This window comes from Pseudoxanthomonas mexicana (assembly GCF_046736355.1).
Classification (GTDB): Bacteria; Pseudomonadota; Gammaproteobacteria; order Xanthomonadales; family Xanthomonadaceae; genus Pseudoxanthomonas_A; species Pseudoxanthomonas_A mexicana_B.
In genome coordinates this window covers 569,028-626,698 of record NZ_CP157201.1, presented here as the reverse complement: position 1 = coordinate 626,698, position 57,671 = coordinate 569,028, and the positions used below count along the sequence as shown (strand labels likewise).

The following is a 57,671-nucleotide window of genomic DNA, read 5'->3' as shown; positions in this document are numbered from 1 at the left end:
CGCACCGACGAGGCGATGCTGATGTCCTACCGCAACGAGGAAGAACTGCGCCGGGTGTTCACCGAGCGCACCGCGCTGGTCGACAACAACGTGCAGACCGCGCGCTACAACGTCGTCAGCCTGCGCGAGGGGCTGGTGAGCCTGCTGCGCGCGGCCGGCGACCGCGAGCTGTCCGGCCAGGCGGTGAGCAGCGAGATGCGCGGCAACATCCGCCTGCGCCATGCCGAGCTGCTGCGCCAGCGGCAGTTGCAGGCCAGCTTCGAGACCCAGCGCGCCGATCTCGACGTCGAGATCGCCGACATCCTGCGGCGCTACCGGACGATGAAGGGCCTGATCGCGCCGGAAGGCGCCACGCCGGCGGACGGCGCCGCGGCGGCCGCGCCAGATGCTCCGGCGGTCGCGTCCACGCCCAACCGGCAGTAGCCGCCGCAGCGGGTTTCCGCGTCCCGGTGGGCGGGCACGCCGGGTGCGCTGGCGTCACTTCGTGACCGCCTTGCTGCGCATCGGATCTGGCATGTGCATCGCTGCCTGACGGTTGCGGCATCGCCCTGGCCGCATGCCCTCACCCCTACCCTTCTCCCGCATGCGGGAGAAGGGAGGGCTGGAGCATTTCGTTTCAGTACATGGCACTTCCGTCATCCCCGCGGTTTCCGACAGGCGAATGCCTGGTCAGGCGGGGATCCACTGCCTGAAGTCGCTGGGTCCCCGCCTTCGCGGGGACGACGGGAACCGTCCTCAGAACGTCGGCTTGACGCCCGGCGCGGCGGCGATGAGCTGGATGCGGAACTCGTCCTGGATGCGCTTGAGCACGGCCTCGTTGTCGGCCTCGAAGCGCAACACCAGGATCGGCGTGGTGTTGGAGGCGCGCAGCAGGCCCCAGCCGTCGTCCCAGTCGGCGCGCAGGCCGTCGATGGTGGAGATGCGCGCGCCCTCGAAGCTGGCGTGCTGGACGAAGCGCTCGACCAGCGCGTGCGGCGTGCCGCTTTCGACCGGCACCTTGATCTCCGGCGTGGAAACGCCGTCGGGCAGGGCGGCGAGCGTTTCCGACGGCGATTCGGCGCGGATGGCGAGGATTTCCAGCAGGCGCGCGGCCGAATACAGGCCGTCGTCGAAGCCGTACCAGCGCTCCTGGAAGAAGAAATGCCCGCTCATCTCGCCGGCCAGCTCGGCGCCGGCCTCGCGCATCTTGGCCTTGATCAGCGAGTGGCCGGTCTTCCACATCATCGGCGTGCCGCCGTGGCGCAGCACCCAGCCCTGCAGCTTCCCGGTGCACTTGACGTCGTAGATGATCAGCGCGCCGGGGTTGCGCTCCAGCACGTCGGCGGCGAACAGCATCAGCAGCCGATCCGGGTAGATGATCGCGCCTTCCCGGGTCACCACGCCGAGGCGATCGCCGTCGCCGTCGAAGGCCAGGCCGATGTCGGCGTCGAAGCGCTTGACCGTCTGGATCAGATCCTCAAGGTTGTGCGGCTCGCTCGGGTCCGGATGGTGGTTGGGGAAGGTGCCGTCGACGTCGCAGTACAGCGGGATGACCTCGGCGCCGATGGCCTCCAGCAGGCGCGGGGCGATCTCGCCGGCCACGCCGTTGCCGGCGTCGACGACGACCTTGAGCGGGCGATCCAGCTGCACGTCGTCGGCGATGCGCTGGACGTAGTCGCCGGCGATCTCGCGCTGCTGCAGGCCGCCGTGGACGTCGGCCACGTGCAGGCGGCGATCGCGGATGCGATCGTACAGGTCGGTGATGGCGTCGCCGGACAGGGTCTGGCCGCCGACCACGATCTTGAAGCCGTTGTAGTCGGGCGGGTTGTGGCTGCCGGTTACCGCCACGCAGCTGCCGGTGCGCAGGTGGTAGGCGCCGAAATAGGCCAGCGGCGTCGGCGCCAGGCCGATGTCGATGACGTTGCGGCCGGCCCGGCGCAGGCCGGTGATCAGGCCATCGACCAGGTCCGGGCCGGACAGCCGGCCGTCGCGGCCGACCACGATGTCGGTCAGGTCCTCCTCGTGCATCACGCTGCCGATGGCCTGGCCGATCTTCTCGGCGACCTGGCGACTGAGCGACTGGCCGACGATGCCGCGGATGTCGTAGGCGCGGAAGATGCCCGGATCGATGTCGATCTCCTCGGCCTCGTCGAGGCTGGCGGCCACGCGCGGCTTCTTCTCGCGCACCGGCGCGACCGGCAGCGGCTCGCGCTGCAACGCCTGGCCCAGGGTCGGCTCGTCGCCGGCCTCCTCGCCCGCCGCCTTGCCCAGCCGCGGCAGCGCCAGCCTGCCCCTGGCCATCAGCAATGCCAGTACCGCGAGCACGGCCAGCACGACCGCCGCGATGAGGCTGGCGATGGCGCCCAGCCCCAGCACGCCGGAAGTGCCGTCGGGCACCGCCGCGGCGATGCGCAGGCCGGTCTTGCCGACGGCGCGGGCCATGCTCTCGGCGCCGCTGGACAGGCTGCGGCTGCCCTTCTCGCTGACGTTGTAGCTGTCCTGGCGCAGGGCCATGTAGCCCTTGGCCGGCAGTTGCAGCTGATCGAAGCCGGCGGTCAGGTGCGCCAGCGGCTGGCGCACGTAGACGACGCGCCCGTCGACCGGCGCGGCCAGGCCGAAATACGGCTGGCCTTCATCCCTGACCACGCGGGCGACCACCTTGTCCTCGTGCATCGCCGCTTCCAGCAGCGACAGCTTGCTGTAGCCGAACGCGGCCGGATCGGCATACGCCGCCTCCAGCGTCGCCGGCAGCACGTCGATGCGCTCGACGCCCGCCCAGCCCTGCTGCAGCACCCCGGCCAGCGCCGAATCGTCGCCGGCGGCCAGCGCCGCCTGCGCCGGCGCCGTGGCCAGCCGATCGGCCAGTTCCCTGGCCTGCGCCTGGTAGGCGGTGTCGACGGCGACGGCCGCCGCATTGCGGTGGCGCTCGACCTGGGCCAGCAGCGCGTTGTCGCGCCACTGCTGCACGCCGGTCCATCCCAGCCACAGGGCCAGCAGGCCCAGCAGCGCCGCCAGCATCGGCAGCGCACGACGTGTATCCCCGAGCTGAAGCTGCAGTTTGCTCATAGCTGTCCCTGTTGTCCCCTGTCAGCGCACGCCGGTATGGCCGAAGCCGCCCGCGCCGCGCGCGCTGTCGGCGAAAGTATCCACCACTTGCAGGCTGGCGCGCACGATCGGCAGCACGACCAGCTGGGCGATGCGGTCGCCGGGCTGGAGGGTGAACGCCTCGTGGCCGCGGTTCCACACGCTGATCAGCAGCGGCCCCTGGTAGTCGGCGTCGATCAGGCCGGTGCCGTTGCCCAGCACGATGCCGTGCCGGTGGCCCAGCCCCGAGCGCGGCAGCACCATCGCGCACAGCTGCGGATCGGCCAGGTGCACGGCGATGCCGCTGGGAACCAGCGCGGTGTCGCCCGGTTGCAGGGTCAGCGGCGTTTCCAGCGCCGCGCGCAGGTCCAGCCCGGCGCTGGCCTCGGTGGCGTAGGCCGGCAGCGGCCATTCCTGGCCGAAGCGCGGATCCAGCAGTTTCACCTCGATGGTGCGGGCCGGGGTCGTCATGCCTGCAGGCGCTCCGCGATCAGGTCGACCAGCGCATCGGCCAACCGGGTCTTGGGGGCGGACGGGAAGGCGCGCTCGCCGTCCTTCCAGTACGCGGTCATCGCATTGGTGTCGCTCTCGAAGCCGCCGTCGGCGATGCCGACGCGGTTGGCGACGATCATGTCCAGCCGCTTGGCGGCCAGCTTGCCGCGCGCGTATTCGGCGACCTTCTCGGTCTCCGCGGCGAAGCCGACCACTAGCTTCAGCCCGTGGGTGGTCTGCGCGGCCACCTCGGCCAGGATGTCCGGCGTGCGCACCAGGTCCAGCGCCAGCGATTCGCTGGACTTCTTGATCTTGTTGGCGGCCGGTTCGCGCGGCGTGTAGTCGGCCACCGCCGCCGCGCCGATGTAGAGGTCGGCCGGGAACGCGGCGAACACCGCCTCGCGCATCTGCGCTGCCGAGCGCACGTCCACCCGGCGCACGCCCGGCGGCGTCGGCAGGCTCACCGGGCCGGCGACCAGAACCACCTCGGCGCCGCGGCGCGCGGCGCTGGCGGCCACGGCGAAACCCATCTTGCCGCTGCTGCGGTTGCCCAGGTAGCGCACCGGGTCCAGGTCCTCGTAGGTCGGGCCGGCGCTGACGACGACCTTCAGCCCGGCCAGCGCGCCGTCGCCGGGATCGGCCGGCGCGGCCGCGCCGGCGAGCGCGGCCACGATGGCAGCCGGCTCGGTCAGCCGGCCCGGGCCGGATTCGCCCTCGGCCAGCGGGCCGTCCTCGGGGCCGAGCACCTGCGCGCCGCGCTGGGCCAGCACGGCGACGTTGGCCTGAGTGGCCGGGTGTCGCCACATGCGGTGGTTCATCGCCGGGCACAGCGTCAGCGGCGCCTCGGTGGCCAGGCACAGGGTGGCGACCAGATCGTCGGCCATGCCGTGCGCCAGCCGGGCCAGCAGGTCGGCGGTGGCCGGCGCGACCACCACGCGGTCGGCCCAGCGGGCCAGCTCCAGGTGGCCCATCGCCTGCTCGGCGCCATCGTCCCACAGGGTGGTGCGGGTCGGCTGGCCGGACAGCGCCTGGAAGCTCAGCGGGGTGACGAACTGCTGCGCGCCGGCGGTCATCGCGACCTGCACCTGCGCGCCGGCCTCGCGCAGCCGACGCACCAGTTCCAGCGACTTGTAGGCGGCGATGCCGCCGCCCACGCACAACAGGATGCGCTGGCCGTGCAGCGGGGAGGCGGGCGGGGATGCGCTCACTCGGGATATTCCTACGGCCTGACAGGCGGTTAGCTTACCCGATGCCCTTGCGCGTCCCGATCCGTGCGGCCGCGGCGCTGATGCACAGTGGGCACATGCATATACGCGATTGGCCTGTCGGGGAACGCCCCCGGGAAAAGCTGCTGCGCCACGGCGCCGGCGCGCTGTCGGACGCCGAACTGCTGGCGATCTTCCTCGGCTCCGGCCTGCGCGGCCGCGACGCGGTGGCCACGGCGCGGGAGCTGCTCGGCGCGCATGGCCCGCTGCGCGCGCTGCTGGAACGCCCGCCGGGCCAGCTGTCGCAACTGCCGGGGCTGGGACCGGCGCGGGCCTGCCTGCTGGCGGCGGCGCTGGAACTGGGCAACCGCCACCTGGCGGCCGCGCTGGAACGCGGCGCGGCGCTGACCGACGCGTCCTCGGCCGGCCGCTACTTCGCCCAGCGCTTGCGCGGGCAGCCACAGGAAGTGTTCGCCGCGCTGTTCCTCGACACCCGCCACCGCGCGCTGGCCTTCGAGGAACTGTTCCGCGGCACCGTCGACAGCGCCGAGGTGCACCCGCGCGAGGTGGTGCGGCGGGCGCTGGCGCTCAACGCCGCGGCGGTCATCGTCGGCCACAACCACCCGTCCGGCTGCGCCGAGCCGTCGGCCGCCGATCGCGCGGTCACCGTGCGGCTCAAGCAGGCGCTGGCGCTGGTCGAGGTGCGGCTGCTGGATCACTTCGTCGTCGGCGACGGCGCGCCGGTATCGCTGGCCGCGCGCGGCTGGGTCTGAACCGGCCGGCGCGATTCGACCGGATTTGCGCGCGGGGCTGGGCTAAAATCGCCGGTTCCGCGTTACGCGCCCCCGTTGCAGACCTTTCGTGAAAGCCTCCCTACGCGCCCTGATCGCCCGCGCCATCGACGCCCTGCGCGAAGCCGGCACGCTGCCGGCCGACGCCGCCACGCCGGACTTCGTCGTCGAGCGTCCCAAGACCCGCGAGCACGGCGACTTCGCCACCAACGCGGCGATGCTGCTGGCCAAGGCCGCGCGGAGCAATCCGCGCGCCATCGCCACCGCGCTGGTCGCCGCGCTGCCGGCCAGCGACGACGTGCTGAAGGTGGAGATCGCCGGGCCGGGCTTCATCAACTTCCACCTGTCGCCGGCCGCCTACCAGCGCGAGGTCGCCACCGCGCTGCGCCAGGGCGCGGCCTACGGGCGCAACGACAGCGGCGGCGGGCGCACGGTCGGGGTCGAGTACGTCTCGGCCAATCCGACCGGCCCGCTGCACGTGGGCCACGGCCGCGCCGGCGCGATCGGCGACTGCATCGCCCGCGTGCTGGCCGCCAACGGCTGGAACGCCCGGCGCGAGTTCTACTACAACGACGCCGGCGTGCAGATCGACAACCTGGCCAGGTCCACCCAGGCGCGCGCGCTGGGCATCGTCCCCGACGGCGAAGGCTGGCCGCAGGACGGCTACCGCGGCGACTACATCGCCGACGTGGCGCAGGCCTACCTGGCCGGCGAGTCGGTCGAGGTGGAAGGCCACACCGTCGCCGGCGCGAAGGATCCGCAGGATCTGGACGCGATCCGCCGCTTCGCCGTGGCCTACCTGCGCCGCGAGCAGAACCTGGACCTGGAAGCGTTCGGCGTGTCGTTCGACACCTACTACCTGGAAAGCTCGCTGTACGCCGACGACAAGGTCGAGGAAACGGTGCGGCGGCTGGTCGCCTCCGGCCACACCTACGAGGAAGGCGGCGCGCTGTGGCTGAAGTCCACCGACTTCGGCGACGACAAGGACCGCGTCATGCGCAAGTCCGACGGCAGCTACACCTACTTCGTGCCGGATGTGGCCTACCACCTGAGCAAGTGGCAGCGCGGCTACGAGCGCGCGATCACCGAACTGGGCGCCGACCACCACGGCTCGCTGGCGCGGGTGAAGGCCGGCCTGCAGGCGCTGGACGCCGGCATCCCGGCCGGCTATCCGGAATACGTGCTGCACCAGATGGTCACGGTGATGCGCGGCGGCGAAGAGGTGAAGCTGTCCAAGCGCGCCGGCAGCTACTTCACCCTGCGCGACCTGATCGAGGAAGCCGGGCGCGACGCGACGCGCTGGTTCCTGATCGCGCGCAAGCCCGATTCGCAGCTGACCTTCGACATCGACCTGGCGCGCCAGCAGAGCAACGACAACCCGGTGTTCTACGTGCAATACGCGCACGCGCGCGTGTGCAGCCTGCTGCGCCAGGCGGCCGAGAAGGGCTATGCCTACGACGAGGGCAACGGCCTGAACCACCTGCCGCTGCTCGACGCGGAAACCTCGCTGCCGCTGATGGTCGAGCTGTCGCGCTACCCGGAAGTGGTGGAAGCCGCCGGCCAGCTGCTCGAGCCGCACCTGATCGCGCAATACCTGCGCGAGTTGGCCTATGCTTTCCACACGTGGTACGCCGGCACGCCGGTGCTGGTCGAGGATGCCGCGCTGCGCGACGCGCGCCTGGCGCTGGCGCAGGCCACGCGGCAGGCGCTGGCCAACGGCCTGGAACTGCTCGGCGTCGGCGCGCCGGAACGGATGTAATCGGAGTAACCCCCAGATGGCGGCAAGACGCGGCAAGAGCCAGGCCCGGCGCAATACCGGTTCCCACCCCACCCCGGCGTGGGTGTGGCTGATCCTGGGGCTGCTGATCGGGCTGGGCGCGTTCTTCATCTTCAGGAACGATGGCGACTTCAACCCGCTGCGGCCGCAGCCCAACCCCGACGCGCGGCCGGCGCCGATCAGCGAGGCCGACGTGGAAGCGGTCGTCCCCGGCGATGCCCCGGCAACGCCGGCCGACGCCGAGCCTGCGCGCGGGACGCAGTACGACTTCTACACCCTGCTGCCGGGCAAGGAAGTGCGCATGTCCGACGCCGAGCTGGCGGCCAGCGCGCGCGAGGAGGAAGCCCGTCGCGCCCGCGCGGCGCTGACCGGCACCACCGTCGAGGCGCTGGATCGCCCGCAGCCGGATCCGCTCCCCGAAACACCGGCGACCGCGCCCGCCACGCCGCCGGCGACCGCGCCGGTGGTGGCGACCGCGGATGCGCCCGCACCCGCGGCTTCCGCACCGGCAGCGGCGGCCGCCGGCAGCAGCGACGGCGCGCGCTACATCCTCCAGGCCGGCGCGTTCGGCGCCTCCGGCGATGCCGAGGCGACCAAGGCCAAGATCGCGATGCTGGGCCTGGGTGCGCGCGTGGAGTCGGCGCAGATCGGCGGCAAGACGGTCTATCGCGTGCGGATGGGGCCCTACGGCAGCGCCGGCGAACTGGCCGAGGCCAAGCGGAAGCTCGCCGACGGCGGCCTGCCGGCGATGGCGATCAAGGCGCAATGAGCGCGCGCACGCCGACGCAGCGCCTGATCATCGCCGCCGCGGCCGCGGTGGCCGCGCAATGGCTGCTGTCGCTGCTGTTCGCGCAGTTCCCCGGCTTCACCGAGCTGGGCTGGCAGACGCGGGCCGGGTTGGTGCAGGTGTCCGCGCTGGTCGCCACGCTGCTGGCGATGGGACTTGGCGGCGGCATCGGCGGCTACCGCTTCGCCGGCGTGGCGGTGGTGATCCAGCTGCTGCTGTGGCTGGTGACGCTGCTGGTGCTGGCGCGGCTGAACGCCACCCTGGAACAGGGCACGCTGCCCCACCACCTCGCGCGCGCCGCGCGCTTCAACCTGCCGGGCATCCTGGCCGGCGTCGCGGCGGCCGCGGCCGCCGCGGCGGCGGGCGCGGCGCTGTGGCAATGGCGACTTTCCCGCACTTCCAGATCCTTCCCATGAGCGAACGCACCGCCCTGATCACCGGCGCCACCTCCGGCTTCGGCGCCGCCGCCGCGCGGCGCTTCGTGCAGGCGGGCTGGCGCGTGGTCGCCACCGGCCGCCGCGCCGAGCGGCTGCAGGCGCTGGCCGGGGAACTGGGCGAAGCCAACGTGCATCCGGCGGTGTTCGACGTGCGCGACGCCGACGCGATGCGCGCCGCACTCGATGCGCTGCCGGCCGGCTTCGCCGACCTCGACCTGCTGGTCAACAACGCCGGCCTGGCGCTGGGCACGTTGCCGGCGCAGCAGGCCTCGCTGGACGACTGGCGCACGATGATCGACACCAACGTCACCGCGCTGGTGACGCTGACCCATCACCTGCTGCCGCGCCTGGTCGCGCGCCGCGGCGCGATCATCAACATCAGCTCGGTGGCCGGCGTCTATCCGTATCCCGGCGGCAACGCCTACGGCGGCACCAAGGCGTTCGTCAGCCAGTTCTCGCTGGGCCTGCGCAGCGACCTGCACGGCACCGGCGTGCGCGTGACCGCCATCGAACCGGGCATGGCCGAGACCGAGTTCACCCTGGTGCGCACGCATGGCGACCAGGCCGCCTCCGACAAGCTCTACGGCGGCGCCAGCCCGATGACCGCCGAGGACATCGCCGAGACCCTCCTCTGGGTCGCGGGCCTGCCGCCGCACCTGAACATCAATCGGCTCGAACTGATGCCGACCAGCCAGTCCTTCGCCGGCTTCCAGGTGCATCGCGGCTGATCAACGGATCCACGCGCAGGGCGGAGCGGTTCCGGCCCCTGCGCTTTCCGCATCGAATGTGGCGACCCTGAGCCGGGCGAGCCCGGCTCTGCACGGTCCCGGGTAGCCTGTGCAGGCGCTGCGCCTGCCTATGCCGGCTTGAGCGCGGCCCGCATCCCGGGCGATTGCCAGACCGTGCCGTCGCTGCCGGCGACCAGCAGTTGCGCTTCGGGATGGCGCTGGCTCCAGGCGGGCGCGGCGGCCGGTCCCTGCACCATCAGCGCGGTGCCCCAGCCGTTGACCGGCGCAACGTCGCGCGCCAGCAGGGTCACTCCGCGCACGCCGGTGGTGGGCCAGCCGGTCCGCGGATCCAGCACGTGGTGGAGACGCCGGCCATCGCGGACGAAGCCGCGCTCGTAGTCGCCCGAGGAGGCGACCACGCCGCGGCCGTCGATTTCAAGGGTTCCCAGCAGCCTGGCCGGCGCGCGCGGATCGCGCACGCCCACCCGCCAGGGACGGCCGGCGAGGCGGCCGATGGCCAGCACGTCGCCGCCGCCGTTGATCAGCGCATTGCGCACGCCTTCGCGTTCCAGCACGTGCAGGCCGGCGGCCAGGATCGGCAATTTGGCGATGCCGCCCAGGTCCAGGGCCATGCCGGGGCGTTCGAGGAAGGCGGTGCCCGCCGCGGCATCCAGTTGCAGGTGCTGCGCGCCGACGTGGCGCAGCGCACCGGCGATGTCCGCCGCCGTGGGCATGGCCTCATGACCGGGCTCGAATTGCCAGCCGGACAGCGCGCCGACGGTCGGGTCGAATGCGCCCTGGCTGTCGCGGTGCACGCGCCGGGCGGCCTGCAGCACCGCCATCACTTCGGCCGGGACCGCCACCGGCTGGCGTCCCGCCGCCACGCCGATGCGGCGGACGACGCTGTCCCCGCGGTAGCGGCTCATCAATGCTTCAAGGCGCAGCATCTCGGCGAAGGCCGCGGACATGGCCGCACCCAGCAGCCGGGCATCGGCGCCGTCGGCGACGATGTCCACCTGCGTGCCCATGAGCATGCGGCGGTCGCGCTGCGGGCCGGCGGCGGTGCCACCGGCGTGCGCGACCCAAGGCAGCGCGCCCAGCAGGGGCAGCGCCATGACGAAACGCCGCCGCGACCATTGTCCTGCTTGCCGGGTATCGTTCATGGCTGCTGCCCTCGCGATTGCCTACGACTGGTTCAACATGTAATCCACGGCGGCCTTCACGTCCTCGTCGCTGAGCGAGGGGTTGCCGCCCTTGGCCGGCATCACGCCGGCTTCGCCGGTGTAGCCCTCGATGGCGTGCTTGTACAGCGTGTCCTTGCCCTGCGCGACGCGTGCGGCCCAGGCGTCCTTGTCGCTGGGCATGGGCGCGCCGGCCAGGCCGCTGGCATGGCACAGCGCACAGGTGGCGCCATAGACCTTCTTGCCGGCCTCATCCGCGGCGGCCACGGCCGGAGCCGCTTCCGCGGCCGCGGCGGCCGGCGCCTCGGCAGGAGCAGCCTGCGCCGGAGCCTCGGCCGCCGGAGCGGTTTCCCCGGTGGCGGGGGCAGAGTCTTGGTTGCCGCCACAAGCGGCGAGCAGCAGGGTAGCCGCCAGCGTCGCGGTCAGGGAAATCAGCTTCATCGAATGGCCCTCGCTATCGAAATCCGGAAGATTGGTTGAAAAGGAAAAACAAAGCAGACCGGGTTACCGCCCACGCAGCCAGTGTAATTGCCGGTCTGCGCATCCGGGTTGATTTGAATCAAGTCGGCGGGCTTCCAACCGCGTCAGACTGGCGCCGTGGGAATCCGTCCACATTATGCAGACAATTCGAAAGGGGCCAATCATGAATGACATGAAGGACGACTCCGGTTCAAACGCCTCCGGCATGAGCCGTCGTCAATTCATCAACACCACCGCCCTGGTCGGCCTGACCCTGGGCGTGGCCGCGTGCGACGACAAGTCCGCCCCGGCGGCGGCGGGCAGCAATGGCAGCAAGGCGGCCGGCGGTGCAGCCGACGCCGGCGTGCATCTGAAGCCGGGCGAACTCGACACCTACTACGGCCTGTGGAGCGGCGGCCACACCGGCGACATGCGCGTGCTCGGCCTGCCTTCGGGCCGCGAGCTGCTGCGCATCCCCTGCTTCGTGCCCGACGCGCTGGTGGGCTGGGGCATCACCAATGAATCCAAGGCGGTCATGGGCACCAAGCCCGACGGCTCGCTGCGCTACACCGTGGGCGATACCCACCACACGCACGCCTCCTACAAGGACGGCAACTACGACGGCCGCTACGCCTGGATCAACGACAAGATCAACAGCCGCCTGGCGCGCATCCGCCTGGACTACTTCGTCTGCGACAAGATCACCCAGTTGCCCAACGTGCAGGGCTTCCACGGCATCTTCCCGGACAAGCGCGACCCGGTGGATCCGGCGATCAACTACACCACCCGCGTGTTCTGCGGCGGCGAGTTCGCCATCCCGCTGCCCAATGCCGGCATCGAGGACGAGACCAAGTACCGCTCGCTGTTCACCTGCGTCGACGCCGAGACGATGGAAGTGCGCTGGCAGGTGCTGATCGACGGCAACTGCGACCTGGTGGCCAGTTCGTTCGACGGCAAGCTGGCGGCGACCAACCAGTACAACATCGAGATGGGCGCGCGCTACGAGGACATGATGTCCGCCGAGCGCGACGCCTGCCTGTTCTTCAACATCGCCCGCATCGAAGAGGCGGTCAAGGCCGGCAAGTTCACCACCATCGGCGACTCCAAGGTCCCGGTGGTCGACGGCACCCGCGAGTCCAACAAGGATCCGAAGACCGCGCTCACCGCCTACGTCTCGGTGCCCAAGAACCCGCACGGCGTCAACGCCAGCCCGGACCAGAAGTACTTCATCTGCGCCGGCAAGCTCTCGCCCACCGTCACCACCATCGAGCTGGCCAAGGTGCTGGAATGGTTCGACGGCAAGATGGAGAAGCTCGACGACGCCATCGTGGCCGAGGTCGAGGTGGGCCTGGGCCCGCTGCACACCGCCTTCGACGGCCGCGGCAACGCCTACACCACGCTGTTCCTCGACAGCCAGGTGGTCAAGTGGAACATCGAGAAGGCGATCGCCTTCCACAACGGCGACAAGAACGCGCAGTACGTGGTGGACCGCATCGACGTGCACTACCAGCCGGGCCACATCAACGCCTCGCAGTCCGAGACCATCGCCGCCGACGGCAAGTACCTGGCGGTGGGCTGCAAGTTCTCCAAGGACCGCTTCCTGCCGGTGGGCCCGCTGCACGCCGAGAACGAGCAGCTGATCGACATCTCCGGCGACAAGATGGTGCTGCTGGCCGATCACCCGGTGCGCGGCGAACCGCACGACTTCATCATCTTCAAGCGTGAATTGGTCAAGCCCGTGCAGGTGTACGCGCTGGACGACTTCCCCAACGCGGTCAAGGATCCGAAGGAATCGGGCGTGTTCCGCGACGGCAACAAGGTCACGGTCAAGCTGACCTCGCAGGCGCCGGCGTTCAGCATGCGCGAGTTCAAGGTGAAGAAGGGCGACGTGGTCACCCTGATCCTGACCAACCTGGACAAGATCGAGGACCTGACCCACGGCTTCGCGATTCCGAACTACAACATCAACTTCATCGTCAACCCGCTGGAAACCAAGTCGGTGACCTTCGTGGCCGACCAGGTTGGCGTGTTCTGGGGCTACTGCACCCACTTCTGCCATGCGCTGCACCTGGAGATGCGTACGCGCATGATCGTCGAGGGCTAAACACCCTCTCCTCGCAGGCGCTGCGTACGCGCAGCGCCTGCCTTGTCCTGGATGTGATGCAATGCCCGCTCCCGGTACCCGGTTCCTGGTCTTCCTGGCCGTCCTGATCCTCGGTCTGGCCTCGCTGCCGGCACGTGCCCAAAAGACCGATACCTACGAGGCCGAGCTTCCGGCCAACCTGGCCACCGCGCCGGACATGTGCGCGCTGATCCGCTGCACGGACGTCTTCCCGGGCGCCACCCATTTCTCCCCTCGCAAGGGCCAGCCGCCCTACGTCGAAGCCTACGACAACGACGGCCCGCAGAAGAAGCTGCTGGGCTACGTCATGCTGTCCACCGACATCACCGACATCCCGGCCTATTCGGGCAAGCCGGTGATCACCCTCATCGGCATGGACACCGAGGGCCGCTTCGTCGGCGTCAAGGTGCTCAAGCATTCCGAGCCGATCCTGCTGCTGGGCATCCCCGAGTCGGCGCTGACCGCGTTCAACGATCAATACCTGGGCAAGTTGGTCGCCGACATCATCGAGGTCGGTCCTTCCCGCCCGGACGAGAACGTGATCGGCCTGGACGCCATTTCCGGCGCCACCGTCACCGTGGTGGCGCAGAACCAGGTGGTGATGATGTCCGGCTCGGCGGTGGCCCGCCAGACCGGCATCATCGCCCCCACCGTGCGCGAGCCGGCCCGCTTCGTCGACACCGGCAAGCGCTATGGCTGGGCCGAGCTGGTCAAGCTGGGCGTGGTCCAGCGCCTGCAGGTGCGGCCCGAGCAGGTCGGCCTGCCGCGCGGGCCGGAACCGTTCATCGAACTGTGGTTCGGCGATCTGAACCAGCCCGACGTGGGCCGCAGCCTGCTCGGCGACGCCGGCTACGACCGCCTGCACGCCACGCTGGACGAGGACGAAAGCGCGCTGTTCGTCATCCGCACCGGCGGCGCCGAATCGTTCAAGGGCTCGGGCTTCGTGCGCGGCGGCATCTACGACCGCGTGCAGGTCAAGCAGGGCGCCGACTCTTTCACCTTCCGCGACCTGGACGCGCTCAACCTGTACGGACTGGAAGCCGAGGGCGCGCCGCGCTACACCGAGTCGTCCATCTTCATCATCCGCTCGCCCTCGTTCTCGGCCGCCTATCCGTGGAAGCTGGCCTTCCTCGGCAACCGCGTCGATCGCGCCACCGGCCACCGCAGCTTCGCCGTGTTCGAGTCCAAGTACTGGCTGCCGGCGGCGATGCTGGAAGGCGGCCGCCCCAGGGTGCAGGAGGCCAGCGCGCCGTGGGTGCGGATCTGGAAGAGCCAGCCGCTGAAGATCGGCCTGTTCGCGCTGCTGCTGGTGGCGGTGACGGTGGTCTACGCGCTGCGCGAGCGGCTGACCCGCCTGTCCACCCACAAGAACAAGTGGCCGGTCAACGGCTTCAAGTACTTCTTCTGGGCGGTGAGCATCTTCCTGGTCGGCTTCGGGCTGATGGCGCAGCCGTCGATCACCCAGGTGCTGACCTGGTTCCACTCGATCCTGTTCCAGTGGTCGTGGCCGCTGTTCCTCACCGATCCGTACATCTTCCTGTTCTGGATCTTCATCATCGTCACCGTGTTCCTGTTCGGCCGCGGCCTGTTCTGCGGCTGGATGTGCCCGTTCGGCTCGCTTTCCGAGGCGATCTACAAGGTGGCGCGGAAGATCGGCCTGAAGCGCTTCCAGACCCAGCTGCCGCAGAAGTGGCACGACCGCCTGAAGTGGCTCAAGTACGCGATCTTCTTCGGCCTGCTGGCGGTGTCGCTGTTCTCGATGGGCCTGGCCGAGAAGCTGTCCGAGGTCGAGCCGTTCAAGACCACCTTCCTGGTCGGCGTCACCAACCGCACCTGGCCCTACGCGCTGTTCCTGGCGGTGCTGCTGGGGCTGTCGATCTTCATCGAGCGGCCGTTCTGCAAGTACCTGTGCCCGCTGGGCGCCTCGCTGGCCATCCCCAGCACGTTCCGCTGGTTCGGCCTCAAGCGCAAGCAGGACTGCAACAGCTGCAAGGCCTGCGCGGTGGGCTGCGGCGCCCAGGCCATCGACGCCGACGGCCGCATCGACCATCGCGAATGCCTGCACTGCCTGGACTGCATGATCCTCTACACCGACACTGGCGGCTGCCCGCCGCTGGCGCGGGAGCGCAAGCGCCGCGAGCGCAAGAGCCTGCCGCTGACCCTGATCCGCGACGACGGCTATTTCGAGCCGCTGCCCGGCGAGACGGTGCAGGATCAGGTGCTGCCCAAGGCGGTGGCCGGCCCGGATCCGCGCATGCCCACCGATCCCACGCTACCGGCGCACAAGCACGACGTCGGCCTGCTGGCCTGGATCTGGCTGGAACTGCGCGACCACCTGTGGCCGTGGAGCCGCAGCGGCTGGCGCAACCGGCGCGGGCTGCAGGTCGCCGGCCTGGCGCTGGCGCTGGCGGTCAGCGCGGCCTGGATCATGGCGGCGCTGGGGCACCTGTCCTCGGGCGCGATCATCGGCTGGTGGTTCGGCTGGAGCCTGTACGAGGTGCTGATCCGGCTGTCGGGTCGCCGCTACGTCAAGGACGGCCCGTGGTGGCGCGACCACTATCGCAATGCCGGCGTTTTCGACATGATCAGCTACGTCGCCTTCAAGAACCTGATGATCGGTGCCGCCCTGTTCCTGCTGCTGAAATCGCTGGGGTTGTTCATCCCATGATCCGTGCCATCGGCGGCAGCCTGCTGCTCGCGCTGCTTGCATTGTGCGCAACCGCGCAGGCCGCCACCCTCCGGGTCGACCGCGGCGGCGACCTGGCCGCCGCGGTGGCGGCGGCGCAGGCCGGCGACGTGATCGAGATCGCGCGCGGCAAGTACCGCGTCAACCTGCTGATCGACAAGCCGCTGACCCTGCGCGGCATCGACCGCCCCACCCTCAGCGGCGGCAACCGGGGCGACACCATCCGGGTGACCTCGCCGGACGTGGTGATCGAGGGGCTGATCGTGCGCGACTCCGGCGACAGCCTGAAGGAGCAGAACGCCGGCATCTACCTGTACCCGGGCGCGCACCGCGCGGTGGTGCGCCATTGCGACCTGACCTACAACCTGTTCGGGCTGTGGATCGAGAAGGCCGACGACGTGCTGATCGAGCACAACCTCATCACCGGCAAGCGCGAATACGCCAGCCCGCAGCGCGGCAACGGCATCCAGCTCTACAACACCCAGCGCGCGCGCATCTTCAACAACAACATCAGCTTCGTGCGCGACGCGTTGTACGTGGACGTCTCGCACAACGCGGTGTTCCGCGGCAACCGGCTGCACCACAGCCGCTACGGCACCCACTACATGAACTCCTACCACAACCTGTGGGAGGACAACGACACCTACTACAACCGCGGCGGCCTGGCGCTGATGGAAGTGCGCAACCAGGTGGTGCGCGGCAACCGCGCCTGGGGCAATTCCGACCACGGCATCATGCTGCGCACGCTGTACGACTCGGAGATCTCCGACAACATCGTCGCCGGCAACACCCGCGGCTTCTTCATCTACGACGTCGAATACATCAAGCTCAACGGCAACCTGGTGATCGACAACATGGTCGGCGTGCACCTGTCGGCCGGCTCCACCCGCAACGAGGTGGAGGGCAACGACTTCATCTCCAACCACGAGCAGGTCCGCTACGTCGGCGCGCGCGACGAGGTGTGGGGCGCGAACAGCGGCAACCACTGGAGCAACTACCTGGGCTGGGACCGCGACGGCAACGGCCAGGGCGACGTGCCCTACGAGGCCAACGACATCGTCGACCGCCTGACCTTCCGCCATCCCGGCGTCAAGATGCTGCTGGCCAGCCCGGCGGTGCAGGCGCTGCGGCTGGTGGGCAGGCAATTCCCGATCCTGCGGGCGCCTTCGGTGGTGGATCCCCATCCCCGCATGCGGCCCGGACACGAAGACTGGAGCGAATGGCGTGGCAAACGTTTCCCCGGCCAGTGACGGCATCACCATCGCGCTGCGCGGGGTGCACAAGCACTACGGCGCGCTGCGCGCCGTCGATGGCGTCGACCTGGACATCCCGCAGGGCGAGATCTTCGGCCTGATCGGCCACAACGGCGCCGGCAAGAGCACCCTGTTCAAGCTGATGCTGGGGCTGGAGCAACTCAGCACCGGCAGCATCCACATCGGCGGTGCGCCCATCGGCGGGCGCGGCTTCCGCGCGCTGCGCCGGCAACTGGGCTACCTGCCCGAGAACGTGGTGCTGTACGACAACCTGGACGGACTGGAGACGCTGCGCTTCTTCGCCCGCCTGAAGGGCGCGCCGCTGGCCGACTGCCCGGCGATGCTGGCGCGGGTGGGCCTGGAACACGCCGGCAAGCGCCCGGTGCGCGAATATTCCAAGGGCATGCGCCAGCGCCTGGGCTTTGCCCAGGCGCTGCTGGGCAAACCGCGCGTGCTGTTCCTCGACGAGCCGACCAATGGCCTGGATCCGCAGGCCATCCGCGACTTCTACGCCCAGTTGCAGGCGCTGAAGGCCACCGGGGTCACCATCGTCATCACCTCGCACATCCTGGCCGAACTGCAGGAGCGGGTGGACCGGCTGGCCATCCTCGCTTCCGGCCGGCTGCAGGCGGTGGGCAGCGTGCAGGCGCTGCGCGAGCGCACCGGGCTGCCGCTGATCGTGGAGATCGACCTGCCCGAGGCCGGCCGCGAGGCCGCCGCGCAGGCATTGCGCGAGGCCACCGGCGTGCAGCCCGAGGCGCTGCCCGGCGGCCTGCGCCTGCTCTGCCCGCGCGAACGCAAGATGGCCCTGCTGGCCGCGCTGGCGCCGCTGGGCGCACACGACCTGCGCCTGCAGGAGCCCTCGCTCGAAGACATGTTCTTCGGTATCTCGGACTGATGTCGCCATGGAACTGACCCCGATCCTCACCGTCGCCGCCAAGGAATTCCGCGACCGCATGCGCAACCGCTGGGTGCTGGCCATCGCCCTGGTGTTCACCCTGTTCTCGCTGGTCATCGCCTACTTCGGCGGCGCCCAGCAAGGCCAGGTCGGCTTCCATTCGATCGAGTTCACCATCGCCAGCCTGGTCAGCCTGGTCATCTACCTGATCCCGCTGATCGCCCTGCTGCTGGGCTTCGACGCCATCGTCGGCGAGCGCGAGCGCGGCTCGCTGGCGCTGCTGCTGGCCCTGCCGATCACCCGGCTGGAACTGCTGCTGGGCAAGTACCTGGGACTGGCGCTGGCGCTGACCCTGTCCACCGTAGCCGGCTTCGGCGTGGTCGCGGTGCTGCTGTGGCGGCACATGAGCGCCAATGCGCTGTTCCACTACAGCGGCTTCGTGCTCAGCTCGGTGCTGCTGGGGCTGGCCTTCCTCAGCATGGCGGTGCTGATTTCGGTGCTGGCGCGCGAGCGCACCCGCGCCTCCGGGCTGGCCATCGCCACCTGGTTCCTGTTCGTGCTGGTGTTCGATCTGGTGCTGCTGGGCGTGCTGGTGGCCACCGGCGGCCAGTTCGCCGGCGATGCCTTCGCCTGGCTGCTGCTGTTCAATCCCACCGACGTCTACCGCATCCTCAACGTATTCTCGCTGGAGGACGTCCGCACCCTCTACGGGCTGGCCAGCGTCGTTCCCGAGTCGCTGGGCAATCCGCTGACGATGGGCGGCGTGATGCTGGCCTGGATCGTCGTACCGCTCGCCTTGGCCAACTGGAGATTCAAACCATGATGCCCGCCTTCCGTACCCGCGCCCTGTCGCTGGGCCTGACCGCCGCCGCCCTGCTGGCCGGCTGTGGCGAAAAATCCGCCCAGACCGCGACGCTGGCGCCGGCCGAAATCGAAACCGGCACCGCCTGCGTGCTCGACGGCATGCTGCTGGCCGACTACCCCGGCCCGAAGGCGCAGATCCACTACGCCGGCCAGGAACAGCCGGAGTTCTTCTGCGATACGGTGGAGCTGTTCAATACCCTGCTGGCCGGCGAACAGGCGCGCGCGGTCCGCGCCGTCTACGTGCAGGACATGGGCCAGGCCGACTGGGAAGAACCCCGCGGCCACTGGATCGACGCCAAGGCCGCGTTCTACGTGCACGGCAGCAAGGTGCACGGCTCGATGGGGCCGACCTTCGCCAGCTTCGCCCAGCGCGCCGACGCCGAGGCCTTCGCCGGCGAGCACGGCGGCCAGGTGCTGGCCTTCGGCGAGGTCACCAAGGACATGGTGGACCTGCGCGGCGGCGCCCTGCACGACTCGCACATGTAACCGACGCGGCAGGCGGCGCCCCTGCGCGGGCGCCGTCGCCTACAGCATCCGCTTCAGGGTGTCGTCACGGCGGAAGGCGTGGTGCCAGATCGCCGCCAGCACGTGCAGGCCGATGATCCAGTAGAAGATCTCGCCGATGCGACCGTGCAGATCCTCCAGCGTGTGCGCCAGCGCCTCGTTCCCCGGCAGCAGCGCCGGCAGGGCCACCCCGGTGAACGGAACCAGGACCTGCTTGCCGTCGCTCCAGGCGGTGGCCAGGCCCAGCAGCGGCATCACGATGAAGAAGGCATACAGCGCCAGATGCGCCAGCCCGGCCACCAGCGCGCTGTGGCGATCCAGCGGCGGCGTCACCGGCGGCGCGCCGTGCCGGCGACGGCCGAGCAGGCGCCACCACACCAGCACGAACACGGCGATGCCGGCCCAGAAATGCCCCTGCACCATCGCCGCCCGGCCCGCACTGCCGCGCGGGAACAGGCCACGCTGCTCGATCAGCAGGTAGGCCGCCAGGATCAGCAGCGCCATCAGCCAGTGCAGGCGGCGCAGGGTGGGCGCATAGCGCGAAGTGACGGCGGCGTTCATGGCGGATCCCGCAGTGGATGGCCCGGGCAGGCGCCCGTCGGAGGCCATGCTACGCCGGGTCGCGCCTGCGGGCGTGGCTGATTCGCAACCGCATTGCCCGGCATCGACACGCCCACCGGTGCCTGGCCGAGGCCGGAAGCGGCCCCGGCCGCGCTCAGCCCAGCGGCTCGTCCGACAGGTAGGTGTAGCCGGTCAGGCCGGCTTCCAGCGCGGCATCCAGTTCGGCGGCTTGCGCGGCCGGCAGGTGGGCGGCGGCCACGCGCTGGCGGTACGCCGCGCGCAGGTCGTCGAGCCGGTAGCCGACGTAGTCCAGCATCACGTCGGTGGTGTCGCCGCGGCGCTGCTGGGCGATGCGGTAGCCATCGCCGTCGACGCTGACCTCGACCGCGTCGGTGTCGCCGAACAGGTTGTGGATGTCGCCGAGGATCTCCTGGTAGGCGCCGACCAGGAAGATGCCGAGCCGGTAGCTCTCGCCCGGCTTCAGCGCATGCAGCGGCAGCGAACTGTCCAGGCCCTCGTTCTCGACGTAGGTCTTGACCATGCCGTCCGAATCGCAGGTCATGTCGGCGATGATGCCGCGGCGAGCCGGCGCCTCGTCCAGGCGTTCGATCGGCAGGATCGGGAACACCTGGTCGATCGCCCACACGTCGGGGATCGATTCGAACACGCTGAAGTTGACGAAGTACTTGTCGACCAAGCGCTCGTTGAGTTCGTCCAGCAGGTCGCGGTGGCTGCGCTCGTCGCTGCTCAGGCGGCCGCGCACGGCGTGGGCGATGGCGTAGAACAGGTCGTCGATGCGCGCGCGGTGGACCAGGTCGATCTGGCCCAGCGCGTACAGCGACAGGCCTTCGCTGTGGTGGTGCTGGGCCTCGTGGAACAGTTCCACCGCCGGGCGCGTATCCAGCTCGCCGTGGATCTCGCGCAGGTGGCGGATCACCGCCGGTTCGTCGTCGTGCGCGGGCGGCACGCGGCCTTCCGGCGCCTGCTCGACCTCCGACACGTTGACCACGAGCACGGCGTGGTGCGCGGTCATCGCGCGGCCGCACTCGGTGACGATGCGCGGCGGCGCCAGGCCGTGCTGCTCGCAGGCCTCGGCCAGCGGCTGGACGATGTTGCTGGCGTACTGGTTGATGCCGTAGTTGATCGAGCAGTAGCTGCGCGAGCGCGTGCCCTCATAGTCGATGCCCAGGCCGCCGCCGACGTCGACGTGGCTGATCGTCGCGCCCAGGCGGGACAGCTCGACGAAGTAGCGCGTGGCCTCGCGCATGCCGTTGGCGATGTCGCGCACGTTGGAGATCTGCGAACCCATGTGGAAATGCAGCAGGCCCAGCGTGTCCTCCAGGCCGGCCTCGCGCAGCTGCTTCCACAGGTCCAGCACCTGGCGCGGCGACAGGCCGAACTTGGCCTTGTCGCCGCCGCTGTTCTGCCACTTGCCGGCGCCCAGCGTGGCCAGGCGCATGCGCACGCCCAGGCCGGGCCTGACGCCCAGCCTGCGCGATTCCTCGATGACCAGCGCCAGCTCGGACGGCTTCTCGATGACGATGAAGGTCTGCAGGCCGAGCTTGCGGCCGATCAGCGCCAGGCGGATGTATTCGCGATCCTTGTAGCCGTTGCAGACGATCAGCCCGCCCGGCCGCGACAGCGCCAGCACCGCCATCAGCTCGGGCTTGCTGCCGGCCTCCAGGCCGAAGCCGTCGCCCGCGTGCGAGGCCAGCGTGCCGGCGACGCCGCGATGCTGGTTGACCTTGATCGGGTAGACCGCGGTGTAGCCGCCGGCGTAGTCCCAGTCGGCCTGCGCCTGCGCGAAGGCGGCCTGCAGCTTGCCCAGCCGGTCGCCGAGGATGTCCGAAAAGCGCACCAGCAGCGGCAGCTTGGCGCCGTTGGCGCGCGCGGCGTCGACCACTTCGGGCAGCGGGATCGCCGGCCCCTGCGCGCCGCGCGGCGACACCACGATGCGGCCGGCGGCGTCGACGTCGAAATACCCTTCCGCCCAGTGCGGGATGGAGTAGGTCTTGCGGGCGTGGTCGGCAGACCAGGTACGGCTGGAGGTCATGGCTGTTTCGCTGTGGCTGGCGCGTGGCGACGCGTTCTTCATTGCCGCGGCGGGGGTCCACCGCAGCGCGGACGCGCATTCTACAGGCTGTGCTCATGGGGGTCCGTTACAATGCGCGCCCGCGCCGAAGCCCCTCTCCCGCCGGGAGAGGGGTTGGGCGAGGGTTCGGCGAAGTCCGCGATGGCGGAACGCCGCTGCCCTCGCCGTACCCTCATCCGGCGCTTTGCGCCACCTTCTCCCGTCGGGAGAAGGGAACAGTCTCCACCCTTCACCCGCAGGACACCGCCCATGACCACCCACGACAACTGGTACATCGAGCACTTCCAGCCCACCGGCTCGGCCATCGGCTTCCGCATCACCGGCAAGCTGGACGAGGTGCAGTCGCCGTTCCAGAAGATCGAGATCTACGACAGCACCGACTGGGGCAAGCTGATGGTCATCGACGGCGCGATGATGCTGACCAGCCGCGACAACTTCTTCTACCACGAGATGATCAGCCACCCGGTGCTGTTCACCCACCCGGACCCGAAGCGCGTGGTGATCATCGGCGGCGGCGACTGCGGCACGCTGCGCGAGGTGCTCAAGCACCCGGGCGTGGAGAGCGCCACCCAGTGCGACATCGACGAGCAGGTCACGCGCATGGCGGAGAAGCACTTCCCCGAACTGTGCGAATCCAATGGCGATGCGCGCGCCGAACTGCTGTTCGACGACGGCGTGGCCTACATGGCCAACTGCGCGCCGGGCAGCGTGGACGTGGTGATCGTCGATTCCACCGACCCGGTCGGCCCGGCCGAAGGCCTGTTCAACCAGGCGTTCTTCGAGAGCTGCTTCCGCGCGCTGAAGGACGACGGCCTGCTGGTGCAGCAGTCCGAATCGCCGCTGGCGCTGCTGGATCTCATCAAGGACATGCGCGCGGAGATGGGCAAGGCCGGCTTCCGGTCGTTCAGGACGCTGCCGTTCCCGCAGCCGTGCTATCCGACCGGCTGGTGGAGCGTGACGATGGCCAGCAAGCGCGCCGGCTTCGGCTTCGACTTCCGCAAGGCCGACGCGCAGGACAAGGGCTTCGACACCCTGTACTACAGCGCCCACCTGCACGACGGCGCACGGGTGGCGCCGCCGTTCGTGGCGCGCGCACTGGGCGAGTAACGCCCGCCGCGCATCCTTCCCCAAGCCGGCCGGGGCAACATTGGAGAAAACCCCGCGACGGACGCGGGGTTTTCCTGTCTGCCACCGTCGCTTGCGGCAACGCTCACAGCGCGTCGGCGTCCAGCTCGCCGGTGCGGATGCGCACCACCCGCTCCAGGTCGTAGACGAACACCTTGCCGTCGCCGATCTTGCCGGTGCCGGCGGCGCGCACGATGGCTTCCACCACCGCTTCGACCTGCTCGTCGGTCACCGCCACTTCCAGCTTGACCTTGGGCAGGAAGTCGACCACGTACTCCGCGCCGCGGTACAGCTCGGTATGGCCTTTCTGGCGGCCGAAGCCCTTGACCTCGGTGGCGGTGATGCCGGCCACGCCGGACTCGGCCAGCGCCTCGCGCACGTCGTCGAGCTTGAACGGCTTGATGATGGCCATGATCATCTTCATCGGCGGTCCTCCTGCTGGATGGCGGCAGGATAACGCGGTTGCGCCGCGTGCGGGCGTCGGGTTCAATGGCGCCACGGCGCGGTTGGGAATTTTCCGACACGCTGCCGCAGCCCGGCCCGATGGCGCCGCCACGACCACGGCAGGCACGCTGCCGGCACCGCCCCGTAGAGAATCCCCATGATCGATCTCAATCCCATCGACGAGCTCGCCCGCCGCCTCAACGACCTGGTCCCGCCCGGCCTGCGCGAGTCGCGCGAGGAACTGCAGCAGGCCTTCAAGAGCGCGCTGCAGGGCGGGCTGGCGCGGCTGGATTTGGTCACCCGCGAGGAATTCGACGTGCAGCGCGCGGTGCTGCTGCGCACGCGCGAGAAACTGGAAGCGCTGGAAGCCACGGTGCGCGGGCTGGAAGCCGCGGCGCCGGCCGACCCGCAAGCCTGATCCCTTCGCCATGAGCCTGGCGCTGGTGCACAGCCGTGCACGGGCGGGCGTGTCCGCACCACCGGTACGGGTGGAGGTGCACCTGTCCGGCGGGCTGCCGGCCACCCACATCGTCGGCCTGCCGGAAGCGGCGGTGCGCGAATCGCGCGATCGCGTGCGCGCGGCCATCCTGTGCGCGCAGTTCGAATACCCGCAGCGGCGCATCACCATCAACCTGGCGCCGGCCGACCTGCCCAAGGACGGCGGCCGCTTCGACCTGCCGATCGCATTGGGCATCCTCGCCGCCAGCGGGCAGATCCCGCGCGAGGCGCTGGCCGATTGCGAATTCCTCGGCGAACTGGGCCTGACCGGCGAACTGCGCGGCATCGACGGCGTGCTGCCCGCCGCGCTGGCCGCCGCGCGCGCGGGTCGCAAGCTGGTGGTGCCGCCCGGCAACGGCGCCGAGGCCGCGCTGGCGCGCGAGGGCCAGGCCAGCACCGCGCGCACGCTGCTGGAAGTCTGCGGCGCGCTCACCGGTGCGCGCACGCTGCCGCTGGCGCAAGCGCCCGCGGCCGAAGCGTCGCCCTGCCCCGATCTGGCCGACGTGCGCGGACAGCGGCAGGCAAGGCGCGCGCTGGAAGTGGCGGCGGCGGGCGGCCACCACCTGCTTTTCGTCGGTTCCCCGGGCTGCGGCAAGACCCTGCTGGCCTCGCGCCTGCCCGGCATCCTGCCCGAGGCCAGCGAGGCCGAGGCGCTGGAAAGCGCGGCCATCGCCTCGATCAGCGGCCGCGGCCTGGACCCAGCACGCTGGCGCCAGCGTCCCTACCGCAGCCCGCACCATACCGCCAGCGCAGTGGCGCTGGTCGGCGGCGGCTCGCAGCCCCGGCCCGGCGAGATCTCGCTGGCGCACCACGGCGTGCTGTTCCTCGATGAACTGCCCGAGTGGGATCGCCGCGCGCTGGAGGTGCTGCGCGAGCCGCTCGAATCGGGCGTGGTCACGGTGTCGCGCGCGGCGCGCAGCGCGGAGTTCCCCGCGCGCTTCCAGTTGGTGGCGGCGATGAACCCGTGCCCGTGCGGCTGGGCCGGCAATCCCAGCGCGCGCTGCCGCTGCGCCCCGGAGCAGATCCGCCGCTACCGCGCGCGCATCTCCGGCCCGCTGATGGATCGCATCGACCTGCACGTCGAGGTGCCGCGCCTGCCGGCCCACGAACTGCGCCCCGACGCGCCGCCGGGCGAGTCCAGCGCGACGGTGCGCGAGCGCGTCGGGCGCGCCCGCGAACGGCAGATGCGGCGCGGCGGCCTCAACGCACGGCTGGGGCAGTCGCAGACGCAGGCGGCGTGCCGCCTGCAACCGGCCGATCAACGGCTGCTCGAGCAGGCCATCGAGCAGCTGCAACTGTCGGCGCGCTCGCTGCAGCGCATCCTGCGGGTGGCGCGCACCATCGCCGACCTGGACGGGGCCGACGACATCGCCACCGCACACTTGGGCGAGGCGCTGGGCTATCGGGTGATCGACCGCGGGCAGGCGCTTGCGGGCAATGCCTGATCCGGCCAGCGCCGGCCACCGTCACGCCTGATCACGCAAGTGGGACAGGCGCCGGAGTGGAACGCGCAGGTGGCCTTAGCCGGCCTGCCGGGCCAGCAGCCGCACTTCCACGCGACGGTTGGGGATCAGGCACTCGCGCAGGGCCGCCTGCGGCCTGACGCCGGTGCAGGACTGGACCTGTTCGGTGTCGCCCTTGTACGTGTAGCTCACCTGGCCGGCGGGGATGCCGCGCTCCACCAGCAGATCGCGCACGGTGCGGGCGCGCTGTTCGGACAGCGCCTGGTTGTGGTCGTGGCCGCGGCCCTGCAGGCGGTCGGCATGGCCGACCAGTTCCACGCCGGTGAGGACCAGCCCTTCCGCGCGCAGGCGCGCCAGTTCACGGTCCAGGCTGTGCAGGGAATGGGCGCGGATGTCGCCACGGCCGGAACGATCGAACTCGAACAGCACGTTGGCCACCAGCGCCACCTGCCGCGGCGTTGCGTCCGCTGCCAGCGGGGCCGCGGACGTGCCGGCGCCGCACTGGCGCGCCAGCGCCTCGGCATCGCCCACCCAGTCCTCGGCGATCTGGATGTAGGGCCGGGAATGGCGCCACTGCTGCTGGTTGAATTCGTTGCCGGCGTGGACCAGTTCCACCTCGCCGCAGGCCACGGCCTGCTGCGCGCATTCGAAACCCGCACCGCCATGCAGGGCGCGCAGGCGCTGCCACAGGTCCTCGCGCACGCGGGCGGCGCCGTTGACCAGCGCGGTGTCGGTGGGCAACGGCGAAACGCCCTGCTCCATGCCGGCGATCAGCTTCTCCGCCTCGGTCAGCGCCTCCTGCGGGAACGCGCTGCGATCGTTGCGGGTGTACTCGTGGAACGACACGTCCAGCCAGCACTGCGCCTTGGACAGGTGGTAGTCGCGCAGCGGCAGGCCGGCGTCGTTGAGCGCCTTGATCCGGCCCTGGACGGCCTCGTAGCCGGACAGGTCGGCATGGACGGCCTCGTCGGTGATGCGGTCGCCCTGGGCGTTGAGCCGGGTTGGTTGGGCCTGGGCGGAAAAGGCCAGCGCGGCCAGCACGGCGGCGCCGAGAAGGGTCGATTGGGTGATGGTCATGTCGGTAATCCTCAACGCACCGGATCGCGGTAGCGGGCGTCTTCCCTGCGGAAGAGGTCTTCGTCGAACTTGAAGCGCAGGCGGATGAAAGCGCCCTGCTGGGTGTATTCGTAGCCGGCCAGGTCGGCGTCGCCGCGGAAGCCGGTGGCGTTGTAGCCCACCGACAGCCACAGGTTCTGCCGCAGCAGGCGGCCGACCTCGATGCCGAGCGCGTACTGGTTGGCGCCGTTCTGGCCGCGGAACACCGAGCCCAGCACGCCGATGTCCCAGTTCTCGGTGACGTCGTAGACCAGGCGGCCGGACAGCAGCACGGCATGGAATTCGTCGTCGCTGCGGCCGGTGTCGGCATGGAAGAAGCTGTCGCGCTGCCACTTCGCGGCGACGCGGCCGGTCAGCCACCACGGCCGCGACGGGTGCCAGTCGGCGTGCGCCGAGACGATGTGCGCGCTGCTGCGGATGTCCTGCCCGGTGTCCAGGCCCCAGCCGGAGCCGTCCATGCCGCTCTCGTCCTTCTCCAGCTTGTACTCGTAGCGGGCCAGGGCGTTGACGCGGTTGGTGTCGGTGTCGCGGTAGGCCAGGCCGATCTGGAAGCGGTCCTGCAGCACGTCGCCGCGGGCGTCGTACTCGGTGCGCAGCAGGTAGTTGCGCGCCAGCGCGGTCCAGTCGCGGCCCAGCTTGCGCGCGGCCAGGAACTGCAGCAGCGTGGTGCTGTAGCCCTCGTCGGCCGGGGTGCCGGCGACGTCGTCGGAGATGCGGTGCTCAAGGCGGACGCCGCCGCGCCACAGCGGGTTGGCGCTGTAGTCCAGCGCCAGGCCCACGCCGGTGGAGTCGCCGATGTTGCCGGAGATGACCTTGGTGTGCTCCAGCGTGGTGTCCAGCCGCAGGCCTTCGCGCAGGTCCCAGCGATTGCGCATGCCCGAAGCCGCCTGGATGTCGCGGCCGGCGATGGCGTCGCGCAGGCGGTACTCGGAGAACAGCTGGGTGTCCCTGAGGAAGCTGGTGTCCACGCCCAGCGCCACGGTGTCGGCCTCGCGGCCGTCCTGGGTCAGGCCGTTGACGCCGCTGATGCCGGTCTGCTTCTCGTAGCGGCCGTACACGCGGCTGCGCTCGCGCAGCCGGTAGTCCAGGCCCAGCGCGACGCGGCTGCGGTCCTCGCCGTGGATGTCCTGCTCGACTTCGCCGCCGATGCTGAAGCGGTCGCTGGCGCGGTAGCCCAGTCCGACGCGCAGCATGTCCGAGGACAGCTCGGTGCCCACCGGCAGGCCGCTGGCGACGTCGTTGGGATTGCCGCCGGAGATGATCGGCAGGCCGGTCAGCGGATCCAGCGGCTGCTGGCCGAACCCGAGCGCGCCGCCGCCCGCACCGGTGGCATACCCGCCGGACAGCCCGCCGATGTGGCCGTAGCCGCTCGCGGTGGCCCAGGTGTAGTAGGCGCCCACGGTCTCGCGGATGGCGCGGTAACCGAAGTCCAGGGTCAGCCTGTCGGTCACCTTCACCCGCGTGCCGGCGCTGGCCGCGTTGCGCTCGCCGCCGTCGGGATTGCGGTCCTCGCTGCGCAGGCCTTCGGCATACAGTTCGAAGCGCTCGCCGAGGCGCCAGCGCGTGGCCAGGCTGTATTCGCCGCGGCCGCCGTACAGCGGCGAGGCGGGGTTGTTGAATTCCGGATCGGAACGGCCGGCGAACAGCTTCAAGTCCAGCCGCCTGCCGGCATGGCCCAGTTCGACCCGCCAGGCATCGCCCTCGACCCGCCCGCTCAGGCCCTGCAGCGCGGGCGTGCCGTACTGGTTGACGCTGTTGGTGTTGACCTCGCTGCGGGTGCGCGCGGCCTCGGCCACCAGCCAGGTGTTGTCGCCGAAGCGGTAGCCGAGGTTGGCGCTGCCCATCTCGAAGGCGGCGAACGGGTTGCGATCGTCGACGTAGGCGCCGCCGATCTCGCCGTTCCCGCCCACCCGCAACTGGGCGTCGGCGCCCAGCACCAGGAACTTCTCGGTGCCCTGGTCCAGTTCGTAGGTGATGCGCAGCGAGACCGGATTGAGGTCGCTGTCGAACGCGGGCAGGAAGCTGGCCAGCAGGATGCGGCCGGAGAACGGCTCGAAGCTGTAGTCGACCAGCCGCGCCAGCGGCCGCACCGAGACGATGCGCGAAGGCTGGTTGCGATCGCGCACCACCACCTCCACCCGCTCGCTGCCCTCCAGCACGGCGTTGTTGCGCAGGCCGTAGGGGCCGCTGCCGGCGGCCGGCAGTTCCTCGATCACCTGGCGCAGCGAGTCCTCGATGGCGAACACGTTGCCGCGCACGCGCGCGTTCTCGAAGTGCCAGCCCAGCCCGGTGGCGGTGCGGTTGTAGGTGCCCAGCACGCGCGCGGCGGCCTGGCTGCCGGCATCGGCGCCGCTGTGGGTGGCGATGTTGATGCCGGTCTGGAAGTCGCCGTACAGCAGGTAGCTGCGGTCCTTGTCCACGCGCACGTACAGGCGCTCGGCCGAGCGCGCGTCGAAGCCGCGCAGCGCGGCATCGCCGTACACCGGGTAGAACTCCTCCGGGCGGATGTCGCGCAGCAGCCGCGCGCGCACTTCCTTGTCCGAGTCGTAGGCCGCGGTCAGCAGGTACTCGCCCTTGATGCGGCCCTTGGCGAAGAACGCCGCGCGCGCCGCGCCATTGGCCTTGCCGCGGTTGAACTGCCTTTCCCAGCGGCGGATCTCGCGCTCGAAGCCGTCGCCGCGCGGGCCGTCGACGACCAGCCCGGCGCCCTTGCGGCGGAAGTTGATGACCCCTTCGATCAGGCCGGTGGCGATCAGCTCGCGCATTTCCGGCACGAAGCCGATCACGCCCTCGGCGCTGTGGCCGCCGGCGGTCACCCGCAACAGCACGTCCTGCGGATCGTGGGGGGCCAGCAGCTCGAACTCGGCCTTGCCGCCACGCACCGGCAACTGCACGCCGGGGGTGGCCTTGTCGGCGTCCAGGCGGCCCGGGCCCAGTTCATCGGTACGCCCGTCGGGCAGCTTGATGCGGCCGCCGATGTGCTCGATGGTGGCGAAGGCATCGCCCTGCATCGGCCTGCCATCGGCCTGGTAGAGGTGCACCGTCACCTTGACCGGCGACTGGCCATCGGCCGGCACGCCGTCGCGATCGACTTCCACCAGCACCCGTTCGACGCTGGCGTTGACGCCGTAGTCGACGTTGCCCGGCTGCGCGTGCAGCACCTGCGCGGATGGTCCCGGGCTGGCGGGCGATTGCGGGTAGAGCGGCGCGGCCTGGCCCAGCACCGGAGTGAAGCGCTGGTCGCCGGACACGGTCTGCGCCGTGGCCAGCGGTGGCGCCATCGCCAGCATCAGGGCCAGTGCGAGCGGATGGAGGTTGCGACGGGGCGAGGCAGGCATGGACTGGATTTCCGCAAGGGACGACGGGCGTGGGAGGCAGCGGCTCATGGCTGCACCTCCTTGCCTTCATCCGCATCCGTGGCGGTTGGCCTCGGCCCCACGATCGGCCGCTGGTCGGCCGAATCGGTGGCCTGCCGCGGCGCGCGCGCCGGCTTGCTGTCGAAACGCAGCGGCGACTGCCCGCGCTCGTTCTCCGGCGCACGCACCTCGCCCTGGGTACGGCGCGCCTTGACCTGCTCGATCACCGGGTTGGAGCAACTGCCCTCGATGAAGTCGGCGCGGTGCAGCTCGCCGTTCTTGAGGTCGATGAACAGGCTGTCGGCATCGCCCAGGTTGCGGTTGCTGCTGGTGGTCAGGCGCGAACCGGTGGGCAGGGTGGACGGATCCACCTTCAGCGTGTGGCTGTTCGGCGGCAGGCCGCAGTAGCTGTACTTGCCTTCCGAATCGCTGACCAGCCAGGTGCCGTCCTCGAAGTACAGGCGCACGCCGGGGATGCCCAGTTCCTCGCGGTCCTGCACGTGGTTGGCGTTGCAGTCGACGAAGATCTTGCCGAGCACGCAGCCCTCGTCGGTGAACACGCCGCCGCTGACGATCACCCGGTACTCGGCCGGGTTGGACGTCACCACGCCGCCGCCCGGGTACGGCGCGAGCGTGTCCGGATCCACGCAGCCGCCGGCGATGGAGCAGCCGTAGGCGCGCGCGCGGTTGATGCCGTCGCCCTGCTGGCTGCCCACGCCCACGCGCACGCGGTAGGTGAGCGTCTTCTGCGCGCCCACCGCCAGCGGGCCGGCGTCGAACACCAGGGTCGGGCCGGGCTTGCCCAGCGGGTTGGCGATGCCCGCGCCGTCCACGCGCGCGCTGCCGTCGATGTAGGTGAAGCCGTGCGGCAGGCGGTCGATCACGTTGACCGTGGCCAGCGCCGCGCCGGCGGTCTGGCGCAGGGTGATGGTGTACAGCAGGGTGTCGCCCACCTCCACCGTCTTGCGGTCGCCGACCTTGGTGATCACCAGTCCCGGCGCGACCTGCGGGTCGAGCGGGATGTGGTTGTGCACCGGCACCGCCACGCCCGAGCCCAGGGTCAGCTCAAGGTAGTAGGTAGTCGCGCTGCCGGCCGGGCCGGTCGGCGCGGTGGCGTTGGTCTGTACCGGATAGCCCACGCCCGGGGTCGACGGCGGCGTCAGCGGCGAGGTCTGCGCCGGGATCATCGTCGACTGGAACGTGTAGCCGGCCGGCGGCGTCACCGCGAGCTGGAAGCGGCACGAGGCCGGCGCGTCCGGACCCAGCAGGAACTGGTAGAAGCCGTCCGCGCCCACCGTCATCGACACCGAGCCGCCCTGGATGGCGTAGCCGCCCAGGGTGGCGTTGAGCAGGTGCTGTTCAGGCGCATAGCCCGGGCAGCTGCCGACCGGCGTCAGCGTCACCCGCGAGCCCGGCACCGGGGTGCGGGTGACTGCGTCGTACACCACGCCGCCCGGGTTCAGCGGCAGGCTCTGCTGCGGCAGGTTGGCGCCCGGCGCCAGCACCACCGACAGGCGGGTGCTGCCGCCCTCGTTGCTGCGGCAGGAACTGGCGCCGCCATTGGCCAGGGCGTCGGCGGCGTTGCAGGGCACCGGCGGCCCGGCGGGGGTGTCGCCGCTGACCGGCAGGCCCCACACCGCGCCGGTGGCCGGGTCGCGGAAGCGGATGTCCAGCGGTACGCCCGGCACCAGGTCGGCGATGGAATAGCCGCCATCGGCACCGGTGACGGCGGTGCCGACGACCTGGCCGCCGGCATCGAGCACTTCCACCCGCCAGCCGGACAGACGGCGATCGCCGCCGTCGATCACGCCGAAGCCGCCGCCCTGGTCCAGCCAGACCGTGCCCGACAGCGACGCCGACAGCTGCACCGCGGTGGGCAGGCGGCAGGCGTTCTGGGTGATCGCCGGGTCGCACACCGGCAGGTTGGCCGGATTGCCCTCGAAGTCGGCGCGCTCGCCGGGCGTGGGGATGCGGAACTCGTTCTCGCCGCCGCCCTCGACCAGCACCGCGTTTTCCACCGGCGAGGCGGCGGCCGCGGAGGCGTCCACGCGCACCTGCGCCACGATGGCGTCCGGCGAGGTCGCGCCGGCGGCGATCGCCGTGCTGCTGGCGCAGCGGAAGCGGTTGTCGCCGGCCGCGCCGGTGCAGGTCCAGCCGCCGCCTTCCGGGGTGGCCACCAGGGTCACGCCGGCCGGCAGGCGATCCTCCACCACGTACTCGCCCTCGCTCGGCCGCTGGCCGATGTTGCGCACGCGCAGGGTGTAGCTGGCGATGTTGTTGACGGTGAAGATCGCCGGCGTGGCGGCCTTGCTGACCACCAGGTCGGGGGAGTCGCCGATTTCACCGAAATCGTTGTCCACCGACTGCCCGCCCGGCGGCAGCACGATGCCGCTGATCGCCGACGGCGTGGTGCTCACCGGCGTGGCCGTGCCGACCACGGTGCCGTCGATGGTGCCGGCGCGGGTGGTGCCGTTGAGCGTCTCCGGCGGCTGGGTCGGCTCGGTCACCGTGTAGGTGCCCGGGCGCAGCCCGTCGAAGCGGTAGCGGCCCTCGCCATCGGTGATCACGGTGACGCTGACGGCTTCGCCCAGGTCGTTGGTGCCAGTCAGCACCAGTTCGACGTTGGCATAGCCCTGCTCGCCGGCGTCGATGACGCCGTTGTTGTTGCCGTCGTTGTAGACGCGGCCGGAGATGGAGCCGACGGGGATCTCGCCGAAGTCGTTGCCTTCCACGTCCTCGCCCACGCCCAGGGTGATGCCAGTGATGACCGAGGGCGTGGTGATCGGCGGCGTGGCGGTGCCGCCGCCGGTGCCGGCCACGGTGATGCCGTTGACGGTGCCGGCCGGCTGCTCCGGCTCGGTGATGGCGTAGGTACCCGGCGGCAGTTCGGTGAAGGCGTAGCCGCCGTCCGGCTGGGTGGTCACTTCGCGGCTGACCGCATTGCCGGCAAGATCGGTGCCTTGCAGTCGTACCAGCACGCCGTCGATGCCTACTTCGCCAGCATCGATCACGCCGTCGTTGTCGTCGTCGCGCCACACCCGCCCGCCGATGGAACTGTTCAGCGGTATCTCGCCGAACAGGTTGTCCACCGAGGCGCTGCCCGGCACGGTCAGGTTCACCCCGGCAATCACGCTGGGCACCGTGCTGATGGGCGTGGCCGTGCCCGACGTGACGCCGCCGACGCTGCCGGCCACGGTCTGGCCGTTGCTGGTGCCGGCCGGCTGGTCGGGTTCGGTCACCGTGTAGGTGCCCGGGCGCAGGCCTTCGAAACCGAAGTCGCCGTTGACGTCGGTGAGGGCGGTCAGCGAGACGGCCGCGCCGGTGTCGTCGGTGCCGCTCAGCCGGATCGTCACGCCCGCGATGCCGGTCTCGGCGGCGCCGGCCTGCACCCCGTCGTTGTCGGCGTCGTAGAACACCCGACCCGACAGCGACACTGCGAGGGTCTCGCCGAAGTCGTTGTCCACCGAAGCGCCGCCCGCCGGCAGCACGATGGCGGACACGGCGCTGGGCACGGTGGCCACCGGCGTGGCGGTGCCGTTGGGGGCGCCGGCGACGGTGCCGGCCACGGTGGTGCCGTTGAGGGTGGCCACGCCGGCCACCACCGGCTGCGCCGGTTGCTGGGTCACGGTGTAGGTGCCGGCCAGCAGGTCGCCGAAGCGGTAGTCGCCGTTGGCGTCGGTGATCGCGGCCGCCACCGCATTGCCCAGCGCGTCCACCGTGCCTGCCGGCAGCGACACGCCGACGCCGGCGATGCCGTTCTCGCCCGGATCGCGCACGCCGTTGTTGTTGGCATCCAGCCAGACGTTGCCGGACAGCGACGCGGCCCGTTCGCCGAAGTCGTTGCCGCTGGAACCGGCCGCGGGCAGGTTGCTGAGGGCGACCGTGTTGCTCGTGTTCTGCCGGCCATCGGCCAGCCCGGTCGGCTGGGTCTGGACGATGCGGTAGTCCTGGCCGGTGATGGCGCCGCCGTAGCTGTAGTCGCCATCGGCATTCGTGGTCAGAGTGACCGGGGCCGGGTCGTCGGGCGTGCCGTATACGCCATCCAGGCCGGCGCCTTCGATGACCACGGTGACGCCGGGGATGCCGGGTTCGCCGCCGTCCTGGTCGCCGTCGTCGTTGCGGTCCAGGTAGACCGTGCCGCTGATGATGGCGTTGGCCAGCTCGCCGAACAGGTAGCCGGTGGCGGCCTGGCCGGCGGAGAGGGCGATGCCGTCGATCACGTTGGGCGCGCTGGCGCTGCCCGGGGTGGCGGCGTTGCCGGCGGTGTGGCGACCGTCGATGTAGCCGGCCGGCTGGGTTTCGGTGAGCGTGTAGGAGGTGCCCGCCTGCGGCGGCAGCAGGTCGCGGAAGACGTAGCTGCCGCTGGCATCGGTCTGCACGCTGGCATTGACCGGGTTGCCCTGCAGGTCGGTGCCGCTCAGGGTCAGGGTGGCGTTGGCGATCGGATTCTCGCCGGTGTCGAAGGCGCCGTTGTTGTTGCTGGCGGCGGTGGCGGAGAAGTCCTCGAACACCGCGCCGGCCAGCGAGCCGAGGATTTCGCCGAAGTCGTTGCCGGTGCTGCCGGCCGCGGGCAGCGCGGCGATGTCGATGACGTTGCCGGCATTCTGGCTGCCGTTGCCGTAGCCGTCGGGCTGGGTCTGGGTGATGCGGTATTTCTGGCCGACCACCAGCCCGGTGAACTGGTAGGCGCCGTTCGCATCGGTCAGTACGGTCACCGGCGCCGGATCGTCGCCGCTGCCGAAGATGCCGTCCGGGCCGGCGCTGGCCAGGGTGAGGGTGACGCCCTGCAGGCCGCCGTTGGGGCTGGAATTGACGCTGCCCGCATCGCCGGCGTCGAAGCTGCCGTTGCCGTTGCGGTCCACGTAGACGCTGCCGCCCAGGGCGGCGATGGCATCCTCGCCGAAGTTGAACGCGGTGCCGTCCAGGCCGGCGCCCAGATCGACATTGCCGATGCGGTCGGTCGTGGCATCGTCGCCGCCGACGCCGGTGCCCGCGATGCAGCCGCTGGCGCAGGCCGCGCCGCCGATCAGGCCCGGGTTCACCGCGGCGGGACGGTTGCGGTAATTGCCCGCCGGCAGCACCTGGCGCAGGGTGTAGGCCACCCGCGGGTCCAGGCTGGTGAAGCTGTACTCGCCGCTGGCATTGGTGGTGGTGGTGGCCACCACGGTGCCGGTGGCGGCATCGAGCAGTTCGATCGTGGCGCCGGCGATGGCGCCGTCACCGGCGTCGCGCACGTCGCTGTAGTTGGCGTCGATGTAGACGAAGCCGGACAACGACGGGCGGCGCACTTCCGGGAAGTGGTAGCGGGTGCCGGTATCGCTGGCGCCGACCGGGATGGCGCTGTAGCTGGAATCGGGCGCGCCGGCGGCATAGGTGCCGCCCAGCGAGGGCGCATTGCCGCCGCTGGCGGGCGGGTCGATCGGGCCGTTGACGTAGCCGGCCGGCTGGGTCTGGGTCAGGGTGTAGCCGTCCCCGTTCGACGGCGCCAGGTTGTTGAACGTGTAGCTGCCGTTGGCATCGGTGGTCGCGTTGCGATCCACCGCATTGCCATAGGCGTCGGTGCCGGTCAGCCTGATGGTGACGCCGGAGATGCGCGGCTCGCTGCCGGCGGCCTGCGGGATGCCGCCGTTGCCGCCGCTGCGGTCGCGGTCCTGGAACACCACGCCGGCCAGGCTGGAGCGGGTCACCGCCAGCGGCACCGTGACGCTGTTGTTGCCCGGCACCGGATCGACCTGTTCGGTGCTGACCGTGGCGGTGTTGTTGGCGCTGCCGCCGCTGGGATAGCTGTCCCAGCGCGCAGGCACGATGATGCGCACGCGGCCGGTGGCGGTGACGTCGCCCAGGTTGCAGGTGACGGTGCCGGCGGCGTTGCTGCAGGTGCCGGTGCCGGCGTGCTGCACATCGCTGCCGCCGGCCGGGCCGTCCTTGCGCCAGCTGATGGCGCCGGTGACCACCAGGCCACTGGGCAGGGTGTCGATCACCTGGGTGCCGGTGCCGTTGAGCGGGCCGCTGCCGCTGCGGTCCAGCGACAGGCTGGCGCCGGGGCCGCGGTTTTCCACTTCGATCACGTAGAAGAACGGCTGCCGGATCGTCACGCTGGCGACGCTGGCCGGCAGGGCGATGCCCGGATCACCGTCGGGCGCCGTCACTACCGCCGCCTTGGCCACCGCCAGGTCGGCGCGCGAACGGATCGTGGTTTCCTGGGTGGCCGTGTTGTTGACCAGGTTGGTGTCGGTTTCGCTGGCGCTGGCCACTACCACGTTGGCCAGGGTGTCGCCGGAAGCCGCCGGCGGGGTCTCGTAGAGGAAGCGCAGGTACAGCGTGCTGGTTTGCCCGCTGGCCACCACGCCCGGCTGGTTGGGCGTGAAGCCCATGCCCGGCATCAGGCAGTCCAGCACCAGCGCCGCGCCGGTGGTGGGATTGCTGCCGGTGGTCACCGCGCAGTCAGATTCGACGAACGGCCCCGTCGGGGTCGCGGCGGCGCCGATGTAGCGCACGGTCCGCCCGGCCGGCGGGGTGATGGTGTCGGCGATGCGCATGCCGGTGGCCAGCGAGGGGCCGTTGTTCCGCACCGTCACCTGGTAGGTGATGAGGTTGGCGTTGACGTCGGTCGAGTCGTAGCCCAGCGGGTCCACGCCGCCGGTGAAGCCGGTGTCCACCTTGTTGGTGATGAGATCGACCTGGCCCTGCTCGAACGGCAGCGTGGCCTGCTTGCTGTCGTCGGCCGCGCTGGTGTCGGTGTTGTAGTTGAAGCCACCCTTGGCGTCGCTGCCGATCGCCGAATCCGCGGTGCCGTCGCCATCGCGGTCGAAGTAGAAGTCGGCCACGTTGGTGAACGTGCGGCCGGTATTGCCGGTGTTGACGTTGGGCCGGATGACCACGGTCAGGGACTGGGTCGTTCCGCTGTTCATCGACAGCGGCGTGCAGGTCAGGGTGATCTGCGCCGGTCCGGCGCTGGAGTTGGAGTACGAAGTGCCGCCGGTGGCCGGCGAGGCGGTGACGCCGGGACCTGCCGTGGCCGTGCAGGCAGTGGCGCCGCCACCGCTGCGCGCGGCCGAGATCAGCACGAAGCCGGCATCGTTGGCCGGCAGGGTGAACACGTCGCGGAACACCACGCCCGGCACCGTGGACGGTCCCTGGTTGAGATAGGACATCACGTAGGTGGTGTGGACGCCGACGCGGCCGGGACTGCCCGAGGTGATGTTCTTGGCGGTCACCCGCACGTTGGCGGTGCGCTCGACCTGCAGCCAGTCCGAAGCGCTGTTGGTGGTGCGCACGATCGGGCCGATCGCCCCCGGCTCGGAATCGTCGATGCCGACGGTGGCGGTATTGCACCAGGCATCGGTGGTGGCGGCGCCACCGCAGGTCCCGGCGCCGCGGCTCATGCTGTCCTGCAGCGGGCCGCTCACGGTCAGCACGAATTCGGCCTCGGCCCCGTTCGCCAGCACCGTGGTGCCGGACTCGCACGTCGCCGTTGCGCCGCTGACCGCGCAGCTCCAGCCCGAGGGCCGGCTGGTCACCGCCACGCTGGTGCGGCCGCTGATGTAGCCGGGCACGGTGTCGCTGACGACCACGCCGGCAGTGCCGTCCGGGCCGTTGTTGGCCACCTTGAGGGTGTAGGTGTGGCTGGTGTCGCTGATGGTGAAGCGGTTGTCGCCGGTGCCCGGGCCATTGGTCTGCTTGCTGATGACCAGGTCGGCACGCTCGGCGGTGGCGCGGGTGCCGGGGGTGACCTCGCAGTCGTTGCCGTTGTTGGGATCGAGGTTGACGCCGTTGGCGGTCAGCGGCTCCAGCGTCCCTTCCGTGCCGCCGGTGCAGGCGCGGTTGGCCAGCAGCCCGGGCGCGCGGGCGCGGGTGGTAAGGGTCAGCGTGGGCGCGGTGCCCCCCACCGCCAGCGGCAGCGAGCCGGCGTCCAGGGTGCAGGTCACGTGCTGGCGTGCGGGCGGCGCCGCATAGGGCTGGTCGGCGCTGCAGGTCCAGGAATCGGAACCGCCCAGGTATTCCTCGCCCGCCGCCAGCACGTCCACCACCTGCACCTGGCCGGTGGCCGCGCGCGGCCCCTCGTTGGTCACCGTGATGGTGGAGGTCATGCGGCTGTCGAGCGGGTGCGGGTCGCTCTCGCCCCGCCAGGTGGTCACCAGCAGCGGGGTCTTGCTCTTGGTCAGCGACAGGTCGGCGCCATCGGGACGCACGGTGAAACCGACGCTGGCGTTGTTGTTGCCGGAGACCGGATCGGCGGTCGCGGAAGAAGCGATGGAGGCGGTATTGGTGACGCTGCCGCTGCTGTTGGGTCCGGTCGACGGCACCGTGGCGATGATGGTGAAGACCTCGTCCGATCCGATCGGCATGGCGGACGCGCGCGTGCAGGTGCGCGTGCGGTTGCCGGCATCGTTGCTGCAGCTCCAGCCCGGCGGCTGGGTGCCGCCGGTGATCACGAAGCCCGCCGGCAGCGTGTCGGCCAGGGTGACGTCCTGCGCCACGCTGGGGCCCAGGTTGCGCGCGGTCAGGGTGAAGGTGACCGGATCGCCGGCAACGGCGGGATTGGCCGATACCGCCTTGGCCAGGCGCAGGTCGGCGCCCGGGATCACCGCGGTGGTGACCTCGGCGTTGTTGTTGTTGGGCCGGGTGTCCGGCGCGGTGCCCGCCTGCACCACCGCCCCGTTGGTGATGTTGCCGCTGCCGACGTTGACCCGGGCGCGCAGGGTGAAGCTGCTGCTGGCGCCCAGCGCCAACGTGCCGGCGTGGGTGGCGGTCACCGTGCCTGCGCCGGTGCTGAACGTCCAGCCCGGGCCGCTGCCGCTGCCGGCCACGTAGCTGGTGTTGGCCGGCAGGGTATCCACCACCCGGAAGTTGGTTGCGGCGCTGGGACCGTCGTTGGTCACCTTCAGCGTATAGGTCACCTCCGCGCCGCCCACCACCGAGTCGGGCGTGGCCGACTTCTCCAGCCGCAGGTCGCTGGAATTGGTCAGCGTCGTGATCTCGGTGCGGGTGTTGTTGCTGGTATTGCTGTCGCCGCCGAAGAAGGCGCTGGCCGGGGTCAGGCTGCTGATCGGCGTGCCGGCCGCGGGCAGGCTGGCGCCAAAGCCGATCGCGCCGCGCATGGTGACCGAGCCGGGCTGCACGCCGGCGGTGTTGACGCCGATCTGGAAGCTCACCGGCAGGCCGCCGCTCAACAAGGTACCCCGCAGGTCGCCGTGGCTGCAGACGATGCGGGTGGGCACGCCGGCATCGGCGCTGCAGAAGCCCGGCAGGCTGGCGGCGGTGGTGCCGGTGGGCAGGTCGTAGATGCTGTAGACGTTGGCGGCGGTATCGCCGGCGCTGTTTTCCAGGGTGATGCTGTAGACCACCGCGCTGCCCGACGGCAGCGGGTCATGGCCGGCATCGGAGAGATCGGTGATCTGCAGGTCGGCCGACCAGGCCAGCGGCGAGGACAGGCACAGCGCGACGCCTGCCAGCCGCGTCCAGCCCTGCACCGGCGGGCGCCGCCGCGGCTTGCCCGGATTCTGGATGCTGTTCCGTGCCGCCTTCATCCAGGCATGGATGGCGCCGAACGCCGCTGAAAACTTCTTGTTCACCCGCTTACCCCTGGATCGCGCTTGCAGGCATGCACGCGAAGAAGCCCCGCACGTCCTGTTGCAGGCGCAACCGATCGGACGGGATTCAACGGGCACGGCACTGGAATGGAGCCGCCATCACGAAAATCCCCAGTAGGCGGCACGCATATTTTGTATTCCCCGTCACATTTCGGTCAATTCGACGGAAGTCTTGCGCCCTGTCGAAAGCGGCTGCGCCGACGGCATTGGGACAGACCCGCACGCCTTCCGTTGCCGGCCGTCCGCGGCATGTTTGGCTGAAAAACCCGCGAAAACTGGGGCAGGCACGGGGGCATTCCGGCCAGCAGGAAACATCGTGGCAGCGTCGCCCCGCCTTCCGAGCCATTGATAAAATCAATGGCCGCGTGGGCCGTGGCGCACAAAAAAAGACGCCGCCGGCTTGCCGCCGGCGGCGTCGCTAGGGGTGTTACGACAGCGGAAGGCTCAGGCCGCCTTTTCCCGATCGTAGAACTGCTCCTCCTCGGTCGACCCGGTCAGCGCGGTGACGCTGGAGCTGCCGCCCTGGATGACGGTGGTGACGTCGTCGAAGTAGCCGGCGCCCACTTCCTGCTGGTGCGAGACGAAGGTGTAGCCCTTCTCGCGGGCGGCGAACTCGGCCTCCTGCACCTGCTCGACGTAGTGCTTCATGCCCTGCCCGCGCGCGTAGTCGTGGGCGAAGCGGAAGGTGTTGAACCAGTTGATGTGGATGCCGGCCAGGGTGATGAACTGGTACTTGTAGCCCAGCGCCGACAGCTCGTCCTGGAAGCGCGCGATCTGGGCGTCGTCCAGGTTCTTCTTCCAGTTGAACGAGGGCGAGCAGTTGTACGACAGCAGCTTGCCCGGATGGGCGCGGTGCACGGCCTGGGCGAACTCGCGGGCGAAGCCGATGTCCGGCGTGCCGGTCTCGCACCAGACCAGATCGGCGTACGGCGCATAGGCCACGCCGCGCGAGATCGCCTGCTCCAGGCCATTCCTGACCCGGTAGAAACCCTCGCCGGTGCGCTCGCCGGTGACGAACGGGCGATCGTTGGCGTCGAAGTCGGAGGTCAGCAGGTTGGCCGCCTCGGCGTCGGTGCGCGCCAGCACGATGGTCGGCACGCCCAGCACGTCGGCGGCCAGGCGCGCGGCCTGCAGCTTCTGCACCGCCTCCTGGGTCGGCACCAGCACCTTGCCGCCCATGTGGCCGCACTTCTTCACCGCCGCCAGCTGATCCTCGAAGTGCACGCCGGCCGCGCCGGCGACGATCATGTTCTTCATCAGCTCGTAGGCGTTGAGCACGCCGCCGAAGCCGGCCTCGCCGTCGGCGACGATCGGCAGGAAGAAATCGATCGCGTCCTTGGCGTCCAGCTTGCCGTCGCAGATGTTCTTCCACTGGATCTCGTCGGCGCGCTGGAAGGTGTTGTTGATCCGGCGCACCATCGTCGGCACCGAGTCGTAGGCGTACAGCGACTGGTCCGGGTACATGGTCTCGCTGGTGTTGCCGTCGGCGGCGACCTGCCAGCCGGACAGGTAGACCGCCTCCAGCCCCGCCTTGGCCTGCTGCATCGCCTGGCCGGCGCTGATCGCGCCGAAGGCGTTGACGTAGCCCTTCCTGGCCTCGCCGTTGACCAGCTTCCACAGCCGCTCGGCGCCGCGCCGGGCCAGGGTGTGCTCCGGTTGCAGGCTGCCGCGCAGGCGCACCACGTCGGCGGCGGAATAGTCGCGCTTGACGCCCTTCCAGCGCGGGTTGCTGTCCCAGTCCTGCTGGATGGCGGCGATCTGTTGCTCTTTGCTGGTCATGATGCTTCTCCGGTGGGGAATGCGGATTCAATGGGTCTTGCAGGAAGCAGCTCGGCGGCGGTGACGAATCCCGTCCCCCGAATGCCGAATCCCGGCTTCTTCAATCGATGCGCGCATATGCGGGCAGGGTCAGGAACTCGGCCAGTTCGTCGGCGCGGCTCAGTTCGTCGAGCAGCGCGATGGCCTCGGCGACGCGGGCGCCGCCCGGCAGCTTCTGCGCATCGCCCAGCCGCGCCGGCAACGCGGCCAGCGTGCGCTGGAGCAGGGCATGGTCGATCTGGGCGCCGTCGCACAGGTGCACGTCGGGGGTGTGCAGCCACTGCCAGATCTGCGTGCGCGCGATCTCGGCGGTGGCGGCGTCCTCCATCAGCCAGTGGATCGGCACGCAGCCGTTGCCATCCAGCCAGGCGGCCAGGTAGCGCACGCAGACTTCCACGTTGTTCTCGAAGCCGGCGCGGGTGATGGTGCCGGTGCAGGGACGGATCAGGTCGTCGCGGGTCACCGCCACGTCCTGCCGCAGCACGCCGTGCTGGTGCGGCTGCGGCATGTGCTCGTCGAAGATCGCGCGCGCCACCGGGATCAGCGCCGGGTGCGCGACCCAGGTGCCGTCGTGGCCGGCGCTGACCTCGCGCAGCTTGTCGGCGCGCACGCGCGCCAGCGCCTGCTCGTTGGCGGCCTCGTCGCCGTTGATCGGGATCTGCGCGGCCATGCCGCCCATCGCGTGCGCGCCGCGGCGGTGGCAGGTCCGGATCAGCAGTTCCGAATACGCCTTCAGGAACGGCTGGTTCATCGTCACCTGGCCGCGCTCGGGCAGCACGCGGTCGGCGTGCCGGCGGAAGGTCTTGATGTAGGAGAAGATGTAGTCCCAGCGCCCGCAGTTCAGCCCGACGATGCGATCGCGCAGCGCGTGCAGGATCTCGTCCATCTCGAACACCGCCGGCAGCGTCTCGATCAGCACGGTGACCTTCATCTGCCCCTGCGGCAGGCCCAGCGTGGCCTCGATGTGCGACAGCGCGGTCTCCCACAGCGCCGCCTCCTCCATCGACTGCAGCTTGGGCAGGTAGAAGTACGGGCCGCGGTCGCGCGCGGCCAGCGCGCGCGCGTTGTGGAAGGCGAACACCGCCAGGTCGAACAGGCCGCCGGCGATCGGCGCGCCATCGACCAGCACGTGCTTCTCGTCCAGGTGCCAGCCGCGCGGGCGCACCACCAGCACCGCCTGCTCCTCGTGCGGGCGCAGCGCGTAGTGCTTGCCGGCGGCGTCGAAGGTCAGGTCGCCGCGCACCGCGCCGATCAGCGCGCGCTGGCCGGCCAGCAGGTTCTTCCAGGTCGGCGAGGTCGAGTCCTCGAAGTCGGCCATGAACACCCGGGCGCCGGAGTTCAGCGCGTTGATGACCATCTTCGGCTCGACCGGGCCGGTGATCTCGACGCGGCGGTCGGCCAGCGCCTGCGGGATCGGCGCGACCTGCCACTGGCCCTCGCGGATGGCGCGGGTGTCGTCGCGGAAATCGGGCAGGCCGCCGCCGTCGAAGAACGCCTGCCGCCGCCGGCGCGCGGCCAGCCGCACCTGGCGCTCCGGCTCGATGGCGCGGTGCAGCGAAACCAGCAGCGCCAGCGCGGCCGGCGGCAGCAGTTCGGCCTGGACGGACAGGCCGGCGGTCAGGGTGATGCCCGGCGTAGGACGGCGCGGGGACGGGAACGGCGTGGCGATGGCATGGGCGGCGGCGGACATGGGCTTCATCCGGATGGGGTGAATTCACCGTGCGCTGCAGCATGATATTTGACAAAGCAGTTTTATCAATGCATTAAATAAGCATGACTTATATCAATTGAAATCATGTCCAAGTCCCCGCCAGCATTGAGATTTCCGTACAAGTCCGACCGCCTGAAACCGCTGCGGGCGTTCTGCCAGACGGTCAGGCTGGGGTCGGTTTCGCGCGCGGCCGAGGCGCTGTACGTCAGCCAGCCGGCCATCTCGCTGCAGCTGCAGGCGCTGGAAAGGGAACTGGGGGTGCGGCTGTTCGAGCGCAGCGGCCGGCGGCTGGCGCCCAGCCGCGAGGGCCAGCTGCTGTTCGAGCTGGCGCAGCCGCTGGTCGAGGGCATCGACGGCCTGGAAGCCAGCTTCCGCGACAGGCTGGGCGGGCTGGACGCCGGCGAGCTCAACATCGCCGCCAACAGCTCGACCATCCTCTACCTGCTGCCGAGGATCGTCGAACACTTCCGCGCCCAGCACCCGGACGTGCGGCTGACCCTGCACAACGCCATCACCGCCGACGGCACCGACCTGCTGCGCTCGGACGCGGTGGACCTGGCGGTCGGCTCGATGACCGACGTGCCCGCCGACCTGAGCTACGCGCCGATCTACCGCTTCGAGCCGCTGCTGATCACCCCGCCCGACCACCCGCTGGCGAAGAAGACGCCGCTGCGGCTGGAGGACATCTCGCCGTACGGCCTGATCCTGCCACCCAAGCGCCAGATCACCTACCGGCTGGTGGACCTGGTGTTCCAGCAGCACCGGGTGCCGTACACGGTGGCGCTGGAGGTCGGCGGCTGGGAGGTCATCAAGCAGTACGTGGCGATGGGCATGGGCATCTCCATCGTCAGCTCGATCTGCCTGGGCGAGGGCGACCGCGAACGCCTGTCCGCCCGCCCGCTGGCGCAGTGGTTCCCCGCGCGCAGCTACGGGGTGGTGGTGCGCAAGGGCAAGTTCCTATCGCCGCAGGCGCGCGCCTTCATCGAGCTGATCCAGCCGGACCTGTTCGTCCGCCGCGAATACGACGAATCCGGGCATTCGGAGCGCTGAACGCGCGGCTCCGGCGGGCGCCGCCGATCAAGATCGGCATGCCGCCGCCGATAGCCCACGTTACGGGCCATCGTGCGCGACTCCCCGCCGGGAGGACGCGCGCGGCCTGATCGTCATCCAATGGATCCCCAGGTGGAAACAGGCAAGCCCCCGCCAGACCCCCGCCGCGGCGCAAGCGCCGTCTGGCGGACGCTGCGCCCGCCGCGGATATCGCCGCTGCTGTGGGCGGCGACGGTGATGCTGGCCGGCACGCTGATCACCGGCTGGATCGCGTTGGGCGAATGGCGCGACCAGCAGCGCCAGCGCGAGCAGGCGCGGCAGGCGCTGGCCGACACCGTGCCGGAGCGCCTGCATGCGCCGCTGCGGCAGGCCTCGGACGTGCTGCGCGCGATGCAGACGGTGTTCCTGTCCAACGACCGCATCGACGCGCGGCAGTTCGAGCAGTTCCACCACAACCTGCGCAGCCCGCTGCCGCGCCCGCTGTACTCGTCGCTGGCCTACGCGCCGCGCCGCGGCGGCGATGCCTCCACGGCGGTGTCCTACCGCTACGCGCTGGTCGCGCCGCGTGCGGGCAACAGCGGCCTGCTCGGCTTCGACATGGTCCTGCAGCCGGCCAACCTGCGCGCGCTGCGGCAGGCGCGCGACACCGACACGGTGGTGATGTCCGCGCCGTTCGACCTCAGCCCCAACACCCCGGCCGGCATGGATCCGCTGGGCATCACCGTGCGCCTGCCGGTCTATTCCAACGGCCCGATGCCGGATTCGGTGCAGGCGCGGCGCGAGCGCGAGATCGGCGCGCTGGCGATGGGGCTGCGGCTGCAGCCGCTGATCGCGCGCGCGCTGGACGGCGCGGTGCTGGACACCTTCCGCGTGCGCGTGCGCGACGCCGCCGCCGACGACGACGCCTCTTTCTACGATTCCGGCGCCGAAGTCGAAGCCGCGACCGCGTCCTACCCGCGCGAGCTGGCGTTCGGCGGCCGGCGCTGGGTGATCGAACTGGTGCCGCGCCCGCATCCGCTGGACACCACCGCGCTGAAGATCATCGTCGCCGTCGGCCTGACCATCAGCCTGCTGCTGGCGCTGCTGCTGTGGTCGCTGGCCACCACCCGCCTGCGCGCGGTGACGCTGGGCCGGCAGATGGGCCAGCGCTACCGCGACAGCAAGGCGCGCTTCCGCGCGCTCAACGAACTGCTGCCGGCGCTGGTGCTGCTGGCGCGCGGTCCCGCCGGCACCATCAGCTACGCCAACCAGGCCGCGCGCCGGCACCTGGGCGACGTCGCCGGGCAGCCGCTGGCCGCGCTGTTCGCCGATCCGCAGCTGCGCCAGCGGCTGATCGCCGAGGAGGAAACCGGCGGCGAATGGACCAACCTGGAAGCGATGATGCACAGCCCCGGCCGGCATGCGTTCTGGGCCAACACCTCGATCGCGCGGATCGTGCTGGCCGGCGAGCCGCACCTGCTGATGGTCGCCACCGACATGTCCGAGCAGCGCGAGCTGACCGAGCGGCTCAGCTACCAGGCCAGCCACGATGCCCTGACCGAGCTGTTCAACCGCGGCGAGTTCGAGCGTCGCGTCGAGCAGGCGCTATCGCAGCGCAGCGCCGACAGCCCGCCGTGCGCGCTGCTGTACATCGACCTGGACCAGTTCAAGCTGATCAACGACGTCTCCGGCCACATGGCCGGCGATCAGCTGCTGGCGCAACTGGCGCTGGCGATGCGCCAGCAGCTGCGCGAGGGCGACATCCTGGCGCGGCTGGGCGGCGACGAGTTCGGCCTGATGGCGTTCCGCATCGACGCGCAGGGCGCCTGCGCGCTGGCCGAGCGCCTGCGCACCTGCATCGAGGCGCTGATGTTCGCCTGGCAGGACCGCACCTACACCATCAGCGCCAGCATCGGCGTGGTCACCATCGACCACGGCGAGCCGTCGCTGAAGGACGTGCTGGCCTGGGCCGACACCGCCTGCTACCAGGCCAAGGAGAACGGCCGCAACCGCGTGCACCTGTACCGCCAGGACCAGGAGACCACGCGCCGGCACGGCGAGATGGAATGGGCCAACCGGCTGCGCTGGGCGATCGAGCAGGACCGCATGCTGCTGGACTACCAGCGCATCCTGTCGCTGGACGGCCGCGGCGGCGATTCCGGCATCGAGCTGCTGCTGCGCCTGCGCGACGAGGACGGCGGCATCGTGCCGCCCGGCACCTTCCTGCCGGCGGCCGAGCGCTACGGCCTGATGCCGACGCTGGACCGCTGGGTGATCCGCACCGCGCTGGCCAACTTCCCGCGCCTGCACGCCGAAGGCCAGCGCCCGGCCTGCGTGGCGATCAACCTTTCCGGGGCCAGCATCGAGGACGAGGACCTGGCCGACTTCATCCTCGCCTGCATCGACGACTACGGCGTCTCGCCGGACAAGCTCTGCTTCGAGATCACCGAGACCGTGGCGGTGCGCAACCTGCTCAAGGTGGTCGGCGTGATCGGGCGGCTGCGCGGCGCCGGCTGCAGGATCGCGCTGGACGACTTCGGCGCCGGCATGTCCTCGTTCGGTTACCTGAAGAACCTGCCGGTGGACCTGATCAAGATCGACGGCAGCTTCATTCGCGACCTCGACAGCGCGCCGATGAGCCGCACCATCGTCAGCGCGATCGCCGAGATCGGCCACCAGCTCGGGCTCAAGGTGGTCGCCGAATGGGTCGGCGACCGCCACACCGCCGATCTGCTGCACACGCTGGGCGTGGACTACGGCCAGGGCTTCGGCCTGCACCGGCCCGAGCGCGTGCAGTTCCAGCGGATGGAGCACGCGCCGCTGCAGCCGTTGCCGCGCTGAGGCGCCCGCCTGCACGCGGGCGGCGCGGGACGCAACCGGGCGGCCCGGCGCGCGGCGCCGGGTCGCCCGTCAAGCGCGAACAGGAGGCCTCCTAGCGCGCGGAAACGTTCTTCTCGGGCAGGCTCTGGATGACGTTCCCGGCCTCGTCCATGAAGTTCAGCATCGGGCTGCCGTCCGGCGACACCAGCATCATGATCCTCGGGCGGCCCTGCGGATCGGCCAGGATGACCGCGGAGGACTTGCCGCGGGTCTTGCCGACGAACACCCGCTTGGTCTGCTGGCCACCGGCCTCGATCCAGCGCTGCCTCAGGCGCGCCTTCTCCTCGCCTTCGGGCGCGCTGGTGTAGGCCTCGAAGAGCGGGCCGTATTCCTTGTGGAGGCCGCGGTCGTAGATGTTCAGGCCGGTCTCCATCGTGCCGTTGCCTTCGTAGTGGCCCAGCGCCAGCTGCTGGTCGCCACCGAACCTGTCCATCGAGAAATGCATGCCGGCGACCGGCTTGCCGTTCTCGCCCAGCTTGCCGTCGAAGATCAGGCCGCCGTTCTCGTCGCCGACCTCGTTGAAGAAGATGATGCCGGGCCTGGCGCGGCCGGTCTTCACTTCCTGGCCATCGATGACGGGCTCGGGCAGCCTGTTCCGGTTCGCCAGCACCATTTCCTTGCGCCCGTCCGGCATCACGATGTTGATGCGCTCGACGTCGATCTCGGTGAACCTGGCCTTGTCGGCAGGGGATTTGGCGGCGACCAGGAGCACGACCGCCAGCGCCGCGCCGCTCGTGCACAGCAGCGCCTTGAGAAGGCGATTCTGCCGCCTGAGTTGAACCACCACGCCCTGTTCTTCATTCATCGATCGGTTGCCCCGTGTGTTCGAGTGGAAAGTGCGCGCGCCGGAAAAACCGCGCGCCGGCATCGGGGAAGGCCCGGCAGGATCCGGACGCACGCATGGACGAAACCCGCGCCGACGATCGTGGATCGCCGCTCCCCACGCCGAATCCTACTTGATACGCGAACGATCTCCCGGCTCCTCCAGCGCCTCGTCGGCGAAGATCGCCACGTGCGGCACGCCGTCGGCGCCGATCCAGCCGCGGTACATGCCCTCGGTGTTGAACGGCAGGGCGATGCCGCCGTCGGCGTCGATCGCGATCGCGCCGCCGTCGCCGCCGGCGCGCGGGATGTCGTCGTTGATCACCGACATGGCCGCGCCGCGCAGGTCCTGGCCGGCGTAGCGCACGCGCGCGCAGATCTCGTGCGCGGCCACCGCGCGGATGTAGTACTCGCCCCAGCCGGTGCCCGACACCGCGCACTGCGCGTCGGCATAGGTGCCGGCGCCGACGATCGGCGCGTCGCCGACGCGGCCGTAGCGCTTGTTGGTCATGCCGCCGGTCGAGGTGGCCGCGGCCAGCCGGCCCTGCGCGTCGCGCGCGACCGCGCCGACCGTGCCGATCGCGCGGGCGGTGTCGAAGTCGGCGTGGGCCTGCTTCGCCGCCTCCTCACGCAGCGCCTTCTGCAGCTGCTGCCAGCGCTTCTCGGTGCGGAACCAGGACGGATCCACGCGCTCGATGCCCTGCGCGGCGGCGAACGCCTCGGCGCCCTCGCCCACCATCATCACGTGCGGCGACTGCTCCATCACCGCGCGCGCCAGCAGGATCGGGTTGCGGATCGTGCGCACGCCGGCGACCGCGCCGGCGCGGCCGCTGGCGCCGTCCATGATCGCCGCGTCCAGTTCGTTGCGACCGTCGTGGGTGAACACCGCGCCGCGGCCGGCGTTGAAGCTGGGCGCGTCCTCCAGCACGGCGACCGCGGCGGTCACCGCCTCCAGCGCCGGCTTGCCGGCCAGCAGCTGCGCGTGGCCGGCGCGCAGCGCCTGCATCAGCGCCTGCCGCGCGACCTCGGCCTCGCCGGCGTCGATGCTGTCACGGGTGACGCCCGCGCCGCCGTGGATGACCAGCATCGGCGCCACGTCGGCGGCCAGCAGGCGGCCGTCCTCGACCCGCCAGGCGCGGCGGAAGGCCGGCGCGTCGACCCGTCCTTCCGGCAGGTACAGGGTCGAGCGCGGGCCGACGCCGATCGTCTCCACGCGCGCCAGCCGCAGCGGCCGGCCGGCCTGCTGCGCCTGCGCGAAGCCGCCGCGCACCACCGTCGCGCCGCCGTCGCCGTCGGTGGCGTAGACGCGCGCGGTGCCGTCGGCCTCCACCGCCAGCGACGAGCTCTCGTCCACGCCCAGGCCGATCAGCGCGCGCCCGCCGGCCATCGTCTCGGCCTTGGCGAGGAAGGCGATCAGGCGGCCGAGGCGGTCGCGCTCGCGGAAGTGGGTGTCGGTGAGCACGCCCTTGAGCAGGTCGACGTGCAGGAAACCGGTCTCCAGCGTGTTGGCCGGGCCGAGCGGATCGGCCAGCGCGGCGGGACTGCGCTGGCTGCCGCCGTCCATCGCGCCGTAGACGAACTCGCCGAGGATGGCCAGGCCGGCGCTGGTGCCGCCGATCGGCTTGCCGGCGCGCACGTGCGCGTCCAGCGCGGCGGCCAGCGGCGTGCCTTTCCAGAAGCGGACGTAGCGCGACTGATCGCCGCCGGCGATGAAGATGCCGTCGGCCTTGGCCAGCCGCGCGAGGATCGCCGGGTCGCTGGCCGGCGCGCGATCGTCGAACACGAAGGTCTCCACCGACGCCACGCCGCCGACCTCGTCATGGAACTCCTCGCCGATCTCGCCGCCCAGCGAAGCGCGCAGCACCACCACGTGGCCGTTGCCGGCCTTGCGCAGGAACCAGCGCAGCGCGTCGTGGTTGCGGTCGCCGCCGCCCATCAGCAGCAGCCCCGGCGCGACCGCGCCCGGCGTCGGCAGTGCGGGATCGCCGACGAGGTGGCGCTGGTAGCCGGGAGCGGCGACGGCCGGCGGCAGCCAGCACAGGCACAGCAGCGCGGCGGCGAACCGCCGGAACCGGACGACGGGGTTTCTCATGTGCGTCATACCTCGAACGAAGGCGGAAAGGGCGGGGAACGCGGCAACGCCAGCGCAACGCGCGCAGGCCCGCAAGGCCGGCCGCGCAGGCTCCCCCGCACAGGGTAGACGAACGGCGGCGCGCTTCCCCGCATGCGCCCGTCGCCGGGCTGGCCGGCGGCCGCGCGCATCCGCTATGGTGCGGCGATGTCCGACGCCCTAGACGACTGGTTCGTCCGCGAGATCCTCGCCCACGAGGCCGCCCTGGCCGGCTACCTGCGCCGCTGCTGGCCGCACCGCGACGAGCTGCACGACCTGCGCCAGGAAATCTACGTGCGCGTCTACGAGGCCGCCGGCAAGTCGCTGCCGGCCATGCCCAAGTCGTTCCTGTTCGCCACCGCGCGCCACCTGATGACCGACCGGCTGCGCCGCGGCCGGGTCGTCTCGATCGAGGCAGTGGGTGATCTGGAGTCGTTGAACGTCTTGGTGGATGAGCTGTCGCCGGAACGCTGGTGCGGGGGCCGGCAGGTCCTGCGCCGGCTGGCCGACGCCTTCGATCGCCTGCCGCGGCGTTGCCGCGAGGTGGTCTGGCTGCGGCGGGTCGAGGAACTGCCGCAAAGGGAAGTGGCCATGCGCCTGGGTGTCAGCGAGAAGACGGTGGAGAAGCACGTGGCCAAGGGCATGCGCCTGCTGGCCGACCACTACCACGGCGACGCGCCGCGCGCGCGGCCGGCGCTGGCGCGCGGGCCGGCGGCCAGACGGAATCGGGATGGACAGCAGGCAGATTGAGCGCAGCGCCGCCGACTGGCTGGCGCGGCGCGACGGCGGGCGCTGGTCGGCCGCCGAGCAGGCCGCGCTGGACGCCTGGCTGGCCGCCGACACCGCGCACCGGGTCGCGTTCCTGCGCCTGCAGGCGGCCTGGCGGCAGGGCGGCCGGCTGAAGGCGCTGGGCGCGGGCCTGCCGGCCGGCGTGGTGCCTGCGCGCGGGCAATGGGCGCAGGCCGCCTTCACCGCGCGCGCGGCACGGCCGGCCGACGCCGGCGACGCCGCGCAGCCGGCGGTGGATTTCAGCCGGCTGCGCTTCGCCCCGCGCCCGCCAGCGCGCGCGCCGCGCTGGCCGTTGCGGGTCGGCGCGGCCTGCGCGCTGCTGCTGGCGCTGGCCTCGACCTACGGCTGGCATCGTCACGCGGCGGTCGAGCGGGCCGACTACGCCAGCGGGGTCGGCGATCTGCAGCCGGTGCAGCTGGCGGACGGTTCGCAGGCCACCCTGAGCAGCGACAGCCGCATCCAGGTGGCGCTGTCGCGCGCGCAGCGCCGCATCGATCTGCAGCGCGGCGAGGCGTTCTTCGAGGCGGCCCGGGATCCCGCCCGGCCGTTCGTGGTCGACGCCGGCGCGCACCGCGCGGTCGCGGTCGGCACGCGCTTCTCGGTGCGCCGCGACGGCGAGCGGATGCGGGTGGTGGTCACCGAGGGCCTGGTGCGGCTGGAATCGGGCGACCCGCGCGCGCCCTCCACCCTGCTGCCCGCCGGCAGCGTGGCCCTGGCCGGGCCGGACGGGGTGCTGGTGCGCAGCGTGCCGGTGGACGAGGCCGAGCGCCACCTGGACTGGCGCAACGGCTACCTCAGCTTCGACGACGTTTCCCTGGCCGAGGCGGCCGACGAATTCAACCGCTACAACGCCCGCAAGCTGGTGGTCGCCGATCCGGCCGCCGCCGCGCTGCGCGTGGGCGGCAACTTCCGCTGGTCCAACACCGAGCCGTTCGTGGCGCTGCTCGAACAGGGCTTCCCGCTGCGCGCCGAGCGCCACCCCGAGCGCATCGTCCTGCACAGCCGCTGACGCCCCCTGCCAAAGGATGAGGCGGGATCGGCCGGCGTCGTTCGTCCCGGTAGCCAGGGCGCATCGGTGTGCGCCATCCGGGGAGAGAGAACCATGCGGTCATCATTGCGCGTCCTGCTGCTGAGCCTGGCCTGTTCGGCCGCCCTGGCGGCGCAGGCACAGGCGCCGGCGGGCAGCCGGCTGGACATTCCCGCCGGTCCGCTGGCGTCGGCGCTGAACGCGCTGTCGCGCCAGTCCGGCGCCCAGTTCGTCTACCAGCCCGAGCAGCTCAGGGGCCTGCGCACGGACGGCCTGAAAGGCGACTACAGCCCCGACCAGGCGATGCAGCGGCTGCTGCAGGGCAGCGGCCTGAGCGCCCGGCGCGACGCCTCCGGCGCCTGGCTGATCGCCCGCCAGGACCCCGCGCCGGCACCCGCGCCGCCGGCGCGCACGCCGCCGGCCAACCCGCAGCCCACCCCGCCGCCGGCCGCGCAGGCCCCGGTCACCGAGATGCAGAGCCTGCAGGTCACCGGCTCGCGCATCCCGCGCGCGCAGATCGAAGGCCCGGCGCCGATCACCGTGGTCACCGCCGAGCAGATCCAGGCCGCCGGCCTGACCAGCGTGCCGGACGTGCTGCGCTCGCTCAGCCAGAACAGCGGCACGGTGCAGGGCCAGCAGAACACCACCAGCGCGCAGTCCACGCCCGGCGCGCAGGCGGTGGACCTGCGCGGCCTCGGCCCCAACCACACCCTGGTGCTGATCAACGGCCGCCGCATCGCCGACTTCCCGCTGCCGCTGAACAGCCGCAGCAACTTCACCGACATCGGCAACATCCCGCTGGGCATGATCGACCGCGTCGAGGTGCTGACCGGCAGCGCCTCGGCCGTGTACGGCTCGGACGCGATGGCCGGCGTCATCAACTTCATCCTCAAGAAGTCCCTCGACGGCACGATCCTCGACTACCGCTACGGCGACACCGAGCAGGGCGGCGGCGAATCGCACCGGCTGACCCTGACCAGCGGCTTCGAGCGCGGCGGCTTCAGCGGCATCGTCGGCGTGGAGTTGCTGGACAAGCGCCCGCTGTGGGGCTTCGAGCGCGACATCCAGGACTCCACCCTCGACGCGCCGACCGAGCGCCGCCGCCTGCCGCGCCTGACCGCGCAGATCCTCAACTGGGAGGACGACACCCACCTCGCCCCGGCCGATGGCTGCGCGGCCATGTCCGGCCTCAACGAAGGCACCACCGGGCTGCACCTGGACCGCTTCGGCGAACCGTATTGCGGCAGCGAGCGCGCCATCGCCTATCGCACCATCACCAACGAGCGCAAGGGCGGCAACGCCTACGGCGCGTTCGAGTACCGCATCTCCGACGCGCTGTCCTGGTTCGCCGACGCGCAGCTGGGCCACCAGACCGTCCGCCTGCTGACCGGCACCAACGGCAACGACGTGGCCAGCGACCACATGGGCTGGGAGTTCCACGACCTAAATTCGTTCGACAACTACCGCAACAAGATCTTCTACAACGCGCTCACCGACCAGCGCGAGATCTGGTCGCGCCAGTTCACGCCCGAGGAAACCGGCGGCCTGCGCAACCGCATGAACACCACCGTGCAGGAGACGCTGGCGGTGACCACCGGCTTCAACGGTCATTTCAACGATGACTGGAACTGGGAAGCGGCCTGGAACCATTCCCGCTACAAGGCCGAGGTGGAGATGCCGCGCATCCTGGCCGAGGCCGCCAACCGCCTGTTCCTGGGCGAACGGCTGGGCTACGACAGCCGCGGCTACGCGATATACGCACCGGACCCGGCGCGCATGTTCACCCCGCTGACCCAGGCCGAGTTCGCCTCCATCTCGACGATGTCCACCTGGCACCCCGTTGCCAGGAACAACAACCTCAGCTTCACGATGGACACCGCATCGCTGTTCACCCTGCCCGCCGGCGACGTCGGCTTCGCCGCGGCGCTGGAGTACGGCGAGCAGTCCTACCGCATCAATCCCGATCCGCTGGCGCTGACCGAGGACGCCTACTTCGGCCCGCGCTACGGCGACGGCAGCGGCGAGCGCGATCGCTGGAGCGCGGCGGGCGAGATGCGCCTGCCGCTGGCGTCCACCCTGCAGGCCAGCCTGGCCGGCCGCTACGACCGCTACAGCTACGGCAACAAGGATCCGGGCAAGTTCACCTGGAGCGCGGGCCTGGAGTGGCGCCCGTTCGACACCCTACTGGTGCGCGGCTCCTACGGCACCGGTTTCCGCGCCCCGGACATGCACTACCTGTTCGCGGGCAACGACTACTACCGCACCCGCTTCGCCACCGACTACTACGACTGCCGCACCGCCGAGCCGGGGGCCACCGACGACTACTGCTACGACGACGGCAGCTACGATGTCAGCACCTTCGACGTCTACAGCGGCAACATGGAGCTGGACGTGGAGACCAGCAAGTCGTTCTCCGCCGGCCTGGTCTGGTCGCCGTTCGCGGGCTTCGACCTGGCGATGGACTACTACAAGATCCGGGTCATGAACCAGGTGCAGACCCAGGACCGGGAACGGCTGCGCAGCGACGAGGCCAGCTGCCGCCTCGGCGTCACCGACGACGGCACCGCGGTGGACATCAACTCGCCGACCTGCCAGGACGCCATCGCCCGCGTCGTCCGCGACGCGGACGGCATCATCACCAGCGTCCGCTTCAGCCCGATCAACATCGCCAACGAGGAAACCTCGGGCATCGACGTGACCGCCAACTACCGGCTGGAAACCGCCGGCGCCGGCGATTTCCGCTTCACCGGCAACTACACCTGGGTCCACCGCCACACCAGCCAGCAGTACCCGGGCGACCCGGACCTGGACATGCTGCACTACGACACCTACAGCCCGGCCCTGCCGCGCAGGAAGGGCAACCTGGGCGCGAGCTGGGACAAGGGCGCCTGGGGCGCCAGCGTGTTCGGCAACTACCTCGGCCGCGTGCCCAACTATGCCGACGACGCCTGGATGCCGGCCACCTGGCGCTTCAACGCCGGCGCGCGCTACGACGTCAGCGACCACCTGCGGGTGTCGCTGACGGTCAACAACCTGCTCGACAAGATGCCGCCCCGGGACCCGACCTGGGCGAACTATCCCTACTACGACACCGCCTGGTTCGACAGCGTCGGCCGCAGCTACTTCGTGCAGATCACCTGGAAGCTGGGCGGCAAGGCGCTCTGACGCGCGCTCGCCGAAGCAGGAAGAAAGAACCCGCCGGTGTCGGCGGGTTCTTTCTTGCGGGCCGATATCGCCCCGCGATACGGGGCGTTCCTCAGACCGTGCCGCGGTTCTTGCCCTGCCACGGCCGGTACCAGGCGCGGATCGCGGCCATGTCGGCCTCGGCGTCGCCGCTGGGGTGGTACAGGTCGCCGATGCCGATGGTCTTGTCGGGGTAGTGGAAGTAGGCCATCAGGATCGGCACCTGCGCCTGCTGGGCAATCTTGAGGAAGCCGCCCTTCCACCTGTCCACCCGCTTGCGCGTGCCCTCGGGCGTGAGCGCGAACCACATCCTGTCCGACTGGCGGATCATGCGCACCGCCTGCTCCACCGTGCCCTGCGGCGAACTGCGATCCACCGGCACCACCCCCAGCTTGCGCAGCAGCGGCGACAGCGGCCACCAGAACAACTGCGCCTTGCCGAGCACGCGCACCTGGAAGCCCATCGCGATCTTGGCCGCCATGCCCCAGAAGCCGTCCCAGTTGGAGGAGTGCGGCGCGACGATCAGCACCAGCCGCGGCACGTCCGGCAGCGTGCCGACCACCTTCCAGCCGCCCAGCCGCAGCACCGTGCGGCCCAGCCAACGGGTGAAGCGGTTCGGCGGAACCTGCGGCATGCTCGGCGGGATGGCCGGGATGACATCGTGGCGCTCGCTCAATTCGTTACTCCCATTCGGCCTTGCGCGAACGACCGCGCTTGATCTGGCTGCGCTCGCGCTTGGCGTCCAGCCGGCGCGCCTTGGCCGCGCGCGAGGGCTTGGTGGCCACGCGCGGCCGGGGCACGCTCATGGCCGCGGCGATCAACGCCGCCAGCCGCTCGCGGGCATCCTGGCGGTTGCGGTCCTGGGTGCGGAAACGCTGCGCATCGATGACCAGCACGCCCTCGTCGGTGAGCCGGCGATCGCGCCGCGCCAGCAGGCGCGCGCGCAGCGCGTCCGGCAGCGAGGGCGAGTTGGCCACGTCGAAGCGCAGCTCGACCGCGGTGGCCACCTTGTTGACGTTCTGGCCGCCGGCGCCGCTGGCGCGCACGAAGCGCTCGACCAGCTCGTCGTCCGGAATCGCCAGCGTCGGCGTGATGTCGAGTCGTCCGCTCCCCATGCCGCGGATTGTAGAGGACGCCGGACCGTCCAGCCGGGCCACCGGCGCACCGCGACCGCGGACCGCAGCCCGACCGGCCCTTCGCTTAACGTCCGATTTACTTGCGCCTCGGCACCATTCGGGGTTTGGTCCACATGCAGGATGTCCCGATGAGGCAGCTTCCGTTCCGTTCGCGCCTGTTGTCGATCCTGGGCCTGCTGCTGTTCGCCGGCGGCGCATGGGCGGCCGAACCCTCGGAGGCCGACATCGAGAAACTGCTGGTCGCCTCGCGCGCCGAAAGCATGCTGCAGGCGATCATCCCGCAGATGGAGGCGATGCAGCAGGAGCAGTTCCGCCAGCTGATGGGCGACCAGCCGCTCACCCCCGAGCAGCAGGCCGAGGTGCAGCGTATCCAGGCCCGCACCAACGAGATCGTCCGCAGGACCCTGGCCTGGGACAACATGAAGCCGATGTACGTGCAGGTCTACCGGCAGAGCTTCAGCCGCGACGACGTGCGCGCCATCACCCGCTTCTACGAGAGTTCCGCCGGCCAGGCGCTGCTCGACAAGACCCCGGCGCTGATGCAGAACCTGATGGTCGCCATCCAAGAGAAGATGGTGCCGATGCTGGAGGAACTGCAGTCCGAGGCGCAGAACGTCTCGGCGATGCCCGCGCCCGAGGTCAGCCCGCCGCAGAAGCGGCGCCGCAAGTAGGACGCGCGCCGCGCCGCCGGCGGCGGGCCGCGATCAGGGCACGTCTTCCGGCGCCAGCTCCGCGCGCAGCGGCAGCCGCCAGTCGATCGCGCCCAGCCCGTGCTGCTGCAGGTACTGGTTGGCGGCGGAGAAATGCCCGCAGCCGAGGAAGCCACGGTGCGCCGACAGCGGCGAGGGGTGCGGCGCGCGCAGCACGCGGTGGCGGCGCGCGTCGATGACCTTGCCCTTGGCCTGCGCGTAGCTGCCCCACAGCAGGAACACCAGGTGCTCGCGCCCATTCGCCAGCGTCTCGATGACGTGGTCGGTGAAGCCTTCCCAGCCCTTGCCCTGGTGCGCGCCGGCGCGGCCCTCCTCGACCGTCAGCACTGCGTTGAGCAGCAGCACGCCACGGTGCGCCCACGGCAGCAGGCAGCCGTGATCGGGCGGGGCGATGCCCAGGTCGTTGTGGATTTCCTTGTAGATGTTCTGCAGCGACGGCGGCACCGGCACGCCGGGGCGCACCGAGAAGCACAGCCCGTGCGCCTGTCCCGGGCCGTGGTACGGATCCTGCCCGAGGATCACCACCTTGACCGCGTCGAACGGGGTGGCGTCGAAGGCGGCGAAGATGTCCGGCCCGGGCGGATAGATGCGCGCGCCGGCGGCCTTGCGCTGGCGCAGGAACGCCGACAGCTCGCGCATCTCCGGGCGTTGCAGCCAGTCGCCGACCTGCGCCTTCCACGACGGTTCCAGCTTGATGCGATCCTCGCTCATCGCCTTTCCTTTCCGAAATCTTCAGGCCGTGGCGCGCGCCTGGTCCATCCGCGCCAGCCGCAGCTGGAACAGCACCTTGGTCACCAGCAGCCGCTCCTCGATCGGCTTGATCACCAGGTCGTTGGCGCCGGCCTGCAGCAGCTCGCTCTGGTTGTCGCGGTTGCTGTCGCCGGTCATCACCAGGATCGGCAGCCGGCGCTTGCCGTAGCCGAAGTCGATGCGCAGCCGCTGCACCACGTCGCGCCCGCTC

40 protein-coding genes and 1 pseudogene (2 of these 41 cut by a window edge) are annotated in these 57,671 nt (G+C 70.8%); 21 read left to right on the top strand and 20 right to left on the bottom strand.

The genetic code is table 11. The features are described from left to right. Positions 1-423 carry the 3' portion of a hypothetical protein gene (locus AAG688_RS02665; RefSeq protein ID WP_411833825.1) on the top strand. It extends 315 nt beyond the left edge of the window, so the window shows 423 of its 738 coding nt (coding positions 316-738); its start codon lies beyond the left edge, outside the window; the stop codon is at positions 421-423. Between the two features lie 312 nt (positions 424-735). Here the strand turns inward: AAG688_RS02665 and AAG688_RS02660 are convergent, their stop codons facing one another. Genes AAG688_RS02660 through coaBC form a run of 3 tightly spaced genes read right to left on the bottom strand, consistent with a single transcriptional unit; the run spans position 736 to position 4,763 of the window. Continuing rightward, positions 736-3,045: a phosphomannomutase/phosphoglucomutase gene (locus AAG688_RS02660; RefSeq protein ID WP_411833824.1), complete on the bottom strand. Its 2,310-nt coding sequence runs from the start codon at positions 3,043-3,045 to the stop codon at positions 736-738. 21 nt (positions 3,046-3,066) lie between these two features. Next, positions 3,067-3,534 (bottom strand): dUTP diphosphatase, encoded by a 468-nt coding sequence (gene dut, locus AAG688_RS02655; RefSeq protein WP_411833823.1) that lies wholly within the window; start codon positions 3,532-3,534, stop codon positions 3,067-3,069. Then, positions 3,531-4,763: a bifunctional phosphopantothenoylcysteine decarboxylase/phosphopantothenate--cysteine ligase CoaBC gene (gene coaBC / locus AAG688_RS02650; RefSeq protein ID WP_411833822.1), complete on the bottom strand. Its 1,233-nt coding sequence runs from the start codon at positions 4,761-4,763 to the stop codon at positions 3,531-3,533. Before coaBC ends, dut begins: the two co-directional genes overlap by 4 nt. A gap of 95 nt (positions 4,764-4,858) precedes the next feature. On the opposite strand from coaBC, the gene radC reads away from it, so the two are divergent. From radC to AAG688_RS02625, 5 genes are all read left to right on the top strand, one after another. Continuing rightward, positions 4,859-5,533, top strand: a complete 675-nt coding sequence (gene radC / locus AAG688_RS02645; RefSeq protein ID WP_411833821.1) for a RadC family protein — start codon at positions 4,859-4,861, stop codon at positions 5,531-5,533. An 88-nt stretch (positions 5,534-5,621) separates the two neighbouring features. Continuing rightward, positions 5,622-7,310 carry an arginine--tRNA ligase gene (argS, locus tag AAG688_RS02640; RefSeq protein WP_411833820.1) on the top strand — a complete coding sequence of 563 codons (1,689 nt, stop codon included), beginning with the start codon at positions 5,622-5,624 and terminating at the stop codon, positions 7,308-7,310. Positions 7,311-7,326: 16 nt separating this feature from the next. After that, a complete protein-coding gene (locus AAG688_RS02635) occupies positions 7,327-8,097 on the top strand; it encodes an SPOR domain-containing protein (protein WP_411833819.1) in 771 nt (256 codons plus the stop codon). Beyond that, positions 8,094-8,531 (top strand): hypothetical protein, encoded by a 438-nt coding sequence (locus AAG688_RS02630; RefSeq protein ID WP_411833818.1) that lies wholly within the window; start codon positions 8,094-8,096, stop codon positions 8,529-8,531. Before AAG688_RS02635 ends, AAG688_RS02630 begins: the two co-directional genes overlap by 4 nt. Beyond that, complete coding sequence (locus tag AAG688_RS02625; RefSeq protein ID WP_411833817.1) at positions 8,528-9,280, top strand: SDR family oxidoreductase; 753 nt, start codon at positions 8,528-8,530, stop codon at positions 9,278-9,280. Before AAG688_RS02630 ends, AAG688_RS02625 begins: the two co-directional genes overlap by 4 nt. A gap of 128 nt (positions 9,281-9,408) precedes the next feature. Here the strand turns inward: AAG688_RS02625 and AAG688_RS02620 are convergent, their stop codons facing one another. Next, the gene (locus AAG688_RS02620; RefSeq protein WP_411833816.1) at positions 9,409-10,395 is read right to left on the bottom strand and encodes an FAD:protein FMN transferase; all 987 of its coding nucleotides are present in this window, start codon (positions 10,393-10,395) and stop codon (positions 9,409-9,411) included. Between the two features lie 69 nt (positions 10,396-10,464). Beyond that, positions 10,465-10,902 (bottom strand): c-type cytochrome, encoded by a 438-nt coding sequence (locus tag AAG688_RS02615; protein ID WP_411833815.1) that lies wholly within the window; start codon positions 10,900-10,902, stop codon positions 10,465-10,467. Between the two features lie 202 nt (positions 10,903-11,104). On the opposite strand from AAG688_RS02615, the gene nosZ reads away from it, so the two are divergent. From nosZ to AAG688_RS02585, 6 genes are all read left to right on the top strand, one after another. Continuing rightward, a complete protein-coding gene (gene nosZ, locus AAG688_RS02610; RefSeq protein ID WP_411833814.1) occupies positions 11,105-13,024 on the top strand; it encodes a TAT-dependent nitrous-oxide reductase in 1,920 nt (639 codons plus the stop codon). Positions 13,025-13,085: 61 nt separating this feature from the next. Next, complete coding sequence (locus AAG688_RS02605) at positions 13,086-15,710, top strand: 4Fe-4S binding protein (RefSeq protein WP_411833813.1); 2,625 nt, start codon at positions 13,086-13,088, stop codon at positions 15,708-15,710. Beyond that, complete coding sequence (locus tag AAG688_RS02600; protein ID WP_411833812.1) at positions 15,707-16,978, top strand: nitrous oxide reductase family maturation protein NosD; 1,272 nt, start codon at positions 15,707-15,709, stop codon at positions 16,976-16,978. Before AAG688_RS02605 ends, AAG688_RS02600 begins: the two co-directional genes overlap by 4 nt. Further along, a complete protein-coding gene (locus tag AAG688_RS02595) occupies positions 16,953-17,879 on the top strand; it encodes an ABC transporter ATP-binding protein (RefSeq protein ID WP_411833811.1) in 927 nt (308 codons plus the stop codon). The genes AAG688_RS02600 and AAG688_RS02595 overlap by 26 nt, the downstream gene beginning before the upstream one ends. A 7-nt stretch (positions 17,880-17,886) precedes the next feature. Continuing rightward, complete coding sequence (locus tag AAG688_RS02590; RefSeq protein WP_411833810.1) at positions 17,887-18,702, top strand: ABC transporter permease; 816 nt, start codon at positions 17,887-17,889, stop codon at positions 18,700-18,702. Continuing rightward, a complete protein-coding gene (locus AAG688_RS02585; protein ID WP_411833809.1) occupies positions 18,699-19,229 on the top strand; it encodes a nitrous oxide reductase accessory protein NosL in 531 nt (176 codons plus the stop codon). The genes AAG688_RS02590 and AAG688_RS02585 overlap by 4 nt, the downstream gene beginning before the upstream one ends. A 39-nt stretch (positions 19,230-19,268) precedes the next feature. On the opposite strand, the gene AAG688_RS02580 is transcribed toward AAG688_RS02585, so the two are convergent. Then, positions 19,269-19,808, bottom strand: coding sequence for a cytochrome b (locus tag AAG688_RS02580; RefSeq protein WP_411833808.1), 540 nt, complete (start codon positions 19,806-19,808; stop codon positions 19,269-19,271). Between the two features lie 154 nt (positions 19,809-19,962). Next, the gene (gene speA / locus AAG688_RS02575) at positions 19,963-21,861 is read right to left on the bottom strand and encodes an arginine decarboxylase (protein WP_411833807.1); all 1,899 of its coding nucleotides are present in this window, start codon (positions 21,859-21,861) and stop codon (positions 19,963-19,965) included. Positions 21,862-22,149: 288 nt separating this feature from the next. On the opposite strand from speA, the gene speE reads away from it, so the two are divergent. Then, on the top strand, positions 22,150-23,007 hold the full coding sequence (gene speE, locus AAG688_RS02570; protein WP_411833806.1) for a polyamine aminopropyltransferase: 858 nt from the start codon (positions 22,150-22,152) through the stop codon (positions 23,005-23,007). Between the two features lie 103 nt (positions 23,008-23,110). Here speE and AAG688_RS02565 read toward each other — a convergent pair whose 3' ends face one another. Then, positions 23,111-23,449: a P-II family nitrogen regulator gene (locus AAG688_RS02565; protein WP_411833805.1), complete on the bottom strand. Its 339-nt coding sequence runs from the start codon at positions 23,447-23,449 to the stop codon at positions 23,111-23,113. Between the two features lie 177 nt (positions 23,450-23,626). Here AAG688_RS02565 and ubiK point away from each other — a divergent pair, with 177 nt between their 5' ends. Next, positions 23,627-23,887: a ubiquinone biosynthesis accessory factor UbiK gene (gene ubiK, locus AAG688_RS02560; protein ID WP_411833804.1), complete on the top strand. Its 261-nt coding sequence runs from the start codon at positions 23,627-23,629 to the stop codon at positions 23,885-23,887. A 10-nt stretch (positions 23,888-23,897) separates the two neighbouring features. Beyond that, entirely contained in the window at positions 23,898-25,412 is a 1,515-nt protein-coding gene (locus AAG688_RS02555; RefSeq protein WP_411833803.1) for a YifB family Mg chelatase-like AAA ATPase, read from the top strand. 75 nt (positions 25,413-25,487) lie between these two features. On the opposite strand, the gene AAG688_RS02550 is transcribed toward AAG688_RS02555, so the two are convergent. From AAG688_RS02550 to aceB, 5 genes are all read right to left on the bottom strand, one after another. Further along, the gene (locus AAG688_RS02550; RefSeq protein WP_411833802.1) at positions 25,488-26,507 is read right to left on the bottom strand and encodes an OmpA family protein; all 1,020 of its coding nucleotides are present in this window, start codon (positions 26,505-26,507) and stop codon (positions 25,488-25,490) included. An 11-nt stretch (positions 26,508-26,518) separates the two neighbouring features. Continuing rightward, positions 26,519-29,884: a hypothetical protein gene (locus AAG688_RS02545; protein WP_411833801.1), complete on the bottom strand. Its 3,366-nt coding sequence runs from the start codon at positions 29,882-29,884 to the stop codon at positions 26,519-26,521. A 44-nt stretch (positions 29,885-29,928) separates the two neighbouring features. Continuing rightward, positions 29,929-39,477, bottom strand: coding sequence for an SdrD B-like domain-containing protein (locus AAG688_RS02540; RefSeq protein WP_411833800.1), 9,549 nt, complete (start codon positions 39,475-39,477; stop codon positions 29,929-29,931). A 462-nt stretch (positions 39,478-39,939) separates the two neighbouring features. Further along, the gene (gene aceA, locus AAG688_RS02535) at positions 39,940-41,277 is read right to left on the bottom strand and encodes an isocitrate lyase (RefSeq protein WP_411834918.1); all 1,338 of its coding nucleotides are present in this window, start codon (positions 41,275-41,277) and stop codon (positions 39,940-39,942) included. 97 nt (positions 41,278-41,374) lie between these two features. Then, positions 41,375-43,003 (bottom strand): malate synthase A, encoded by a 1,629-nt coding sequence (aceB, locus tag AAG688_RS02530; RefSeq protein WP_411833799.1) that lies wholly within the window; start codon positions 43,001-43,003, stop codon positions 41,375-41,377. 105 nt (positions 43,004-43,108) lie between these two features. On the opposite strand from aceB, the gene AAG688_RS02525 reads away from it, so the two are divergent. Both AAG688_RS02525 and AAG688_RS02520 read left to right on the top strand, forming a co-directional pair. Next, a complete protein-coding gene (locus tag AAG688_RS02525; protein ID WP_411833798.1) occupies positions 43,109-44,074 on the top strand; it encodes a LysR family transcriptional regulator in 966 nt (321 codons plus the stop codon). A gap of 120 nt (positions 44,075-44,194) precedes the next feature. After that, positions 44,195-46,894 carry an EAL domain-containing protein gene (locus AAG688_RS02520; protein ID WP_411833797.1) on the top strand — a complete coding sequence of 900 codons (2,700 nt, stop codon included), beginning with the start codon at positions 44,195-44,197 and terminating at the stop codon, positions 46,892-46,894. A 91-nt stretch (positions 46,895-46,985) separates the two neighbouring features. Here AAG688_RS02520 and AAG688_RS02515 read toward each other — a convergent pair whose 3' ends face one another. The 3 genes and pseudogenes from AAG688_RS02515 to AAG688_RS02505 all read right to left on the bottom strand — a co-directional run. Then, entirely contained in the window at positions 46,986-47,738 is a 753-nt protein-coding gene (locus tag AAG688_RS02515; RefSeq protein ID WP_411833796.1) for a hypothetical protein, read from the bottom strand. Between the two features lie 147 nt (positions 47,739-47,885). Continuing rightward, on the bottom strand, positions 47,886-48,842 hold the full coding sequence (locus tag AAG688_RS02510; protein ID WP_411834917.1) for an isoaspartyl peptidase/L-asparaginase family protein: 957 nt from the start codon (positions 48,840-48,842) through the stop codon (positions 47,886-47,888). Between the two features lie 546 nt (positions 48,843-49,388). Next, a pseudogene (locus AAG688_RS02505) lies at positions 49,389-49,691 on the bottom strand (peptidase T); the annotation flags it as partial. Positions 49,692-50,033: 342 nt separating this feature from the next. Here AAG688_RS02505 and AAG688_RS02500 point away from each other — a divergent pair. From AAG688_RS02500 to AAG688_RS02490, 3 genes are all read left to right on the top strand, one after another. After that, positions 50,034-50,615, top strand: a complete 582-nt coding sequence (locus AAG688_RS02500; RefSeq protein ID WP_411834916.1) for an RNA polymerase sigma factor — start codon at positions 50,034-50,036, stop codon at positions 50,613-50,615. Next, on the top strand, positions 50,596-51,663 hold the full coding sequence (locus tag AAG688_RS02495) for a FecR family protein (RefSeq protein WP_411833795.1): 1,068 nt from the start codon (positions 50,596-50,598) through the stop codon (positions 51,661-51,663). The genes AAG688_RS02500 and AAG688_RS02495 overlap by 20 nt, the downstream gene beginning before the upstream one ends. 93 nt (positions 51,664-51,756) lie before the next feature. Beyond that, positions 51,757-54,846: a TonB-dependent receptor gene (locus tag AAG688_RS02490; protein ID WP_411833794.1), complete on the top strand. Its 3,090-nt coding sequence runs from the start codon at positions 51,757-51,759 to the stop codon at positions 54,844-54,846. A gap of 91 nt (positions 54,847-54,937) precedes the next feature. Here AAG688_RS02490 and AAG688_RS02485 read toward each other — a convergent pair whose 3' ends face one another. Together AAG688_RS02485 and arfB are read right to left on the bottom strand one after the other, a co-directional pair. After that, positions 54,938-55,498 (bottom strand): lysophospholipid acyltransferase family protein, encoded by a 561-nt coding sequence (locus AAG688_RS02485; RefSeq protein ID WP_411834915.1) that lies wholly within the window; start codon positions 55,496-55,498, stop codon positions 54,938-54,940. 46 nt (positions 55,499-55,544) lie between these two features. After that, the gene (gene arfB / locus AAG688_RS02480; protein WP_411833793.1) at positions 55,545-55,979 is read right to left on the bottom strand and encodes an alternative ribosome rescue aminoacyl-tRNA hydrolase ArfB; all 435 of its coding nucleotides are present in this window, start codon (positions 55,977-55,979) and stop codon (positions 55,545-55,547) included. Positions 55,980-56,128: 149 nt separating this feature from the next. Here arfB and AAG688_RS02475 point away from each other — a divergent pair, with 149 nt between their 5' ends. Then, complete coding sequence (locus tag AAG688_RS02475) at positions 56,129-56,671, top strand: DUF2059 domain-containing protein (protein ID WP_411833792.1); 543 nt, start codon at positions 56,129-56,131, stop codon at positions 56,669-56,671. Between the two features lie 33 nt (positions 56,672-56,704). Here AAG688_RS02475 and ung read toward each other — a convergent pair whose 3' ends face one another. Further along, positions 56,705-57,421, bottom strand: coding sequence for a uracil-DNA glycosylase (gene ung, locus AAG688_RS02470; protein WP_411833791.1), 717 nt, complete (start codon positions 57,419-57,421; stop codon positions 56,705-56,707). Between the two features lie 21 nt (positions 57,422-57,442). Further along, positions 57,443-57,671, bottom strand: the 3' portion of a protein-coding gene (locus AAG688_RS02465; protein WP_411833790.1) for a response regulator. The gene runs 611 nt beyond the window's last position; 229 of the gene's 840 nt are visible here — the last part of the coding sequence; its start codon lies off the right edge, out of view; its stop codon occupies positions 57,443-57,445.

What these genes read in the sequence shown, in the direction of transcription:
- AAG688_RS02660 (WP_411833824.1), bottom strand. Translation starts at nt 3,045, where the DNA reads ATGAGCAAACTGCAGCTTCAGCTCGGGGATACACGTCGTGCGCTGCCG.
- dut (WP_411833823.1), bottom strand. Translation starts at nt 3,534, where the DNA reads ATGACGACCCCGGCCCGCACCATCGAGGTGAAACTGCTGGATCCGCGC.
- radC (WP_411833821.1), top strand. Translation starts at nt 4,859, where the DNA reads ATGCATATACGCGATTGGCCTGTCGGGGAACGCCCCCGGGAAAAGCTG.
- AAG688_RS02635 (WP_411833819.1), top strand. Translation starts at nt 7,327, where the DNA reads ATGGCGGCAAGACGCGGCAAGAGCCAGGCCCGGCGCAATACCGGTTCC.
- AAG688_RS02630 (WP_411833818.1), top strand. Translation starts at nt 8,094, where the DNA reads ATGAGCGCGCGCACGCCGACGCAGCGCCTGATCATCGCCGCCGCGGCC.
- AAG688_RS02625 (WP_411833817.1), top strand. Translation starts at nt 8,528, where the DNA reads ATGAGCGAACGCACCGCCCTGATCACCGGCGCCACCTCCGGCTTCGGC.
- AAG688_RS02620 (WP_411833816.1), bottom strand. Translation starts at nt 10,395, where the DNA reads ATGGCGCTGCCCCTGCTGGGCGCGCTGCCTTGGGTCGCGCACGCCGGT.
- AAG688_RS02615 (WP_411833815.1), bottom strand. Translation starts at nt 10,902, where the DNA reads ATGAAGCTGATTTCCCTGACCGCGACGCTGGCGGCTACCCTGCTGCTC.
- nosZ (WP_411833814.1), top strand. Translation starts at nt 11,105, where the DNA reads ATGAATGACATGAAGGACGACTCCGGTTCAAACGCCTCCGGCATGAGC.
- AAG688_RS02605 (WP_411833813.1), top strand. Translation starts at nt 13,086, where the DNA reads ATGCCCGCTCCCGGTACCCGGTTCCTGGTCTTCCTGGCCGTCCTGATC.
- AAG688_RS02600 (WP_411833812.1), top strand. Translation starts at nt 15,707, where the DNA reads ATGATCCGTGCCATCGGCGGCAGCCTGCTGCTCGCGCTGCTTGCATTG.
- AAG688_RS02590 (WP_411833810.1), top strand. Translation starts at nt 17,887, where the DNA reads ATGGAACTGACCCCGATCCTCACCGTCGCCGCCAAGGAATTCCGCGAC.
- AAG688_RS02585 (WP_411833809.1), top strand. Translation starts at nt 18,699, where the DNA reads ATGATGCCCGCCTTCCGTACCCGCGCCCTGTCGCTGGGCCTGACCGCC.
- AAG688_RS02580 (WP_411833808.1), bottom strand. Translation starts at nt 19,808, where the DNA reads ATGAACGCCGCCGTCACTTCGCGCTATGCGCCCACCCTGCGCCGCCTG.
- speA (WP_411833807.1), bottom strand. Translation starts at nt 21,861, where the DNA reads ATGACCTCCAGCCGTACCTGGTCTGCCGACCACGCCCGCAAGACCTAC.
- speE (WP_411833806.1), top strand. Translation starts at nt 22,150, where the DNA reads ATGACCACCCACGACAACTGGTACATCGAGCACTTCCAGCCCACCGGC.
- AAG688_RS02565 (WP_411833805.1), bottom strand. Translation starts at nt 23,449, where the DNA reads ATGAAGATGATCATGGCCATCATCAAGCCGTTCAAGCTCGACGACGTG.
- ubiK (WP_411833804.1), top strand. Translation starts at nt 23,627, where the DNA reads ATGATCGATCTCAATCCCATCGACGAGCTCGCCCGCCGCCTCAACGAC.
- AAG688_RS02555 (WP_411833803.1), top strand. Translation starts at nt 23,898, where the DNA reads ATGAGCCTGGCGCTGGTGCACAGCCGTGCACGGGCGGGCGTGTCCGCA.
- AAG688_RS02550 (WP_411833802.1), bottom strand. Translation starts at nt 26,507, where the DNA reads ATGACCATCACCCAATCGACCCTTCTCGGCGCCGCCGTGCTGGCCGCG.
- AAG688_RS02545 (WP_411833801.1), bottom strand. Translation starts at nt 29,884, where the DNA reads ATGCCTGCCTCGCCCCGTCGCAACCTCCATCCGCTCGCACTGGCCCTG.
- aceB (WP_411833799.1), bottom strand. Translation starts at nt 43,003, where the DNA reads ATGTCCGCCGCCGCCCATGCCATCGCCACGCCGTTCCCGTCCCCGCGC.
- AAG688_RS02525 (WP_411833798.1), top strand. Translation starts at nt 43,109, where the DNA reads ATGTCCAAGTCCCCGCCAGCATTGAGATTTCCGTACAAGTCCGACCGC.
- AAG688_RS02520 (WP_411833797.1), top strand. Translation starts at nt 44,195, where the DNA reads ATGGATCCCCAGGTGGAAACAGGCAAGCCCCCGCCAGACCCCCGCCGC.
- AAG688_RS02515 (WP_411833796.1), bottom strand. Translation starts at nt 47,738, where the DNA reads ATGAATGAAGAACAGGGCGTGGTGGTTCAACTCAGGCGGCAGAATCGC.
- AAG688_RS02510 (WP_411834917.1), bottom strand. Translation starts at nt 48,842, where the DNA reads ATGCTGGTCATCCACGGCGGCGCGGGCGTCACCCGTGACAGCATCGAC.
- AAG688_RS02500 (WP_411834916.1), top strand. Translation starts at nt 50,034, where the DNA reads ATGTCCGACGCCCTAGACGACTGGTTCGTCCGCGAGATCCTCGCCCAC.
- AAG688_RS02495 (WP_411833795.1), top strand. Translation starts at nt 50,596, where the DNA reads ATGGACAGCAGGCAGATTGAGCGCAGCGCCGCCGACTGGCTGGCGCGG.
- AAG688_RS02490 (WP_411833794.1), top strand. Translation starts at nt 51,757, where the DNA reads ATGCGGTCATCATTGCGCGTCCTGCTGCTGAGCCTGGCCTGTTCGGCC.
- AAG688_RS02485 (WP_411834915.1), bottom strand. Translation starts at nt 55,498, where the DNA reads ATGCCGCAGGTTCCGCCGAACCGCTTCACCCGTTGGCTGGGCCGCACG.
- arfB (WP_411833793.1), bottom strand. Translation starts at nt 55,979, where the DNA reads ATGGGGAGCGGACGACTCGACATCACGCCGACGCTGGCGATTCCGGAC.
- AAG688_RS02475 (WP_411833792.1), top strand. Translation starts at nt 56,129, where the DNA reads ATGAGGCAGCTTCCGTTCCGTTCGCGCCTGTTGTCGATCCTGGGCCTG.
- ung (WP_411833791.1), bottom strand. Translation starts at nt 57,421, where the DNA reads ATGAGCGAGGATCGCATCAAGCTGGAACCGTCGTGGAAGGCGCAGGTC.